We start from the raw sequence: 57,543 nt of genomic DNA, 5'->3' as shown, positions 1-57,543 counted from the left end.
GCGTCCACGGTGATCGATCCTCCGCCGGCAAGCGTCAGCGTCGCTTTGCCGGCCAGGAGATCGACGGCTTCGACCCGCAGGGTCGCGCCCGTCTTGAACCGAACCTCCAGCGCGGCAAACGCGGAGGAGCCCGACATCAGGAGGAAAAGGATCGCGGCGAGTCGTTTCATTTGCGAAGACTATACGGCGATCGAGAGGACTCCGCCAGCCGGTCCTGAGCCCCTCCGGCCCTACGGGCGCCCAAACCGCCGTTCGATCGCGCGATGCTCCCACCTGAGGATCGTCGGGCGGCCATGCGGACATCTGAGCGGCGCGCGGCACTTCAGAAGAGTCTCGAGAATCCAGATCGACTTCTCCGTCGTGAGATCTCCCGGGACCTTGACGGCCGCGTGGCAGGCGGCCGTGGCGAGCATCCGGCGCCGCCGCTCCTCGATGCCCACGGGGCGATCGTCCCCCACGGCGGTCTCGGCCAGGATCTCGAGAACCAGCGCTTCGGGATCGGCATCTCCCAGCGGCGCGGGAACGCCGCGGACGAGGATGGCGTCCGCGCCGAAAATCTCGGCGTCGAATCCCAGCGGCGCCAGCTCCGCGGGAAGCCGCTCGGCCGCTTCACGCGAGGCGAGGGGGAGCGTCACGGTCCGCGGGAACATCAGCGCCTGGGTCGGGGGGGCCGAGGCGTCGAATGCGCGCGCCATCAGCTGTTCGTAGAGGATGGTCTCGTGCGCGGCGTGCTGATCGACGAGGAGGAGTCCCATCTCGTCCTGCGCGAGGATGTACCCGTTGCGATACCGGCCCAGAACAGCGGGAGCGCTCCCCTGGAGCGTGAAGATCTCTTCGTCCGGCGTCGCCGTCCGGCCCGCGGGGCTCTCGCTCTCTCGCACGAACGATGGAAATCGCCTTACCGGCGTCTCCGCCTTGGTGACGTATGAAGACGCCGCCTCGAAGACGCGTGTCCTCAGACCCTCGAGGCCGGGAGTACCGCCAATCGGTCGCGGAGGGAAGGCCGCCGATCGGCCGACCGCCGCATCGCGCGAGCTCATCGCCCCCGCGAGTCCCTGACGGATCGCCTCCCGCACGAGATCGTGAACCCGTCCCGGCTCGGCGAATCGCACCTCGGCCTTCGCCGGATGCACGTTGACGTCCACCTGGGAGTGCGGGAGGTCCAGAATCACGTGACACGACGCGGCCGACCCCCTGGGCAGCATCTCGTCCAGAGCCCGCGACGCGGCTCCGGCGAGAACACGGTCTTTCACGACCCGCCCATTCACGACGAATCGCCGCGCTCCTCGTCCCCCGCCGCCGGTGCCTGTCCCGCCGATCACGAACCCCGACACGGAGACGCCTCCCCGCTCGCCGCGGATCGGGACGGCCGTGCGGGCTCGCTCCGGGCCTTCGAGCTGCGCGAGGCGCTCCGCGAGCTCCCGGCAGGGCGGCAGATCCAGGATGCGGCGATCGGCGTGCTGAAACCTGAAGCGAACGTCGATGCGCGCGAGCGAGAGCGCCGCGACGGCCTCGACCAGGTGCGCCATCTCGGTCGCGGGCGCTCGCAGAAAGCGGAGGCGCGCCGGAGTGTTGAAGAAGATATCCGCGGCGCGGACGGTGGTTCCCTTCGGGTGCGCCGCGGGTCCCGAGGCGAGATGGCGGCCGCCTTCCGCCACGACCCGCGATCCGGCCACGCCGTCCGTGCTCGTCGTCAGAGTGAAGCGGGTCACCGCCGCGATGGACGGCAACGCCTCTCCGCGAAAGCCAAGGGTGGGGATCTCCTCGAGTGAGGATCCGGATCCGATCTTGCTCGTCGCGTGGCGCTCCAAGGCCGCGATCGCATCGTCGGCGTCCATCCCCTCGCCGTCGTCCCTCACCTCGATCGCGCGCCGACCCCCCTCCTCGACGCGGACCTCCACGGATCGCGCCCCTGCGTCGAGCGAGTTTTCGAGCAGCTCCTTCACGATCGATGCGGGGCGCTCCACGACCTCGCCCGCCGCGATGCGATTCACGACGTTGTCCGGGAGAACTCGAATCCGCCCCATGCGTGCTCCGGTGAGGCGCGACGGCCGCGCTCGCGATCAATCTATCCGATGATCGTCGCTCGATGGTGGGAATCGCAAGCGTGTCCGACTAGAATCCCCGCGCCCCGCGGGAGCGCCACCGGCTCCCGGGCAGGGCGCCACTCCGGCATCGTGCCGGCTCGTGAAGGGACTCGAGAGATGCCGAAGCGACTGCTCCCGCTCGCCGGATCCGCGGCCTATCTCCTCGCGCTCGGGTGCGCTCTCTCCGTCCCTTCGCATCTCGGCGCGGAGTCCCCGGCCGTAAGAACGATTGCGCGATGGCTCTTCGACGAGGGGAAAGGGGACGTCGCGGGCGACGGCGCCGACGGGGCGACCAACGGGAAGGTGATCCGTGCTCTCTGGGCGGACGGGCGATCGGGGAAGGCGCTCTCGTTCGAGGACTACTCCCTGAAGGACTACCTGCACCCGAAGGTCGCCGACGCCACCCGCGTCGTCGTCCCGCACGCCGATCGGCTCAACCCAGCGGGGTCCTTCACGCTCCGGGCCGTGATCTTCCCGACGCGGGATCCGGTCTACTACGGGGGGATTTTCGAGAAGGGGCGCGGCTACGGCGCGTCGTACCGGTTGATCGTTCTCCGGGGGCTCATGGTCCGGGCCGAGATCGGGTCCGCACTCGTTCGAGTGACGAGCGACGCCTCCCTGTCCCTGAACGCGTGGCACGACGTCGAGATGGTCTTCGACGGAGCGTCGGTCGCGCTCCGGATCGACGGGAAGGAGGTCGGAAGAACCCCCGCAGCGCCGGGGGCCCTGAACAATCGTGAAGACGCGGTGATCGGCGAGCGTTTTTCGGGGCGTGTCGACGAAGTGAGCCTGACCGTCCCCTAGTTCCTGCCGGAAACCCGTCGCTTCCGGCGCTTCATCACGGGGGTCTTTCGCGAACCGGCTTCGAGCGACATCGGCGCCACGGTCCGGGGAAGCAGCGCCGCCGGCACGTGCGCCATTCTCGAGGAGTGCTGCTCGGCTGCGATTCTTGAGATCCTCTCGATCGCCTCGCTCTGGATCTGGCGCACGCGCTCTCGCGATATCTTGAGGCGGCCACCGATCGACTCGAGGGTGTGCTCCCTTCCGTCCTCCATGCCGTACCGCAGGCGCACCACGGTTCGGTGTCGCGGCGGCAGGCGATCGAGGAGTCGGGCGATGTAGTCGCGAACCTCCTCCTCGTAGATGTCCTTGAGAGGGTTCGCGGCGTTCATGTCCTCGACCTCGATGCCTCCCTCACGATCGGGATCGGCGCGCCGGTCGAGAGAGATGGGTTGCTGCAGTCGTCGCGCCGACTCCCACTCCTTGTACGCGACGATCCCCGACGCGTTGATTCGCCGCTCGACGTCGATCTCACCGCCCTGTTTCTTCGTGCGGGCCCTCTCGAGCATCCTGTCGACGCGGCGGAGCTTCTGGTGCATGTGGACGGGAATGCGGATGAGATCCTGTTTGTCGCAGATCGCGCGGGCGAGAGCCTGCCGGATCCACCAGGAAGCGTACGTCGAGAATCGCGTCCCCTTGCGGGGGTCGAACTTCTCCGCGGCTCTCATCAGCCCGATGTTTCCTTCCTGGATCAAGTCCTGAAGCGGCAGCCCGGCGGAGCGGTATCGTTTCGCCCAATAGATGACCAGTCGGAGGTTTCTCTGAATGAGCTCTTCGAGGGCCCTGGGATCGCCCTTCGCCGTCTTCTTGGCGATGGCGCGCTCCCCCTCCGGCGTCAGGAGCTGCCACCGGGAGATTTCGCGGAGGTACTGCTCCAGAGACTCGGCGGTCTCCGAGGCCGTTTCCTCGGTGTTCGGCGCGGGGGCATCCTCGGCTGCGGCGCCGACCGGCTGGACCTCCTCGTCGAGAGCGTCAAGCGTCCGATCCATCATCGAGCTTCCTTCCTATCGCCGACCATCGGTTGGGATGGTTCAGAGCCAAACAGCGGTGAACACCTAGCACGGTGTGTGCCACGTCCCGGAGAGTCTGCCGGGGAGAAGCCCGACGTCTCGGATCCGGAGCCACCCTTCTTAAGGTGCTGATTCCAGTGCATCGGCTGGCCTGGAGCTGGAGTACACCGCGGACCTCTGAAGAGAAGAACCCCGAACCTGGACAGAAACTGTCCGGAGAAAGGTACACCCCTGTCACATCCTCCGGGGGCGGAAGGCGCTCCGGAGGATCAGGGGCTCTGGGGTTTGACGGTTCGGACGACGAGGTGATTCGTCACGGAGCTCACGCCACGGAGGCCGTAGACGAGCCGCTCGGCCCGCAGCCGGTCCGCAGGCGTGGGCACGGCACCGTCGAGTGTGACCTCTCCCTCCGGTGATGCCTTCACGCCAAGGCTCTCAACCGCCCCGAAGATGAGCTTCTCCCCGAGCAGCGCCTCGACGCGACGCTTGAGCTGGTCGGGTGAGACTGAAACCGGGACGAGGCGGAGATGGTTCACGATCGCAGTCGCCCCGCGCACCCGGGAGACGCTCTCCTCCGCGTCCATCCGATCGCGCGCCACCGGGACGTCCCCGTCGAGGGTAATGACGCTTCCCTGGACCGAGACGGAGATTCGGAACCCGCGCAGCCGCGGAAGGCCGCCGAGCGCCCGGTCGGCGTCCACCTCGATCCCCGAATCGTCGCGATCGACCCGGGCCACCTGCAATTGATTGTCCACGCCGGCGACACCGCGGACGCCCGACGCGAGGCGCTCCACCTCGGATCGATCAAAGAGAGACGAGACCGTTCCGGTCAGCACGAGCCCGCCGGCCGTGACCTCTGCGGTCACGGCGGAGACGTCGAGCCCGGGGCGCCCGCTCACGCGCGCGAGGACGGCCGTCGCGATCGTCGCGTCGTCCGGGGCGGGCCCCCGCACGGGGCGGGCCTCCACGGCGAACACGGCCGTCACGGCGATCGCCAGCAGCGCGAACGCCGTTCCCAGGACCTCGACGATCCGTCTCATCCAGTCACCCACCCCCTCAGCGTGGATCACGCCCCAGTGCGGCGCAACCCCGCCTTCGTCCGTCGTCACGCGTTTCTCGGGTGCGCCTCGGCGAAACTGATCGCGTACTCGATCACCGACCGCGCGACGTCCAGCCCGGTGGCCGCCTCGAGCCCTTCGAGGCCGGGGGAGGCGTTGATCTCCATCACCTTCGGCCCCTGCTTCGAATCGAGCAGATCGACTCCAGCGAGCTGCAGACCCATGACGCGCGTTGCCATGAGCGCGGCCCGCTCGTGGGATGGGGGAAGCTTCAACGGCGTCGCCCCGCCTCCTCGGTGGATGTTCGCCCGGAACTCTCCGATGCGGGCCTCGCGCCGCATCGCCGCCACCACCCGATCGCCGACGACGAGCGCCCGGATGTCCTTCCCCTCCGACTCCTCGACGAACTCCTGGATGAGGATGTCCTGGCCGAGGTTCCAGACCGTCTCGATGATCGACTCCACCTGCTCGACCTTCTCAGCGAGCATCACGCCGATACCCTGCGTCCCGCGGATGAGCTTGAGGATCACGGGGACGCCTCCCACCTTGCGTATCGCGCTCCGGATCTGATCGGGATTGCGCGCGACGACGGTCCGGGGGATGTCCACGTCGTGTCTGGTAAGGAGCTGGAGGCTCCGGAGCTTGTCCCGCGCCCGGGCGATCGGCTGCGAATTGTTGATCAGCGGCACGCCCATCATGTCGAACTGGTTCACGACGGCGAGGCCGTACTCCGTGATCGAGGCCCCGATGCGGGGGATGACGACGTCGAAGCTGCGGAGCGGATGCTTCCCGTCGCGATAGTAGACCGACGGGGTTCGCCGGCCCAGATGGAGGTAGCAGTCGAGAGGGTCCACGACCCGGGCCTCGTGCCCCATCTCGCGGGCGGTCTCCACCAGCCGCCGCGTGGAGTACAGGCTGCGCCGTCGCGAAAGGATGAGGATGCGCATGTCTCAGCCCGCGCGCCTGAAAGGCCTCAGGCCTTTCGGACAGACTCCTGAGCGGCCGCGAGGCGGGCGATCGGGACCCGGTACGGCGAGCACGAGACATAGTCCAGCCCGGCGCGATGGAAGAACGCCACCGACGCCGGATCCCCTCCGTGCTCTCCGCAGATACCGATCTTCAGACCCGCCCGGGATTTTCGCCCCTCGGAGACCGCGAGCTCCACGAGACGGCCCACGCCCGCCGTGTCGAGGCTCTCGAAGGGATCTCCCTGGATCACCCGGCTCTCGACGTAGAACGGAAGGAAGTTCTTCGTGTCGTCGCGGCTCAGGCCCCAGGTCATCTGCGTCAGGTCGTTCGTGCCGAAGGAGAAGAACTCGGCGGTCTTCGCGATTTCTCCGGCGATGAGGGCCGCGCGCGGGACCTCGATCATCGTCCCGACGAGGAAGGGCACATTTCTCCCCGTCCTGGCGAAGACCTCCGAAGCGACCTGGCTCACCGTCCTGTCCAGCCGGCGAAGCTCCTCCGCGGTCCCGACGAGGGGGATCATCACCTCGGGATGGGGCGCCCCGCCCTCGGCGGCGATCTCGCAGGCCGCCTCGAAGATCGCCCGGGCCTGCGCCTCGTAGATCTCGGGATATGTGATGCCGAGGCGGCAGCCGCGATGGCCCAGCATCGGGTTGGCCTCCTTCAGCATCTCGACGCGCGCCCGGAGTCTCTCGAACGGGACGCCCATCACGCCGGAGAGTTCCCGGATCTGGTCCGCTTCGTGAGGGAGGAACTCGTGGAGAGGCGGGTCGAGCAGGCGGATCGTGACCGGAAGCCCGTCCATCGCGCGGAAGATCCCGGCGAAATCGGAGCGCTGCATTGGAACGATCTTCTCGAGCGCGCGGCGCCGGCCGTCGACGTTGTCGGCGAGGATCATCTCGCGGACGGCGAGGATTCTCTCCTCCGCGAAGAACATGTGCTCCGTCCGGCAGAGTCCGATTCCCTGGGCGCCGAGCGCGCGGGCCACCGCGGCATCGTGCGGGGTGTCGGCGTTCGCCCGGACCGACATCCGGCGGGCGCCGTCGGCCCAGGACAGGAGCGCGTCGAAATCGCGGAAGCTCTTCGACTCCTCGGGCTTGAGCGTCTTCTCGACCAGAACCCGCAGGACTTCGGGGGGCGACGTGCGGATCTCCCCGGCGATCACCTCTCCCGAAGTGCCGTCGATCGAGATCGGATCCCCTTCCCGAAGCGTCCTCGTCCCCACGACGATCGACGCGCCATCCGCGGCGAACTGGAGGGCTCCGCAGCCGACCACGCAGGGCTTGCCCATGCCGCGGGCGACGACCGCGGCGTGGGAGGTCATCCCTCCCCGCGCGGTGAGGATCCCGGCGGACACCTCCATCCCGGTGATGTCCTCGGGGGATGTCTCGGCGCGCGCGAGGATGACGCGGCGGCCCCCGCCCGCCGCCGCGTGCATGCGCGCCGCGGCCTCCGCGCTCAGCGCGAGGGCTCCGGACGCGGCGCCCGGGCCCGCGTTGAGTCCCTTCGCGAGGAGGCGCCCCGCGCGGAGCGCGGCGGCTTTCTCGGAAGGATCGAACGTCGGCGCGAGAATGTCGTTGAGCCTCTCGGCCTTGACGCGCGAGAACGCCTCCTCCTTCGTGATCATCCCCTCGGCGGCCATCTCGACCGAGATCCGGACCGCCGCCAGCCCGGTCCTTTCCCCGCGACGCGTCTGGAGCGCGAAGAGCCTTCGCTTCATGATGGTGAACTCGATGTCCTGCATCTCGCGGAAGTGCTTCTCGAGGCGCTGGGCGATGCCGGTCAGCTCCCGGTAGATCGCCGGCATCGTCGTCTCGAGAGACTTCGACGCAGGATTGGCCCCGGAGATCGGCTGCGGCGTGCGAATGCCGGCGACGACGTCCTCACCCTGGGCGTTCGGAAGGAACTCGCCGTAGATTCCCGTCTCGCCCGTCGCCGGAGACCGCGTGAAGGCGACTCCGGTGCCGCAGTCGTCCCCGAGGTTGCCGAAGACCATCGCCTGGACGTTGACGGCCGTCCCCCATTCCTGCGGGATCCTGTTGATTCTCCGGTACGCGATCGCGCGATCGTTCATCCACGAGCGAAAGACCGCCTGGATCGCCCCCCACATCTGATCCCCGGGCTCCTCCGGGAACGGGACCCCCGCATGGCGTCGCGTGGCCTGCTTGAACTCCTCGACCAGCGCCTTGAGGTCGTCGGCCGGCAGATGGCGATCCTCCTGGACCCCGCGCCTCTTCTTCGCGGCCTCGAGCAGGGGGTGGTAGATCTCCTCGCGGCTCACCCCCATGACGACGTCGCCGTACATCTCCACGAGACGGCGATAGCAATCGTACGCGAACCGGGGATCTCCGGAGTCGGCGATGAGACCTTCGATGGTCCTGTCGTTGAGCCCGATGTTCAGCACGGTGTCCATCATGCCGGGCATCGAGGCGCGGGCCCCCGAGCGCACCGAGACGAGGAGGGGCGCCTTCGGATCGCCGAACCTCCTCTGCATCCGCTCCTCCACCTTTCGAAGGGCCGCGGCGACGTCGTCGCTCAGAGCCGGGGGAAAGGCCTTGTGCTCGAGGTAGGCGATGCACACCTCCGTCGTGATGGTGAACCCGGGGGGCACGGGGAGCCCGAGCCGGCTCATCTCCGCGAGGTTCGCCCCCTTGCCGCCGAGAAGCTCTTTCATGCCGCCGTCGCCGTCGGCGGACCCGCCGCCGAACTGGTACACCCGCCGCGTCGCGTTCGTCATCGTCCACTCCGAGTCGAGGCGGCCGTCTCCTCCGCTTCACCCTCGACGACGATCTCCGCGAAGTCCGCCTCGCTGGAGAGAAGGCGCTGGAGATCGGCGAGGAGCGCGAGACGGTTCGCGCGTGTTTTTTCGTCCGGATCCATCACGAGAACTCTGTCGAAGAAGAGGTCCACCTGGGGGCGCAGCGACGCGATCGCCTTGAGGGCGGCGGCGTGGTCGCCGGTCCCGGCGAGCTCCGAGGCCCTCCCCCGGGCCCGCACCAACGCACCATGGAGTTCCGTCTCGGCCCCCGGCTGGAGGCGCGCGGCGTCGAGCGCGGCGTCAGCGTCGAAGAGATTCTTCTCCTTCGCCTGCGCGAGGATGTTGCGGACGCGCTTCGCCGCGGCCGCCAGCGCGAGGAAATCGTCTTCGCCTCGCAGGCCGTTGAGCGCCCCGGCGCGCCGCCACGCCACGACGGGAACCGACGATCCCGCCGCGAGAGCCGCCCGCGCGGCGTCGAAGCGGATGCCCGACTCCTCCATCAGGAACTGGAGGCGTTGCCTGAAGAACCCGGAGAGGGCCGCCGCGGCATCCGGGCCGGACGGGAGAACCCCCGCCCCGCGCGCGGAGAAGGCGCTCCGGAGCACAGGCTCGAGGTCGAGCGGCATCCCGTTCTCGACGAGGATTCTCAGCACCCCGAGCGCCGCGCGTCGCAGCCCGTACGGATCGGAGGAACCCTTCGGGACAAGCCCTGCGCCGAAGCACTGCACGAGAGTGTCGATCTTGTCGGCCAGCGCGAGGATGGATGCCGGGCCGCGGGACGGGAGGGGGCCCGTCGCGGACGCCGGGAGGTAGTGCTCTTCCATCGCCCGGGCCGTCCCCTCGGGAAGCCCCTCGAGCCGCGCGTAGATCCCGCCCATCACTCCCTGGAGCTCCGGAAACTCCCCCACCATGTGCGTCGTGAGATCGACCTTGCAGAGACGGAGGGCGAGATCGAGATCTCCCTCGTGAGATCCGTCCGGCGCCGTCGCGGCGATCTCGCCCGCCATGCGCCCCATGCGCTCGACCTTGGTCGCGTAGGTGCCGAGCCTGGCGTGAAAGCTCACGCGCTCGAGATCGCCGACGCGCGCCTCGAGAGACCTCTTCCGATCTTCCTCGAAGAAGAACTTCGCGTCCGCCAGGCGGGCCCTGAGAACCCACTCGTTCCCGCGGCGGATGAGCCCCTGCGCGTCGTTGTCGGTGGTGAGGACCGCGAGGAACGCGTTGGTGACTCGCCCTCCGTGTCCGTCCACCGTCAGGTATTTCTGGTGGTGCCGCATCGTCGTGAGGAGAACCGCGTCCGGAAGCGCGAGGTACTCGGGGTCGAAGGACCCCCGAACGAGCGCCGGGTGCTCGGTGAGGAAGATCAGCTCCTCCACCAGATCGGGGTCGGGGCGCACCGTCCCTCCCGCGGCCTTCGCCTCGCGCGCGGCGAGATCGAGCAGGATCCGCCGTCTCTCCGAGATCGAGACGACCACCTGCCCCTTCTCCCGAAGTACGTTCTCGTACTCAACCGCGCTCGCAACCTCGTGGGGCCCCGCCCCGAGGAAGCGGTGACCGCGAGTCGCGCGGCCGCTCCGGACCCCCATGAACTCGAACGGGATGATGGCGCCGTCGAGAAGGGCGAGGATCCACTGGACGGGGCGCACGAAGAAATGGCCGCGATCTCCCCATCTCATCATCTTGCCGAACCGCATCGCGCCGAGGATCGAGGGAAGCGCCCCCGCGAGGATCTCGTCCGCGGTCCGGCCGACGATCGCCTTGCGCGCGGCGAGCACCTCTCCTTTCGGAGTCGCGACCGTGAGGAGATCGGCGACCGCCACTCCCTGTCCCTTGGCGAACCCGAGGGCTGCGCGCGTGGGCTCCCCCCGGGCGTCGAACGCGGCGCTCTTCGGCGGGCCGGTGATGGTCTCCTGGCGATCCGGCTCGCGCTCGGCGACTCCGCGGATCAGGGTCACGAGGCGCCTCGGACCGCCGAGCTCGTTCGACGCCGTCGCGCCCGGCGCGAGGGGGCCGAGCGCCCCGCGGACGGCCGCGGCGAGATCGTCGAGGGCCTTCGGGATCATCGGCGCGGGAATCTCCTCGCAGCCTACTTCGAGCAGGAATGTCCGCCCGTCAGGCACCGGCCGCCTCCTCGCCGCCGAGCGGGAACAGGAGGCGGCGGCGATCGTCGAGGTACAGCTTCGCGGCCTCGCACGCGAGGGTCCGGACTCGTCCGATGTACGCCGCCCGCTCGGCCACGCCAATCGCTCGCCTCGCGTCGAGCACGTTGAAGACGTGGGAGCACTTGAGGCAGGCCTCGTACCCTGGAAAGTAGAGCCCCTCGGCGAGGAGCCGCTTCGACTCGCGCTCGTGCATGTCGAAAATCCTACGGTGCATGTCGACGTCGGCCAGCTCGAAGCACTGCTTGCTCAGCTGGTACTCCTCGATCTTCCGGACCTCGCCGTAGCGGATCGGGGGGGCGCCCGGCGCGCCCGAGGCCCAGGGAAGATCGAAGATGTTGTCGATGTTGTTCAGGAACATGCAGATTCTCTCGATGCCGTACGTGATCTCCGCGGACGTCGTGTGGAGCTCGATCCCCCCCGACTGCTGGAAGTACGTGAACTGCGTGATCTCCATCCCGTCACAGAGAACCTGCCACCCGACTCCGCCCGCACCCAGGGTGGGCGACTCCCAGTTGTCCTCCTCGAACCGGATGTCGTGCGCCGACGGATCGATGCCGAAGGCCCGAAGCGACTCGAGGTAAATCTCCTGCACATCGTCGGGGTTCGGTTTGAGGATGACCTGGAACTGGTAATACTTGAGGAGCCGGAAGGGGTTCTCCCCGTACCGTCCGTCCGCCGGGCGCCGCGACGGCTGCACGTAGGCCACCTTCCAGGGCTCGGGGCCGAGAACGCGGAAGAAAGTGTCGGGGCTCATCGTCCCCGCGCCGACTTCGAAGTCCGAAGGCTGCGTGATGAGGCACCCCTGCTGAGACCAGTAGCGCGTCAGGGCCAGGATGAGATCCTGGAGGTTCATCGCGTGCGCTCCATGAGGACCTGATCGAGGAAAGCGCTCGAGCGGAACGGGTGGCCCACGAATGAGACGAGCGCGGAGTTCGTCGCCGCCGCGATCTCGTCCAGGGCGCGCCGGGGGAAGACGGCGTCCGGGAGCGCCGCCGGCTTCGCGCGCCGGAACGCCGCGGCGACGGAGAGCGCGGCGACGGAAAGCGGCAGGGTGCGCTCCGGCGCGCCCCTGGCGCAGCCGGGGCACATGGCCGCCCCTTCGGTGACGGAGACCCTCGCTCCCTGCCCCGACAGATCGGCGCCGCATCGATCGCACGCGTCGAGATCGGGGAAGATGCCGTGAAGCCGGGCCGTCCAGTACTCGAAATAGCGCAGGACCACCGCCGCCGTCGCCCCGCCGCGAAAGGCGTCGAGCGTCGCTCCGATGAGCCGATAGTACCGCCGATCGGGCTCCTTCTCTCTCACGAATTCGCCCGCGATCTCGCTGACATACGCCAGGGACGCCGCCACGACGATCTCCTTCTGGAGCGCAAAGGCCGCCTCGATCAGCTCGACGTCGTCGAGCCGGACGATCTCCTGCCCCTCCTTCTCGAAATACCCGACTCGCACCCTGTTGAGCCTTTCGAGCCTGCCCCCGAACCGCTTGACGCTCCGGGCGGCGCCATGCGCGAGTCCCCGGATCTTTCCGTCGCTTTCGGTAAAAAGCGTGACGAGCTTGTCGCGCTCACGCCACGGTACGGCGTCGAGCACGAAGGCTTCCGCGGTGCGCGGGGGCACGGCCGGTCCGGCTCAGCCCCCGGCGGCCGCGGGGAGGAAGTGCTTCACCATCTCGAAGTAGACCACCATGCCGAGTATGTCCATCAGGCTGGTCAGGAACGGTCCCGTCGCGATCGTCGGATCCACCGAGATTCTCGCGCACACCATCGGCAGGAACGACCCCACAGCGGCGGCGAGGATCATGATGAGAAAGATGCTCGCGCCGATCACGGGCGCGGCACGGAACGGGATGTCTCCCAGGAAGAAGTAGGAGGCCACCGAGAGGACCACGCCGTATCCGGCCCCGAGGATGCCGGCGATCCGGACCTCCCGGAGCAGGACCGCGCCGATTTCCTTCAGGGCGAACCGTCCCGTGGCGAGGCCGCGCACGACGATCGTCGCGCTCTGCGTGCCGATGTTCCCCCCCATGCCGACGAGCATCGGAAGGAAACCCACGAGGAAGAAGACGGGCTGGATGGAGTCCGTGAACGACGCGAAGATGCTCACCGCGAGAACCCCCTCGATGAGCGACACGGTCAGCCAGGGCAGGCGGTGCTTCGCCGCGATCAGGGTGGATCTCTGGAGGCGCTCCTGGTCGGACGTCCCGGCGAGCTTGTAGAAGTCCTCCGTCGCCTCCTCCCGGATGACGTCGATGACGTCGTCGACGGTGATGATCCCCATCAGCTTGTTTTGATCGTCGACAACGGGCACGGCCAGGAAATCGTACTTGGAGACGAGCTTCGCCACCTCCTCCTGGTCGGTGTCGGTCTTCACCGAGACGATGTTGGCCATCATGATGCTCTTGATGGGGGTGCCGGGCTCGGCCAGGATGAGCTGCCGCATGGAGACGACGCCGAGAAGATGGTTTCGCTCGTCGGTGACGTAGAGGTAGAAGACCATCTCCACGTCGCTCTTCCCTCGGAGCGCCTTCACCGCGTCCGCGGCGGAGGTCTCCTCGGGAAGCGCGAAGTAATTCGGGCTCATGATGCGGCCGGCGGTCTCCTCCGGGTACGAGAGGAGATCCTGGACGTCCTCCCCCTCCTCCTGGCGCATCTGCGACAGGACGTTTTCGCGGAGATCCTCGGGCATCGTCGCCACGATCTCGGCTGCGTCGTCGGACGAGCAGAGCTGGAGGAGCCGGGAGATGTCCGCGACCTCGAAGCGCGCGAGGAGCTGCGCGGCGGCGGTGGGGTGCAGCGCGGTGGCGACGTCCGCGGCGCGAGGGATGTCTTTCTCGAGCAGCAACTTCAGGACTTCATGCTGCTCCGCGTCGGTCAGGACGTTGAAGATCGGCGGGACGTCGCCCGGATGGATCCTCTGGAGAAGATTGAGGAGGTGCGTCGTCGCCCCGCGACGCAGGAGCTTGCGGAGCGAGTCCAGAAGGACGGCGCTTCTCTGATCTCGCTTGTCCGCCCTCATGGCCGGGTGTCATCTCCATCGAACGCCTCGGCGGACGAGGGCGTGAAGCGCGACCGTCTCCCGACCGTGGCACCGCAAGTTCGGATCTCATGAGCGGGCGCGAGTCTACCACACGCGCCGAGCGGCGAGCCCGCTCGTTCGGACCGTCGAGCCGTCAGCCGAGCCCCAGCGATCGGAGCAGCGCGGCGTTCTCCCGCCAGCCGGGCTCGGCGCGGACCCACACCTTCAGAAAGACCCGGCACGCCAGGAGTTTCTCGATCTCGAGGCGGGCGGCAGTGGCCATCGATTTGAGGAGAGTCCCCTCGCGGCCGATGACGATCGCCTTCTGGTTCTCCTTTTCGACGAGGATGGTCGCCACGATGCTCACGAGGCCGTCCTCGCGCTCCGTCCAGGAATCGATGCGCACCGCCGCCTCGTGGGGGACCTCCTGATGCGTCCTGAGGCAAATCTGCTCGCGGATCAGCTCGGCGGCGAGAAACCGCTCGGGCTGATCGGTGGGCTGGTCGTCGGGGAAGAGCGGGGGGCCGTCCGGGAGCCTCGGCACGGTGGCCGCGATCAGCGGCTCCACGTTGTCGCCGTCCTTCGCCGACACCGGAAAGATCTCTGCGAACGGGAAGGCCTTCGCGGCGGCGTCGAGCATGGGCAGGAGCGACGGCTTCGCGGCGCGATCGATCTTGTTGACCACCAGGAACACCGGCGGTCCGTCGGGGCGGAGCAGGGAGAGCACGTGCCGGTCGCCCGGACCCAGCGCGGGGACCTCCACCACGAAGTAGATGAGGTCGATCTCCGAGAGCGAGGCGACGGCGGTCTGCACCATGGATGTGTTCATCCGGTGCTGGGGGCGGTGGATGCCCGGGGTATCGAGCAGGATGACCTGCGCGCCCGGACGCGAGCAGACCCCCGAGATACGGTTGCGCGTGGTCTGCGGCATCGGCGAGACGATGCACACCTTCTGTCCCACCAGGCGGTTGACGAGCGTCGACTTGCCGACGTTGGGCCGCCCCACCACCGCCACGACGCCGCACTTCGGAGCGGGCTCCCCCGGCGTCGACCCCTTCATCTCACTCTCTCCAGCGCGGCTCATGAAACATGCCCAGGGGGGGCGGACGACTCGCCGGCGCTCGCCCGGACCGCGCGGACCGAGAGGATCCGGCGGCTGTCGGCCTTGAGAATCTCGAGCCGGACTCCCGGTTGCCGCACCGATTCACCGGCGCGCGGGATCCGTCCGAGCACGCTCTGGATCAGCCCTGACACCGTCTCGTACCCCTCCGAAGGAAGCTCGATGCCGAGCGCCGCGTTGAGCTCGTCGATCGTCGCGGTGCCCCGGAGCAGGAACCGCCCTTCCCCGTCCGGCGCCACGGTCGGCTCCTCGCCCTCGTGCTCCTCCTGGATCTCGCCGACGATCTCCTCGAGAAGATCTTCGATCGTGACGACGCCGGCCGTGCCCCCGTACTCGTCGATGACCACCGCGATCTGGGTCCGGCTCCGCTGGAGCTCACGCAGAAGCTCCGCGACCTGCTTCGTCTCGGGGACGAAATGGGCCGGCTTGATCAACGCGGAGATGGAAGCCCCGTCCTCGACCGTCCCCCAGCACGCCAGGAGATCCCGCAAGTACACCATGCCCTCGATGCTGTCGATCTGCCCGCGATACACCGGCACGCGCGAGTGCTTCTCCCGGACCATGAGCTCTCTGAGCTCTCGAATCGTCGCGTCGACGGGGAGGGCGACGATCTCGGTCCGCGGCGTCATCAGTTCGCTCACGACCCGGTCGTGAAAGTCGATGACCTGCCGGATCAACCGCCCCTCCTCGACTTCGAGCAGCCCCTCGCTCCGTCCGGTCTCGATCAGGGCCTCGATCTCCTCGGCGGCGGCCTCCGGCTCCTCCTCCGCCCACGCGCGCCGCGCCGACAGCCTCAGTTTCTCCAGCGCCGCGATCAGGGGACGCGCGACGAAGAAGAAGATCCCGTAGAGGAGCGCGGCGACGCTCCAGGTGACGGCGAAGGCCCGCTCCGGGTTGGCAAGCGCGAGCGCCCTCCCTCCCAACTGCGCGATCAGCGATCCCGCGACCAGATACCCGACGCTCGTCAGGTACGGATGCGTCGCGCCGGCATCCCGCTCCGACGCGACCAGCAGCACCGACGCCGCGATGAGCGTGAGGTGGTGGACGAAATCGAACGCCACCCGGATGCCGAGGAGGTCCGCCGCGCCCCCGCCTTTGCGACGACCGTCGTCCGAGAGAATCCGCCGCAGGCTCACCGGGCTCAGCGACGCGTGCGCCGAGCGGAAGACCGCCGTTCCCACGTAGATGGCGAACAGCGCCGCGAGCGAGGCGATCTCCCATGGCTGCATCGTCAGGGGCCCCCGAGTCTCTCGTGGAGCGCGCGCTCGAGCTCGTGCATTTCCCCTCCATCCACCTCGTGATCGTAGCCGAGGAGGTGTAGGAATCCATGGATGAGAAGCTGCCGCACCTCGCGACGGAGGCCGTGGCCGGCCCGCGTCGCGTTGCGGCGCGCGGCGGGCAGCGAGATCGCGATGTCGCCGATGCGGGGAGCCTCTCGCGGGGACGAGGCCCGGCCGTCCGGAAAGGAAAGGACATCCGTGGGGCGGTTCTTGCCCCGGAAGGCGGCGTTCAGGCGGCGGAGCTCCGCATCGCCGGTGAAGAGAACGGTGACCTCCCCGAGCGGGCCTCCGACGCTTCTTCCGGCGGCCGTCAGGAGCCGCCGTATGGCGGGGCTGGAGAGCGGCGCGCGCCCTCCTCGCTGGACGACGGTCACGACGATGTCGTCGATCCCTCCGGGCCGCCGCCCGCGTCCCCCGTCGCGGCCCGGGCCTCGCGTCCCTTCTCGTAGCTCTCGTAGGCGACGATGATCCGCTGCACCAGGGGGTGGCGGACCACGTCCTTGTCGTCGAAGTAGACGAACTCGATTCCGGTGACGCCGCCCACGACGGCCTGGGACTCGACGAGGCCCGACACCTTCCCCGCCGGCAGGTCGATCTGGGTCACGTCTCCCGTGATGACCGCCTTGGAGCGGAAGCCGATTCGAGTGAGGAACATCTTCATCTGCTCCGAGGTCGTGTTCTGCGCCTCGTCGAGAATCACGAACGAGTCGTTGAGGCTCCGGCCGCGCATGAACGCGAGCGGCGCCACCTCGATCGTCCCTTTCTCGAGCAGTCGATCCGCCTCGTCCTTGAGCTGCAGATCGAAGATCGCGTCGTACAGCGGACGAAGGTACGGCTCGACCTTCTGCGCCATGTCTCCCGGGAGGAATCCCAGCCGCTCGCCGGCTTCGACCGCCGGGCGGGCCAGGACGATGCGCTCGACCCTTCGCTCGGTCAGGGCGGCGAGGGCCATCGCCACGGCGAGGTACGTCTTGCCGGTGCCGGCCGGCCCGATGCCGAAGACCATGTCGTGCGTCCGGATCGCATCGAGGTATCGGGCCTGGTTCGGGCTCCTCGGCGACACGCTCTTCTTCGTCGAAGCGCGGACCGACGACGGGAGCAGGCGGCCCAGATCGCCGGTGCCCTTCTCCTCCATGACGCGCGCGGCGTAGACGAGATCGGTCTCGGAGAGGGAGTTCCCCTGCCCCACGAAGCCGGCGAGCTGCGTCAGGATCTCCGCGACGAGATCCACCTTGGACGCGTCGCCGCGCACGGTGATCTCGCGTCCCCGCGCCGTGATTTCGACGCCGAAGTGCGATTCGAGGAACTTGAGGTGGCTGTCCCTGGTTCCGAAGAGACCGCGCAGGCTCTTCTCGGAGACCTCCAGCTTCCTCGCCGTCGGCTCGCGGCCGTTCACGGCTTCGCCGGCGCGACGACCCTGATGTGCAGGTCGTCGAGCTGGTCCTGCTCGATGGGCGCCGGCGATCGCGTCATCAGGCACGTGGCCGAGGTCGTCTTCGGGAAGGCGATGACGTCCCGCAGAGAAGGGGACTCCGTCATCAGCGCCACGATCCGGTCGAGCCCGAGTGCGATGCCCCCGTGCGGGGGCGCCCCGTAGCGAAGCGCTCCGAGAAAGAAGCCGAACTTCTCCTCCGACTGCTCGGGAGTGAGGTTCAGGAGCTTGAAGACTCGCCGCTGCGTCTCCTCGTCGTGGATCCGGATACTCCCCCCGCCCAGCTCCCAGCCGTTGAGGACGATGTCGTACGCGCGCGCGCGGACCGACAGCGGCTGCGTCTCGAGGATGGCGAGATCCTCGGGCAGCGGCGAAGTGAACGGATGGTGGCAGGAAACGATGCGCCTGTCCTCCGGCCGGACCTCGAACAGCGGAAAGTCAACGACCCAGGCGAGCGCCCACGGTTTCCCCGCGGTGAGCTTCTCGCGCCGCGAGATCTCCTTGCGGACTTCACCGAGCACGCGCGCGGAGGGATCCCGGTCTCCGGCGACGAGGAACGCGATGCCGCCTTCCTCGAGCCCGAGCGCCTCGGCAATCGATCCCGCCGTCCCGGCAAGTCCCTTCGCGGCCGGCCCGGCGAGCTCTCCGTTCGCGCGCTTCATCCACGCGAGACCGGCCGCTCCGAACCGCTTCGCGTGCTCCTCCAGCTCGTCGATCTCCTTGCGCGAGAGCTTCGCCCCGCCGGGAAAGGCCATGCCCCGCACGTACTGGCCCCGCGCCGCGGCCTCGGAGAAGATCCTGTGCGGCCCGTCCTTCGTCTTCGCGGTGATGTCGTGGATGAGGAGCCCGTAGCGCAGGTCGGGCGCGTCCGTGCCGTACGAGTCCATCGCCTCGCGGTACGTCAGGCGGTGGATGGTCGCGGGGAACGGCCGCTCCGCGGCGGCGAAGATCTCCTTCATCATCCCTTCGACGAGCTCGTGGATGAACGGAGGCTCGATGAACGAGGCCTCGATGTCGATCTGCGTGAACTCCGGCTGGCGATCGGCCCGCAGGTCCTCGTCGCGAAAGCACCTGACGATCTGGAAGTACCGCTCGAAGCCGGCGACCATGAAGAGCTGCTTGAAGAGCTGAGGAGACTGGGGGAGCGCGTAGAAGGACCCCGGGTGGACGCGCGACGGAACGACGTAATCCCGCGCGCCCTCCGGGGTGGAGCGCGTGAGCATGGGCGTCTCGATCTCGAGAAATCCCCTCGTGTCAAGATAGTTGCGCACGGCGATCGCGATGCGGTGCCGGAGCCCCAGGATGCGCTGGAGCCGCGGACGCCGCAGATCGATGAAGCGATACTTGAGCCTCAGATCCTCCGAGACCTCCTCGGCTTCGTCGAGCTGGAACGGGATCGGCTCCGCGCGGTTGAGCAGCTCGAGTTCGGCGGCGACGAGCTCGATCTCGCCCGTCGGGAGGTTCCTGTTCTGGTTCGACTCGTCGCGTGCGACGACCTTCCCCGCGACCGCGACGACGTACTCGGATCGAAGATCTTTCGCGAGCCGGTGAGCCGCCTCGCTCTCCTCCGGCCGGAACACGATCTGGCACAGGCCGGAGCGATCCCGGAGGTCGACGAATATCAGGTTGCCGTGGTCCCGCCGGCGGTGCACCCAGCCTGTGAGGACGACCGTCCTGCCGATGTCCCCGCGCGCCAGCGAGCCGCACGGTGTGTCACGCTTCAACGGCACTCTTCACGCTCCCTCGCCGCCTCGAGGCGGCGGCGCGTGAGAGTACCACAGGCCTTCCGAGGCCTCTACCGCCGCTATAATGGCGCGCCTTCCGGAGATCTCCCGTGACATCAGCGCGCACTTCGATCGCCGTTCAGCTTCTCGCCATGACCCTCGCCGTCGGCGGCTGCGCCCGCCACGCACCGGCGACGAATCCCGAGCCCGGCGGCGCCCTCTCCCCCGACTGGACGGTGACGGTCGCCGCGGCGGCGGGAGTTCAGGTCGTGGGGGTGCCAGGGGGTTTCCTCGTGGCGACCCCCGCCGGCGAGCTGCGCAAGCTCGGCGCCGACGACGGAGTGCCGGTGTGGACGATCGATATCGGCGGGCGAATCGCCGGGACGATCGTCACCGGCTCCGGTCCCGCGGATCAGCCCGACAGCGATCTGGCGGCCGTACCGATCGAGGGCGGCATCGTGGAGCTGGTGGCGCTTCGCTCGGGATCCGTGGTGGCGCGCCTCGTGACCGGGTGGGACGACGTGATGCTCGCCACCACGCGGGGCCGGGTTCTCGCCGTCTCCAGGGCGGGGCTGGTCCGGGCCTACGCCGCGGGCTCTGAGGCCCCTCGCTGGGAGACGCGGCTTCCCTCGCCCCCCGGGGCGGGACCGGCCGTCTGCGCGGGGCGCGTGATCGTCGGAACGGAGGACGGGCGCCTGGTCGGGCTCGATCTCGAGACCGGCGAGACGCGCACGCGCAAGAACCTCGGCTCCCCGTTGCGCGCCACGCCGACGTGCTCGGGCAACCGGATCTACGTCGCGACCGCCGACAATCAGCTGCACGCTCTGAGGCTCTACCGCAGACACGCCTCGCTCAAGTGGCGCGTTCGAAGCGGCGCCGACCCGGCGGCACCGGCCGAGACCTACAAGGGGGATGTCCTCTTCCCGTCGAAGGATACGTTCCTCTACGCGTTTCAGAGAGGGAACGGCCATCTCGTCTTTCGGGCGCGGCTCGATCGACGCCCGGGCCCTGCCGCCGTTCTCGGCGACCTCGTTTTCGTCGCGGGACCCCAATCCACGCGGCTGGACGCTTTCCGACTTCCGGAGGGACGGGGGGCGGGAAGCTTCACGCTTCCCGAGGCCGCGCGATTCGTCTCCGCCCCGGTCGCGTCGGGCTCGCACGTGGCCATCGCCCTGGCGAAATACGGCGAGGAGACGAGCCGGGTGGTGGGGCTCGGGCCCGGCAAGCGGGTCCCTCCCGCTGTCCCCTCCCCCTCGAACTGATCCCGTCGGACCGAAATCCTACTTCGCGACGCGACGGATGGCGGCGCAGACGGCGTCACCCGCCGCGGCGGTGCCCAGCGATCCCCCGAGATCCTTCGTCGTGCGCCCGTGCTCCATGCAGTCGACGACGGCCGCCTCGATCCACCCTGCCGCCGCGGTGAGACCGAGGTGATCCAGCATGAGCTGCACGGTCAGGATGGCCCCCAGTGGATTCGCCACGTCCTTCCCGGCGTACTTGGGCGCCGAGCCGTGGACCGGCTCGAACATCGAGGCGCCCCGGGGGTTGATGTTGCCGGATGCCGCGAGGCCGAGGCCGCCCTGGATGGCCGCGCCGAGGTCGGTGACGATGTCCCCGAACATGTTGCACGTGACGATGACGCCGAACTGCGATGGATCCTTCACCATCTGCATCGTGAGCGCGTCGACGTAGAGGTGGCTGGCCTCGATCTCGGCGTACTCCGCCGCGACCGTCCTGAAGACGCGCTGCCACAGATCGTGCCCGAACGTGAGAACGTTGGCCTTGTCGCTCATGCAGACGCGCCGTCGCCCCCTGGCCCTGGCGTACTCGAACGCGTGGCGGATGATCCGTTCGACCCCCTTCCGCGTGTTGACATCGATCTGCGTCGCGATTTCGTCCGGCGTCCCCTTCTTGAAGATTCCGCCCATTCCCACGTAGAGCCCTTCGGTGTTCTCGCGGAAGACGACGAAGTCCACGTCGGCGCGCTTGCGGCCCTTGAGCGGGCAGAGGGGCTCGTGGAGGAGCTTGATCGGCCGATGGTTGATGTAGAGATCGAGGCCGAAGCGCGTGCCCAGAAGGATGTCCGCGGCATGCTTCATGTCGGGAACCCGCGGATCGCCGAACGCCCCCATGAAAATCGCATCGAACGTCCGCAGCTCGTCCAGCCCTCCCGGCGGCATCGTGACGCCGGTCTTGAGGTAGCGGTCGGCGTTGTAGTCGAATTCGTGAAGTCTGAACGGCACTCCGAGGACGTCGCCGACGCACCTGAGGACCTTGACGGCCTCCCGCGTCACGTCGACGCCGATTCCGTCTCCGGGAACCACCGCGATCGATCGCTCACCCATCACAGCACCTCGCTGGAAGCCCTGAGGAGCCGCCGCCGCAGGTGTCCGGCGTCGACTCTGAACTTGAAGATCTTCCGGCCGGACATGAGGACGACCGGCAACTCGTCTCCGTAAATCCGCTCGAGCTCAGGATCTGTGCGGACGTCGACCTTCCGGTATCCGAAGGGGATCTCCGCCCGGACATCGAGGATGACCCGCTCCGCTTCGTCGCAGAGACCGCACCCGGGCCTCGACAGGAGGCAGATCTCCGGCTGCGCCTGCGGCGGGCTCGTCCGGCGGTCGCGCCTCACGCGCCGGACCGAGGACACGATCCACAGGGCCGCGAGGACGGCCGCGGCTCCCACAACGTCCGCGGTCACGTCGAGGGCGCTCGCGTCGCGTCCGGGAACGAAGCTCTGGTGAAACTCGTCGAGGACACCGTACAGACCGCACGCCCCCAGGTATCCCGCCGCGCGCCACGGAGTCGCCGCCGCGAAAAACGAACCGCCGATCGCGCGCCAGATCAGCGCCGCGAGGACGCCGTACTCGGTCGCGTGCGCCGCCTTGTCCCAGATGTTGAACGGAACGGTCAATCCGGGCTGCGACGAAGCGTAGGAGATCAGCGCGGCGTACACCAACGCGGGCCCCCACCGCCAGGCCGCGGAAAGTCCCGGCGATTTCGGCACGCGTCAGCCCAGAGGGAAGAAGTACATGAGGTACGCGATGAGCAGGGAGACTCCCACCATCGAGGCGAACATGACGGAGCCGAGGCGGCTCGCCTCCTTCAGCGTGTCGCGGGAGAGCGTGGCGAAGAAGACCGACACGAGTCCGGCGAAGAGCACGAGCGTCAGCATGTGACTTCCGAGCATCGAGGCTCCCTAGGTCTTGCGACCCACCCCGATGTCGAAGACGTCGAGGATGAGGAGGATGTTCATCAGCCCGGCGGTCAGGATGAAGGTCGTTCCGTATTCGTGGGTCGGCACGAGAATCCGTCGGCGGGTTCGGTCGAGAACCTCGCCGTACAGCGCCCGGTCGATCTCCTCCGGGACGCGAAAGATGATGCGCTCGTAGGACAACTGCCTGCCGACGAGATCGAGAGGCCCCACCCCGAGGTTCGCAAACGTCGCGAGGTAGGAGAGAGGCTGCTCCGGGGACGCGAGGTAGACGCGGCCGTCCATCGCCAGGCCGAAGAAGAACGTCAGGGTGACGACGGCGAAGAAAATGATCGACTTGGCCTTCCTCCCGAGGTAGAGATGCCCCGCCCCGGGAATCAGCCACGCGAGAGCGCAGGCCATCGCGGTGCGACCGCCGCTTTGCATCCGGTTCTCCTGAGACAGGGCGAGACCTCTACTCTTTGACGACCCAGACTTTCAGCTCGGCGTTCACGTCCGCGTGGAGCCTGACCGAAACGGTGTAGATCCCGAGAGTCTTGATCGGTTCCTCAAGAAGGATCTTCCTCTTATCGATCCCGAAGCCTTCCTTCTCGAGCGCCTCTCCGATGTCTCCGTTCGTCACCGACCCGTACAGCGTCTCGTTCTCGCCGACCTTCCGGACGATCGTGAGCGAGAGCTGGGAGATGCGCCGGGAGAGTTCCTCGGCCGCCTGCTTCTCCTTGGCGAGTTTCACGGTGAGGAACCGGCGCTCCTGCTCCACGCGCTTCTCGTTGCCCGCGGTGTGCAGATAGGCCAATCCCTTCGGCAGCAGGTAGTTCCTCCCGTATCCGGGCGCCACTTTCACGACCTCGCCTCGGCGCCCGAGCTTTTCGACGTCTTCACGCAGGATGATTCTCATGGGGTCCCTCGTGCCGGCGGCCGGCTCAGTCGGCGGTGAACGGGAGCAGCGCGATGTTTCGCGCTCTCTTGATGGCGTGCATCAGGCCGCGCTGGTGCATCGAGCACGTTCCGGAGATTCTGCGCGGGAGGATCTTTCCGCGCTCCGGAATGAAGCCCTGCAGCAGGCGCACGTCCTTGTAGTCGATGAATTCGACCTTCTCGTCGCAGAACTTGCAGAACTTGCGGCGCTTGAAGACGAACTTCTTCTTGAAGCCGCCCTTCTTGCCGTCCTTGGCGCCGCGCCCCTTCCCTCGCCTATCGTCCATCGTCCGCTCCCCGATCCCGATCCCGATCTCGGTCCCTGTCCCTGTCCCTGTCCCGATCTCGATCCCGATCGTCCATGTCTCGACCCGGCATTCCAGCGGCCTGCGCCTTCGCGAGCCGCGCGGCCTTGCGCACCTCCTCCGCCGCGGCGCGCGGGTCCTTCCGGACGGAGATCCACTTCAGGATGTTTTCGTGAATCCGGAGGCGCCTCTCGAGCTCGGTCACGACCGCCGGCTCGGCGAGGTACTCGAAGAAGACGTACGTCCCTTCCCAGCAGTTCTTCACACGGTAGGCCAGCCGCTTCTTTCCCCATCTCTCGGACTTGACCATCGTGGCCTTCTGCTCGGCGACCACGCCCTCGAACACCTTGGCGAGGGCCTCGGTGTCCTCATCCGTGAGGCTCGGCTGGATGATGAATATCGTCTCGTACTCGTGCATTCTCTCTCCTCGTGGCTAAGAGCCCCCCGAACACTTCGGGGAGCAAGGAGACGTCCGGCTCAGGCTTCCGTCCCGCCCTCGTCCCGTCGTCGATTGAATCGATTCATAGCTTCTCTCACACCGTCCCGCAGCACGACCTCGAGTGCCTCCGTCGCTTCCGCGATCATCGCGGCGACGGTCTCCATCTCGTCCGCACCGAACGTCTCGAGAACGTGCCCGGCGAGACCTTCATCCTCCCGCCGGGGCCTCCCGATGCCAAGCCGCACCCGCGGGATCGCCTGCGTGCCGAGCGCTTCGACGATCGAAGCCATTCCGTTGTGCCCCGCCGGACGCCCGTCCGGCCGCACGCGAACGCGACCGAGCGGCAGGTCCGCGTCATCGTACGCGACGACGACGTCACCGGCCGCCACCCCGTGCTTCCTGCACAGCGCCTTCACGGGCGGCCCCGACACGTTCATCATGAGCTGAGGGCGCGCCACCAGCAGCACGGCTCCCGCCCATCGCGCGTTGGCGACGAGGGCACCCGACTCGAGCCGTTCGGTTCCGCGCCCGTGCCGGCCCAGGAACGCCTCCGCGGCCATGAAGCCCACATTGTGCCGCGTTCGAGCGTAGCGCTCGCCCGGGTTGCCGAGGCCGACGACGAGGCGCACTCCGAAACCGCCAGGCTACTTCTTCCCGCCTCCCTTTTCCTTGTCGGGCTTGGCCGCCGGAGCTTTCGCCGCAGGAGCCTTCTCCGTCGGCTTTCCGGCCGCGGCCTTGGCTCCCTCTGCGGGCTCCGCGCCCTCCGCCTCGGCCTTGCCCTTCTTGATGACCTCGGGCTCCGCAGGTCCGGCAGCCGCCGCTTCGGCTGCCGCGGTCTCCGCGGATTTCTCCGCCGCCGGGGCGACGACCGTCGCGATCGCCTTGGTCGGATCCGTGAGAACCTTGATGTTCGAGAGGATCTTGAGATCCGAGACCTTCACGGCCTTTCCAAGATCGAGCTCCGTCACGTCCGCGTCGAAGCGCTCGGGGATGTCTCCCGGAAGGCAGGAGACGACGACTTCGCGCAGGACGAAGTCGAGGATGCCTCCCTGATTCTTCACGCCCCGCGCCGATCCGGTGAGATGGATCGGGACGCGGACTTCGATGGCGCGCTCCATGGAGATTCGGAGCAGATCCGCATGGATCATGCGCCCGGAGAGCGGATCGACCTGGACCTCGCGAATCATCGCGAGGGTGTCCGACCGGCCGCCGGTGAGCGAGAATTTGAACAGAGTGTTCGAGCCGCTCTCGGAGTGCAGGATCGCGTCGAGCTTTCTCGGATCGACCTGGAACATCACCGGCTGGTCGACTCCGCCGTACAGCACTCCCGGGATGAGGCCCTTTCGGGCGAGCTTTCGGGACGCGCGTCGCCCCGCGAGGGACCGATCGTCCGCCTCAATCTTCACGTCTCTCAACACGATGTCACCCTTTCCGCCCGTGGCGCGGGCGGATCCGTACCGTCGCCCCCTCCGTCAGATGAACAGGCTGCTCACGGAGGAGTTGTTGTGGATTCTGAAAATCGCCTCGCCCAGGAGCTCAGCGACGCTGAGAACTTCGATCCGGGCCTTCGCCCGCTTCTCGTCTGACAGGGGGATCGAATCGGTGACGAGCGTGCGGACGAGGTTCGACGCCGCGAGCTTTTCCACCGCCCCGGCCGACAGCACGCCGTGCGTGAACGACCCGTAGACTCCCCGGGCGTCCTCTCGGATGAGCGCGCGGGCCGACTCGGAGAGCGTCGTTGCCGTATCGACGATGTCGTCCACGATGAGGACGTTTCTCCCCTTCACATCGCCGATGAGGTGCATCACCTTCGGGATGTTTCCCTCGCCCCGGCGCTTGTCGATGATGGCGAGCGACGCGTTCAGGCGCTTCGCGTAGGCACGGGCTCTCTCGACGCCGCCGGCGTCGGGGCTGACGATGGTGAGGTTCTCCAGCGCCAGCTTCTCGATGAAGTTGATGAAGACGGGGGCGGCGAAAAGGTGATCGACGGGGATGTTGAAGAAGCCCTGGATGGCCGGGGCATGAAGGTCGACGGTGAGGATTCTCTCCGCGCCGGCCGCCGTGATGAGATCCGCGACGAGTTTGGCTGAGATGGGGACTCGCGGCTTGTCCTTCCGATCCTGGCGCGCATACCCGTAGTAGGGGATCACGGCGGTGATGCGCGACGCGGAAGAGCGCTTGAACGCGTCCAGCATCACGAGGAGCTCCATCAGGTTGTCGTTCACGGGAGGGCACGTCGACTGGATGACGAAGACGTCGCTTCCACGGACGTTCTCGAGGATCTGGCAGTAGCACTCGCCGTCCGAGAACCGCGAGAGGTTGGCCTGCCCGAGGGGCAGATCGAGGTACGTGCAGATCGCCTTCGCGAGGGTCGCGCTGGCGCTGCCCGAAAAGATCCTGATGTCGCGATCCATCGGCTTCATCGATCTACCTCCCCCCGGCCCCGACCTCCGCCGGAGCGGTGGTTGGGGCGGGAGGATTCGAACCTCCGAATGCTGGATTCAAAGTCCAGTGTCTTACCGCTTGACGACGCCCCACCGCGTCAGGAGAAGATGTCCTGGGTCGACTCGGACGTCTCGATTGGCCCGTCGTCGCCATCGTTCGACGCACGCTCGGACGCGGGCTGCGCGAGGACCTCATTGTACCTGGCGAGGATTTTCTCCTCGAGCATTCGACGCGTCTCGTTGTTGAGAGGGTGCGCGATGTCCCTGAATGTTCCGTTCTTCCTCTTCTTGCTGGGCATCGAGATGAACAGGCCGTTGTTGCCGTGGATGATCTTGATGTCGCTGACGACGAAACAGTCGTCGAAGATCACGCTCACGAACGCCTTGAGCTTGTCCTCGTTGACCGGAAAAACCCGGACTCCCGTCACTTCCATCGCCCCGACTCCTGGGCCGCCGTGACCGGAGCCGTTTACCTGGCGCCGCGCCAGATCGCCCGCTCCCAGTCCTGCCGCCCGAGGCTCTCCGCCGTTACCGCCGCGCGCCCGGCCCGCCTGAGGCTGAGCGCGGCCTTCTCGGCCTCGTTCCCCGAGCCGAAGATCCCGAAGAACGCGGATCCGCTTCCTGTCATGGAAACCGCGGAAGCCCCGCGCTCCAGGAGGGCGGATCGCACCTCACCCAATCGAGGTTCCAGATCCAGCGCCGCCGGCTCGAGATCGTTGACGACGACTGGCTGGCGCCCCCGGATGACCAGGCACCAAGGTGCGAAGTCGTTCACTCTACTTACCTTCTCCGTCGATGTCAACAAACCGTCCCAGCGCCGATAGACCTCCGGAGTGCCGAGTCCAGATCGAGAGAAGATCACGACGAGGAACAGCTTCGGGCCGTCGGGCAGCGGGTACACCTCTTCGCCCCGGCCGAGCGCGAGGCAGGCGCCTCCGTACAGAAAGAAAGGGACATCCGAGCCCACGGCGGCCGCGGCACGATGGAGTGCCGTCGGATCCAGCGTCAGGCCGTGGAGCCGATCGAGGGCGAGCAGGGTCGCGGCCGCATCGGCACTGGCCGCGCCGAGGCCCGTCCCCGGGGGGATCCGTTTCGTGAGCCGCATCGCGGCCCCGCGGCCCCCGAGGGGTTTCTCGAGCTGGGCGGCGGCCTTCAGAACCAGATTGGATGATCCCGAAGGCACGTCTCCGCCGGGGCCGGCCGCCCACTCGCACTGAATCTCGAGCGTGACTCGATCCGACTCCTCGGCCACGAGCGTATCGTGCAGGGTGATCGTCTGCAGCACCGATCGAATCTCGTGGTATCCGTCGGCACGGAGACGCTCGACGCGCAACCCGAGATTGAGCTTGGCGTGGCAGTCGATGTCGACGCGGCGGGCGGCCATGGGGCGCCCACCTTAGTCCGGATCACCGGCGCTGCCAACATCGGGGCGCCGGCTCATCGGGACTCACGGAGAGCGGATTCGATCGTCGCGGCCAAATCGTCCAGAGTCGTGGCGCGAAACCCGGCCCCGGGCTCGAGCGCGAAGGGTTCACGCCCCGCGACGGGTGCGACACGCGGCGAGTCCAGAAACAGTTTCAAGCCTCCCGTGTCGCACCGGACCGCCAGACGAGTCGCCACCCGTCGCGCATCCTCAATCGTCCGATACCGCCCGCGCCGCGCGACGCACGGCCCCTCCGTGAGGGGCGCCTCAGGGTCGAGCAGCCGGGGAACGAGTTGGGCCGACAGCGGAATACCGGCGAGCCTCTCCAGAACCGGAGCGGCGGCGTCGCCCCGGTAAAACGCCCGATCCGAGACCGAGGCCGCGAGGACCCCCTCAGGCGTGACGACGAGGATGAGCGGCGTCGCCACCGACGGCGCGGCGATTTCCGCCCGGACGCGCCCCTTTTCATCCCAGGCCAGTATTCCGCGAAACCTCGAAGACGGTCCGGGGCCCCAGGCGCGGGCCCGGAACTCCGAGACCATGACGCCCCCGTCTCTCGGTGGGAGCTTTGGGCTTGAACCGGGCGGGAGAGGAGCACAGGCGGCCGCACCCAGGGCGCAGACGAGCGCGGCCTCGAGCTTCATGGACCCGGTGTGGCTGTAGCGCCCGCCCGGGAGATTTTCTTCTTGAGGGAGTCCGGATCCGCGATGCCGATTCGAATGGCGGCCTCCCATGCCCTCACAGCCTCGTCCTTGCGCCCGACGGCCCAGTAGAGATCCCCGAGGTGGTCCTGCACGACGGCTTCGTCCGGGATCGCCCTCGCCGCCGCCCGGAGCGGAGCTTCCGCCTCGTCGTAGCGCCTGAGCCGGTAGAGCGCCCATCCCAGCGAATCGAGGTACGCCCCGTTCCCCTCGTCGAGGCTCAGGGCCCTTTGAATCATCGCGAGCGACTCCTGGAGCTTCTCGCCTCGATCCGCAAGGAGGAATCCCAGATAGTTCAGCGCGGCATGATTGGTGGGATCCGCCTCAATCGATCGACGGAGGAAGTGCTCGGCGGCCGCGATATCCCCATCGCGCTCCTTCGTCGCGCCCGCCCGGAAGAAGACTTCCGACGCCTCCGGTTTCCCGGGGCCGTCGGCCCCGCCGCGCGTCGCCACCGCCTTGATGAGGGCTTCGGCGTCACCCTCCCGGCCCGTCAGGAGGAGCAGCTCGGCCTTCTTCAGAGTGAACCTCGCCTCGGTCGGAAACTCTTTTTCCGCACGGTCGCAGGCCTTGACGGCCTCCTCGAGTCTCCCTCCGTCGCTGTGAGCCTCGATGAGAAGCATGTAGGTCGCTCGTTGATCGACGTCGCGATCATCGTCGGCGGTCGCGCCTCGAAGGGACACGAGGAGGCCCTCGGCCTCCACCGCAGCCTCGTCGGATCGCTTCATCCTGAGCAGCAGGCGCGCGAGCTGGAACCGGAGGCTCGGCCGATCGCTGTGCGCGACGGCCAGCGCGCGGCGAATCCCGAGCGCGGCGTCGAGATCCCCCGAGGCCTCGAACGCGTCGCCCAGGGCCCGCTGAAGGTCGGGATTCTCGGGATGCTGTCTGGCGGCGTCACCGAGCAGCTTGCGGGCCTCGTCGGTCTGCCGTGTTCGGATGAGCGACTCGCCCAGAAGGAAGTAAGCGTCCACCGAGTTCGGATCGGAGGCGATCTGCGCGCGCAGAATCTCCGTCGCCTGCATGAACAGCCCCTTGGACAGATAGAGCCGCGCGAGCGCGATCCGCGTCTCGCCGTCCGTCGGATCCGCCGCGACGAGGTCCGCGAAGGCGGCGGACGCCCTGGCGAAGAGAGAGTCGTCGATGTCGTCGGCGTGCGCGACGTACTGCTTGTAGATTTCCGCGAGGAGGCGCCTGGCCTCGACCGAATCCGGAGCGAGCGTGGCTGCGCGGCGCGCCTGCGACTCCGCGCGATCGAGCTCGTCCATTCCGAGGTACGCGCGTCCCAGCTCCATCGCGAGGAGCGGGGCGTTCGGATCCGCATCGGCGGCCTTTTCGAGGAACGACAGGGCGCGCCCGTAGTCGCGTTGCATGAGAGACTGCTGGAAAAGACAGTAGTAGTAATAGGAATCGGCATGCCCGGCCGATCCGGGTGCCGGCAGCACGGCGGCCGGCGGCGCGCCCGGCGATGCAGCGATCGATCCCGTGAGCGCGACGACCACCAGCCACACGGCGGCGACGCCGTTCATCGTTCGCCCCAATCGCGCCTCCAGCGTCTCAGGCGGCCTTGGCGCCCTGGGACGAGTCCTTGAACCAGTCGACCGCTTTCCTGAGTTGCCGATCGGCCCGCTCCTTGAACGGCGCGTTCGGATCGGACGGCAGCGACACCGTAGGCGCGAGTCCCGTCCCGTGCCAGGCCTTTCCGGACGGAGACACGTACTTGCGAACCGTCAGGGAGATGTAGTCCCCGTTCGCGAGCGGCAGGATCTCCTGCTCACCCCCGCGCCCGAGCGTCGTCTCCCCTCCCTGCTTCGCGACGCCGGCGTCGACCAGCGCGCCCACGAAGATCTCGGCGGCGTGCGCGGTTCCGGCGTCGGTGAGAAGGAGGGCTTCTCCGGTCCAGGCGCTCCTGGCGCCGGTGCCCGCGATGGCCTTTTCACCTCCCCGCCGGTCGTGGATCTTCGCGATCGTCGCCGGGCCCACGAGAAGGGTCGCCGATCGGACGGCCTCGTCGACGTCGCCCCAGGCGTTGGCGCGCAGATCGAAGACAGCCCTCTTCAGTTTCTCTTTCTGCAGTCGGTCGAGGATGCCCGCGAGCGCCTTCGTCGTGCCCGAGCCGAAGGAAGGGATACGCACGATCGCGACGCCATCCTGCGAGGGATCGAGCCGCGGCGAGGGCAGTGTCAAGCTCCGCCTCGTGACCTCGACGTCCTCCCGCCGTGGCTCATCCCGTCGCGTCACGGAGATGACGAGGCTGCTCCCGCCCGGCCCGCGCAGCGCCCGCGCGGCCTCGCTGAGCGTCATGTCGCGGGACGAACGCTCGCCGATTCGGCGGATCTGGTCCCCGACGCGCAGCCCTTTGGCCTGAGCATCGGTCCCCGACAGAACTGCGGCGACGAAAAGAACCCCCTCCCGGCGAGTCAGCGAGATGCCCACGTCGGCGTCACTCTGTCCGGCACCGCCGGTGATCTGCTGGTACTCGGCGGCCGTCACGTACTCGCTCTCGCCGTCGAGAGACGCGAGAAGCCCCGCGTACGCTCCCTTCATGAGATCGTCCTGCGGAACGTCCTCGACGTAGCTGTTCTTGACGAGCGCCAGGACCTCGTTGAAGAGCCGGAGGTACCCGTACGTGCTTTCGTCATCATTCGACGGCGCCCGGCTCGCCACGACTCCGGCTGCGACGGAGACCATGACGAGGAGCAGCGTCCCCGTCGCCAGGAAATGCTTTCGACGCATTCTCAGGGGGTACCTCCAGATTCCGCGCGCGATCGCCTCAGCCAGCCGGCCGGATCGATCGCCTTCCCTTGATGACGTATCTCGAAATAAACAAATGACTTGTCCCGCGCGTCCCCTTCCCCGGCGAAGCCGATCTGCTGGCCGGGAGCGACTTCGGCCCCCTCTACGACGGTGGAGGCCGCGAGATGCGCGTAGACCGAAAGATATCTCTCGCCATGGTCTACCACAACCGTCCGCCCATAACTCCCGTAGCGACGGTCGAAGACAACGCGCCCGACGCCGACACTGCGGACGGGAGCGCCCGGCTCGACGCGGATCTCGATCCCCGGATGGGGTGTCACGGTGCCGAAACGGGGATTCCGGATGGAGCCGAACGACACGGTGATGGCGCCCCGGGCCGGCCAAGGAAGCCCCCCCTCGAGACGGCTGAACGACACCGCACCCGCGCCGGGAGAGGAGCCCTGAGGAAGCGAGGCGATGGAATCGTTCAGGGCCAACATCGCGCGCTGCAGTTCCTGAAGCGCGCTCGTCTGGAGGGTTCGGTCCTTCTGGAGGCGATCGAGAAGGACTAGACGCGCGGCGCGCGCCTCGTGGAGCCGGTCGGATTCCGCCCGGGCCTCCTCCGCCGAGCGAGAGAGCGCCGCCTGCTCGAGTTTCAACCTCGCGGCCCCGTCGGCCGCCTCGCGCCGCCGGCGCGAATAGTCGACGACGGCGTCGCTCTGCCGCCGCGACAGGACGTCGAGGCTCTGCAGCCCGCGCATGAGATCCGCCGGGCCCTCCACGGACAGGAGAGACGCGTAGCCGGTCCCCCCACCTTGTTTATAGGTCTCTCGGAGCGCAGCCCGGGCCCGCTCCCGAGCGGATGCGGCGCCTTTCTCGAGCTCCGCGCACTCTCTGGTCAGGCGCGCCGCCTCACGGGCCGCAGCGTCCCGGCCCCAGCTCGCTTTCTCGAACTGCCGGCGGCTCACGGCCTCGTGGATGGACAGCGCCTCGACGTCGTGGTTCACCGTCTCCTGCTCGCCGCTGAGCCCGTCGAGCTCCTTCTGGAGGGCCTCGATCTCGCGATCGTACGCGGTCGCCAGGCTCTCGTGGCGGCCGGCATCCTCCGCGCGTGCACCCGTGAGACCGGCGACGAGCGCACAGGCGAGAGCGGCCGGAACGAGCCGGGCGGCCGCCGCGCGTCGGCGGCGCCGCGGGACCAGGGGACCGGACTCAGAACAGCGGGTGTCCGTCGACCGTGTCCGGGATCGGCGCGTCATAGGCCTTCAGCACCGTTGGAAAGATGTCCATGATGTGCGGATCCGCCCTCGACAGCTTTCGATTGACGAAGAGGATTCCCTTCACGACCGACGGATCGAGGGAGCAGTGATCTCCGCTCCACGCCTTCATCTCGTCCTCGAACAGCTCGCGCGGAACCTCACCGAGGGCCGTCTGCCAGCCGATGCGGTATCCGAGGTTGTTCGCCACTCTCAGGTCCGGCATGACGACGGGATCGAACCCGCTGTAGATCTCCTCCCGGCGGTACACCTTGTGGATGGGGCGCTCTCCAGTGGACGGATCGACGAGCGACTCGAGCCCCGCGATGATCTGGCTCCGGACGGCCTCGTACTCCTCGCCCGGCGCGACGCTCCCCTGCGTTTCGCGGCCGGCGAGGTTGATGTAGATGCCGCCGAGCCCCATCGCGTACGCCCTGGTTCTCGACCAGTCGACCTGCTCGAAGAGCTCGTGCGTCTCGAACAGATCTTCCAGCGTCTTGGTCTCGCCGGCATCCCCGACGATCGTCATGAATCCGTTCTTCACCAGCCACGTGTTGTAGTTGACGCCGCGACGCCACGACGAGAAGCCGTGGTCCGAGCAGACGATGAAGATCGCGTCGGGTCCCGCGAGGCGGCGAGCCTCGCCGACGATGGTATCCATCCGCTGGTAACTCTTCAGCATCGCCTGCTGGTACTTCGCGGCGCGCTCCGGGGAGTAGAGCGGATGGCGTGGATCCATGTAGCGCCAGAACATGTGGCCGATGCGGTCCGTGAACTCGAACACCTGCACGAAGAGGCCGACGCTCTTGTCGTCGAGCAGGGACGTCATCAACTTCTCCTCGCCGTCGACCGTGAAATCCATGTCCTCCACGAAAAAGTCGTCGTCGACGAGCTTCGTCGGGAGCGACCACGTGTCGATCGCCCATCCCAGCGTCTTGAAGAGCCCCATCCTTCCCGCGATCTGCGAGGCGAATCCCACGGGGTAGGAGAAAGGAACGGGCTGGGTTCCCGGATGGAAGTTGACGGGCGACATGTAGAGGCGGAGCTCGGGGGAGGTCGAGATGAGCTTGAAGCGCACGATCCCCCGAAGCGGTGCCAGGCGGTCCACGAGCGCATTCATCGGGAACTTCAGGACGACGAAGTCGCTCCACTCTCCCGGCTTCAGCGTCCGGCTCTCACCCGCCGTCTCGAGAGTGAGGGACTCCCCGTCGGCCGCGACGCGCAGCGTCAGCGGGATGTCGAGCCGTTGTTTCACGCCCCGCTCGTCGAGCTTGCGGCGGAGTTCGTCGCGCACACGCCTCCTGTCCTTCTGTTCCGCCGCGGCGGCCGCCCGCTCGATCGGGTAGTCGTAGAAAGGCTTGTTGAACGGCCCGTAAATCGACGTCTCGAGGACGCCCCTGCGCGCGGGAAGCGGGATCACCTCGACGCTGAACTCGTTGTCATGGACCTTGAACCCCGGTTCCGAGGTGTAATACGACGGCGTTCCGACCCTTCCGCGCATGTCCGGAACCCCGAGCCCCGAAAGGAACTCCCCTCCCGGGATCTCCTCCGCCGGGAAGCACTGCGGGACCCGGATCACGCGCTCCTTCACGCCGCGTCGCGCGAGAATTCCCCAGAACGTCTCCCCCTGTCGGTTGTTGACCGCCCAGGGGACCTCCTCCGGCAGGCAGCGGGCGGCGAGGAGGTACCCTCCGCCGCCGGCGCCGAGCGCGGCGACGAGCGCGACGACGACGAGCGTTCTCCCGCGCGCACCGGCCAGCCGCGCCGCGACGGCCGCGATCGAGAACGCGAGGACGAGGAGCACGAGCCCGACCGCGGGGGCCGTTGCCGAGCCGAGCGCGAACGGCTTGCTCGTCTCGCTCACGAATGCGAGCGTCGGGACGTAGGCGCGCCCGGGCATCTTCTTCAGGAAATCGAAGATCCCGGTCTTCCCCGGATTCGTTCCCGTCGCGAAGGCCGACCAGCTCACGGGCGTCTGCGGAGGGTTCGTCGGCGTGAGCGGCGAGTACGCTCCGTCCTCCTTGAGCCGGGCGAGGTTGGGGAGCTTCCCCTCCCCCATGTACTGCTCGACGAGGCGGCTGTCGGCGCCGTCGAAACCGATCACGACGACCCTCGGGGCCGCGGGCGCACCGGAGAAGAAGCCGAAGCAGACGATGAGCATGAGCGCCGCGCGCGCGATGATCGCGCGCGGCCGAAGGGACGGGATCATCAGCAGTGAGGACCTCGGGATCCCCGGCGGCGTGCCGGAGGGAGGGCATTATGTTTCAAGGGTGCTCCTGGCGCATCATGAACCGCGTGAAAGCGAGCGACTGGTCGGTCTCGCGGAGCCGGTGGCACAGGGCGCGCAGCATCGCGTGGAGCAGCTTTCCGGCGAGGCGGGGATCCTTTTCGAGAAACACCCTCAGGTCGTCGTGCGAGATCGAGAGGGCGGTCGTCGGCTCCTCCGCCATGACAGTCGCCGAAGGCGCGAGCCCGTCGATGAGCGAAATCTCCCCGAAGTGATCTCCCGGGTTGAGGATCGTGTAGAAGTCCTCCTTCCCCGAGAAGCTCGAGGTGACGCGAACCGTGCCGGAGAGAATCATGTAGCAACGATCGGCCGGCTCGTTCTCCTGTATGATACGTTCCCCCGCGACGAACTCGTGACGCTTCAACCGTCCCGACACGCGATCGAGCTCGGCTTCCTCCAGCTCGGAGAAGAGATACGTTTTCTTGAGGAATTCCCTCATGCCGGTTCGCCTCCCTCGGTGCGCGACATTCTAACATGGGCCGCCACGGCCTCTATCGAGGCCCGGGGAATCGCCCCTTCTCTCAGAATGACCGCCCGACCCCCCGTCAGATCGAGCAGCGTGGACGGGACACCGGCCTCGCTCGGCCCGGAATCGAGGATCAGATCGACTCCGGCTCCGAAGATCCGGGCCGCCTCCGCGGCGCTCTTCGCCGGCGGCTCCCCCGAGACGTTCGCGCTCGTGGAGGTGACCGGTCTTCCCACCGCGCGCACGAGCGCCTGGGCGACCGCACCGGCGCTCCAGCGGATGGCGATCCCGCCCGTCGCCCCCAGCACTCCTGCGGGGGCCCGCGGTCCGGGTTCCATGACGAGAGTCAACGGCCCCGGCCAGAATCTCTCGGCGAAAGGCCGCCACGCCGGCTCGAGGTGCGGGTCGATCAGCCCGGCGGCGCCGAGGGCGTCGGCCACGAGGACGATGACTCCGCGCCCCGCCTCGCGACCTTTCAGCTCGAACAACGCTCGCAGGGCCTCGTCGTTCCAGGGATCCACGGCGAGGCCGTAGAGGGTTTCCGTCGGATGAACCACAATCCCGCCGCTCGAGATGACGCGAGCCGCCTCCCGGATCTCCGGGCTCGCCTCGTCCCGGCCCCGCGCGTCGAGGATGACGGGCGCGATCATGGCAGGCACGTCGTTCGGAATCTCGCGTGAGCGACCGCCAGCGCGACCAGGGGCCGCCGTCCCTCGCGGGGATCCCGACGGTGGGACGGTCGTCGCCTCTCGTGCGCGACGTGCGCGCGCTGGCGGGCGACGCAGCGCTGCGCCGCTCCCGCCGCCTGGCGGTCGCCGAAGGGATTCACCTGGCGCAGGAGGCGCTTCGGCGTCCCGCGGCGATCCGTCACGCGCTCGTCTCCCCCCGCCTCCTCCGCTCCGAGGAGGGGCAGAGACTCCCGCGGGCGCTCGCCGTCGCCGGAGTCGATACGCGCGCGATCGATGACCCCCTGCTCGCCTCTCTCAGCCGCGTGGAATCGCATCAGGGCGTCCTTCTCCTCGTCGAGCGGCCCGAGTGGGCGGAGGAACATCTCATCGGACCGGCGCCGCCTCCGCGCGTGCTCGTCGCGTGCGCCGTCCAGGATCCCGGAAACCTCGGCGCGCTGGCTCGCGTCACCGAGGCGGCGTCCGGCACGGGGTTCGTCTGCGCGGGCGGCGCGGATCCTTTCTCGCCGCGGGCGCTGCGGGCCAGCGCGGGATCCCTCCTGCGACTTCCCGTCGTCGAGTCCGCGTCCCCCTCCGATGCGGTCGCCTCGTGCCGCCGGCTGGGACTGAGGCTCGTCGGGACCTCGCCCCGGGCTCGGACAGGATATCGCGACGCCGAGCTCGGCGGCGCGCTGGCCCTCTTCGTTGGCTCGGAGGGCCCCGGGCTCGACGCGGAACTGTCGCGACGCCTCGACCTCGAGGTGAGCATCCCGATGAAACCGGGCGTCGAGTCGCTGAACGTGGCGACCGCGGCCGCCGTCATCCTGTTCGAGGCCGTTGCGCGAAAGTGACCCTCACTCCTCGCGCGGAGCGCCCGGCGGCCGGGGGTGCCGGTCCGGCCTTGCGCGCCCCTCGAGCGGCAGGGTGAACGAGAACGTCGATCCCTTCCCCGGCTCGCTGTCCGCCCGAATCATGCAGCCGTGGAGGCGAAGGATGTCCTTGGTGATGGCGAGCCCGAGCCCGCTCCCCTCCTTTTCCTCACGGGCGGGCCCGGTCCTGTAGTAGCGATCGAAGATTCTCTCCAGATCGTCCCGCGGGATGCCGATCCCCGTGTCCTTGACCTCGATCCGCGCCTGCGCGCGGGTCCCCTTGCCGACTTCGACGACGACGCTCCCCCCGTCCTGGTTGTACTTCACCGCGTTCGACAGGAGGTTGATGAAGACCTGCGCGAGCCGATCGCGATCTCCCCGAACGACGAGATCGCCGGACGGGAAGAGCACCGAGATTCTGACTTTCTTCGCCGCCGCGGGTTCCTTGAGGAGATCCACCGTCTCATCGACGAGGGGGCGCAGGGCGAACGATTCGATCCGGAGCTTCTCCGACTCCTTCTCGGCGCGCGCAAACGTGAGCAGCCCGTCAATCAGGGCGATCAGCCGATCGATGTTGCGGAGCGCCACGCGGAGTCCCTTGTCCTGCTCGCCGGTCACGGCGCCGAGCCTTCCTTTCAGCATCATCTCGGTGTAGCCGCGAATCGACACGAGCGGCGTCTGGAGCTCGTGGGAGACGTTGGCGAGCAGGTTGGACTTCATCTCGTCGAGCCCCTTGAGCTGGCGGTTGAGCCGCACGAGATCCGCGAGACGCCTCTCGAGGCCCTCGTTCGCGAGGAGGAGGTCCTGGTGCACCGACTCGATACCCTCACGCGCGCCGCTCGCCTCGACCGCCACCGCCCTGAGCTCCTCCTCGCGCGCCCTCTCGGCGGTCACGTCCTTGAGGATGAAGAGGTGCCCGCCGGGTCCGAATGACGTGACGAGAGGCCGGGAGACACGATCGATCAGCCGCGCGTCCTCGCCCGTCGTCTCGATCAGGTCGGCGAGGGGTGTGTCGGGCGCCCGGAAGAGCGATTGCAGATCGACGTCGTCGAAGTTCTCCGCGGAGGCCAGGACCTCGGTGAGCGGGCGTCCCACGGCCGCCTCGGCCGAAACTCCGAGGAGCCGCTCCATGCCGGAGTTGAAGAAGATGACGACCTCCCGGCCCTCCTCGCGACGGGTCATCATCACGCCGTCCTCGAGGAGGTTGAGCGCGGCGTCCATCCGGGAGGCCATCTCGGCGGCGGTCCGCGCGCGGGCGAGAGGCGCGGTGACGTCGCTCAGCGTGACGATGTACGTCCCCGGCACGCAACCGACGGGGCGGACGATGCGGGCCTCGACGTCCCTCGCCCCGCGGAGCCCCGTCACGCCTCGGAGCATGAACCGCGTCTCGACCCCGTTGGCCTCGAACCGATCGGCGACCCGGACCGCCTCGGCCACCGGGAGGAGATCCTCGGCCTCGGACAGATCGACCAGTCGCGCGCCTCCGAGAAGGTCCGACTGCTCGCCGAACATCGACCGGGCGCCGGCCCCCGCCCGTGCCAGGCGATGATCGCGGAAGAGGAGCGCGACGTCCGCGAGCCCCGACTCCAGCCCCAGAAACGCCGCCTCGGCCGGGTCAGCGACGCTCCGGTCCGGCCGCGCGGGCCGTGGTGGCGTGGGCTCGGGCGCCGGGTCGGGAGCGACGCTCGGGGTGGGCATGGGGGTGGCGCTCGGGGTCTTCGCGCGGCGGGAGAGGACGAAGAACACCCATCCCGTGGCTGCGGCGACGAAGATCGTCAGCAACCCGACCACCCCGACCGGCCCGAGGGTAAGCGACACCCCGCCGTCGGGACCGGCCGCCTGAAACGCGGCCATGGCTCCGGCACGAAACATGGTTCCCTCTCACGGGAACAGGGGATGTGGCGCTGGGCTCGGCAGGGAAGGCTGCCAGCGAATGGGGAGTTGGCTCTCCTCCGTCAGATCTCCGGTTTCGCGGTGGGGAGGTCCCGCGCGGGGAACGCGAAGAGAAAGCCCTGGCCGAAATCGGTTCCGCAGTTCCGGACGGCGTCCAGTTCTTCCTTCAGCTCGATCCCCTGAGCGATCACCGAGGCTTCAATGGATCGCGCCACCTGACAGAGGGAGCGCAACAGTTCCTGCTTCACGAGGTTCGTCTGGATGTTCCGGATGAGCGAGCAGTCCACCTTGATGAAATCGGGCCGGACCTCCGTGATCGTCTGAAGGCTGCTGGAGCCCGTCCCCACGTTGTCGACCGCGACGCGGTAGCCGAGGGCGCGCAGCTCCTGGATTTCGACGCCGAACAGCTCGTAGTCCGCGATGGCGTTCCGGTCAGCGAACTCCAGGATGATCTTCTCGCTCCGGACGCCTGAGCCCGACGCACCATCCGGGTTCAGGTTGTCGACGAACGAGGGGTCGGAGAGCGACGCGGGCAGAGCGTTCAGGAAGAGCATGTCCCCCGGCCCGAGGCTCTTCGCGCCGTGGAGGGCCTTCCGGTGGCAGAGCAGATCCAGATCGCGCGAGGCCCCCGCGTCGCGTGCGCCGTCGAACATCGTCTGCGGCCGCTCGAAGACCGTGTCGCGCGGCCCGCGGCAGAAGGCCTCGTAGCCGACGGTCCGTGAGCTGCGCAGATCGAGCACCGGTTGAAAGACGATCTCGATGTCCCCGTCGGCGATGATCCGCTTGAGCTCGGCCTGCTCGCGAAGCTTCCGGTCCGGCTCGCCCTGGAACGCGAGCCTTCGCGCCTCTTCGATCGTGCGGTAGATGAGTCTCTCCAGGCGGTGAAACGGCCTGTCGGCGAAGGCTGCGTATCCCACGTGAAACGTCAGCGGCGGCGCCATCGAGTGGAACTCGGGCCCGCCGAAACGCTCGGCCAGCCTCGCGGAGAGGGCGCGCGCCGTCCGCTCCAGAGCGTCGAGCGGCGCGCGGGACTCGCCCGCCGCCGGGGCGAAGACGACGAACTGACCGCCGTAGATGCCGTTCTGGGCCAGCACCGATTCGCGCGGGAAGATCTCCCCGCGGGACTCGTGCAGAACCGCCGAGACGGCGCGCAGGAGGCGATCGTAGACCTGCCAGCCGTAGATGGATTCGACCCGGGCGAACGCGTCGATTTCGATGTGAACGACGCCTACCCATCGCGTCGAGTCGAAGAAACCGCGGACCGCGTCGACCACGGCCGCGACGCTCTGGAGGTGCGTGTTGGGATCGTAGACGGCCGCCTTCAGGCGGAGATACTCCGTCCGGATGTGGTCTTCCGGGACCGTCTGCCCCACGCTACCCCCTGCCGGCGCGATCAGCCGCCGGTGATGACCTCTTCGTGGTGGGCCCCCGTCCGCTCGATGGAGACGAGACGGCCGACGCGCTCCAGCAATTCGTCGTAGGCGAACGGCTTCACGATGTAATCGTCCGCCGACCGCTTCAGAGCCTCCAGCTTCTCGCGCAGATCGTACCGGATCGAGAACATGGCGACCCGTGAGCGCCGGGTGATCTCGTCGAGCCGCAGCAGCCTGAGGGCCTCCCACCCGTCGATTCCCGGCATGTTGATGTCGAGGAGGATGAGATCGGGATTCTCGCGTCGCGCCGCCTGGAGACCGTCGCGGCCGTTCCCTGCGGTGGTGACCACGTATCCCCCGTCACGCAGGACGGTGGACGTCAGCTCGAGCACGTCCGCGTCGTCGTCGACGACGAGCACCCGCTTTCCCAATCCCGGCTCCTTCACGGCGCCGCCGCGGCGACGAATCGCTGCACGTGCCCGGCCTCGACGCGATCGATCTTCACGAACGCGACCCCCACCCCGGGAATCAGATCGGCGTCGTCGGCGGAAACATGGCGGACGACCTCGCAGGTCGCCGAAATCGTGTGGCTGACGCTCCCGTCGGCTATCGGATCGGGCACGGAGAAGATCGCGTCGAAGCGCGTGCCGCGGGTCAGCGCCTCGGGAGTGCGAATGAACACGCCTCCGCTCGCGATGTCCTTGAGCTGTAGCGTGACGCGGCGGCGACCCAGATGGCAGACGACCGGGACCGCGAGCGGCACCCGGGGCCCGGCCCGCCGCGGCAGCGGGAGAAGCTTCTTCAGGCTCGTCACGACCTCCTCGGGGTCCACCGGCTTCGGGAGAACGACGTCGGAGGCCGAGACCCACGAGCGGCACCTCTCGGTGTCCTTCGTGGCGACGATGATGGGAACGTGCTGCAGCTTTCGATCGAGCTTGAGCGTCCGGAGCGCGGGATGAAGCCCGTCGCCGAGGCACTCGGCGTCGAGGAGGATGAGGTCGGGGGAAACCGTGGCGGCCTGGGCGGGCAGCTCGGCCGCGGATCGGATCGGGACCAGCGTGCAGCCGATGCGCAGGACCGGCGAGGTCTCGAGGGCGACGAACAGTCCCGCCTCGTCGGAGATCAGAATGATTGGAATGACCCGTGCCTCCCACCGATGGCCGAGAATACCACAGGCCCTCGGCCCCGCTCAATCAGGCCCGGCCCGCGTCTTCGCGTCACGTGCCCGACGACGCCACCTTTTCGTACCGAAGCGGGATTCCGAGACGCTTCATTTTCTCGATCAGCGTGGTCCGCTTGATGTTCAGGAGCCTGGCCGCCCGCGTCTTGACCCATCCGGATCTCTCGAGCGCCTGGAGGAGCAGTTTCTCCTCGTAGTTTCCGACGGCCCGGTCGAGGGCGATGCCGTCGGGCTCGAGCGCCACGTCCACGCGCTCCGTCCCGCCCCGCTGGCGAATCTCGTCGATCAGGTCCTCCGCATCGAGCACGCTCCGGTCTCCCGAGAGCGCCACGGCGCGCTCGATGACGTTTTCGAGCTGCCGCACGTTTCCCGGCCACTCGTACGCGAGGAGCGCCCTCAGCGCCGCCGGCGACCACACCTTCGGCCCGCGCTGGTTCTCGGCGCAGCACTTGCCGAGGAAGTGCTGAATCAGCATCGGCAGATCCTCGCGGCGATCCGCGAGCCTGGGAAGCGCCACGTGGATCACGTTGAGCCGGTAGTAGAGATCCTCGCGGAACCGCTTCGCCTCCATCTCCTCCTTCAAGTCGCTGTTGGTCGCCGCGATGATGCGGACGTCGGTCGAGACGTGCCGCGTGCTCCCGAGGGGGCTGAACTCCTTCTCCTGCAGCACGCGGAGGAGCTTCACCTGGAGGTTCTGGCTCATGTTGCCTATCTCGTCGAGGAACAGCGTTCCGTGATCCGCCTGCTCGAACCGGCCCATCCGATCGGCGACCGCGTCGGTGAACGCGCCGCGCACGTGGCCGAACAACTCGTCCTCGAGGAGATTGTCCGGAAGCGCGCCGCAGTTCACGGCGACGAACGGCCGGTCGGATCGATCGCTCTCGTGGTGGATCGCGCGGGCGATCAATTCCTTGCCTGTGCCGCTCTCCCCGGTGAGCAGAATCGTGCTGCGGGTCGGCGCGACGCGCTTGATCAGGTCGAAGACGTGCCGCATCACGAGCGTGCTGCCGATGATGTTCTTGAAGGAATACTTCGAATCGATCAGCAGCTTCAGATCACGGTTCTGGCGGCGCAGCTCCTGGTTCTCACGCCGGAGCCGTTGCCGCTCCAGGGCCTGGTGGACGACGATCTCCAGATCGGCGATGCGCACGGGTTTCGTGATGTAGTCGAGCGCGCCGCTCTTGAACGCGGCGCGGACGAGCTGCTCGTTCCCCTCGCCGGTGATGACCACGACCTCGGTCTCGGGATGGAAGGCCTTCACTTCGGCCAGAATCTCCATCCCGTCGGCCTTCGGGAGGCGGTAGTCGACGAAGACGACCTCGTAGGCCTCGTTCTTGATGGCGTGGAGGGCGGACTCCCCGTCTGCGGACGACTCGACGTCGCATCCGCACGATCTCAGCATCTCCTCGAACGTTGCCCGGATTCCGGGATCGTCATCGACGACCAGGACCTTTGGAGTCACTCGGATGACCGTTCCTCCCCTCGGCTTGGCCGCCAGTGCCGCGTCGCGAGTCGAAACGGCGCCATTATACACACGGGTCCCGCTCATCCCTTCTTTCCGGGAAGTCACGCGTGCGCCGGCTCCGCCTCGCCGGACGCGTCCAGCGCGAGGAGGGGCACGTGCATCTCGACACCCGAGGCGTTGGCGCGCGTGACGACGTAGCCGCGCTCGGCGTCCTCCCGCGCGTAGAAGCCTCGCAGCAGGAGATTCCCCTGCGTCCTGATCCGCGCGGTGACGGCATCGCCGCGGACGGCGTCGCACGGAAGGACGGCGCGGAGGATTCCGTCGCCCCGGACCTCCATCATGAAATCGGGAGCCTCCGCCGCGAGGATCGCCTCGATGGTCCTCCGCACGGCATCGAGAGCCTCGCGGAACTTGATCTCGCCGTACTTCTGACGGAACACGGCCATCGCCTTGCGCTCCATCGAGAAGGTCACGATCGAGCAGTTCTCCCCGCGGGACTTCATCGCGTGGGCGCGCGAGGTGATGTCGCCCATCGTGGCGCGGCGCTCGCGATCCTCGAGGAGCCGCTCGATGACGCGCTCGAGCTTCGCCGCGGAGAATGGCTTGGTCAGGTACTCATCGGCGCCGCAGTCCTTGCCCCAGAATCGATCCTCCTTCTGATCCTTCGCCGTCAGGAAGATGACGGGGATGTCACTCACGCCGGGGTCCGACTTCAGCGTGCGGCACACCTGGTATCCATTGAACCGCGGCATCATGACGTCGAGGATGATCAGATCCGGCGGATCCTTGGCGACCATGCGCAGCGCCTCCTCGCCGTCCGTCGCGCAGATGACCTCGTAGCCGAGCCACTCGAAGTTCATCTGGAGCACGTTTCGGATGCTGTCGCTGTCGTCGACGACCAGGATTCGACCGGTGTTCATCTTGAAGCGCCTCCCTCTTCACGTCCCCCCTCTTCGTAGGCCCCCTTGATGATCGCCGCCAGCTTCTGCGTCCCCTCATCCACGATCTTCACGAGCCGCCCCTGGGCTCCGACGAGCTCTCCGACGCGACCGCTGAGAAGCAGCTCGGCCGCGCCCGATATCGACGTGAGCGGCGATCGGAGATCGTGGGCCAGCTGGGAGACGAGCGCGCGGACGGGCTCCGATCCCGAGACGAAATCGGTCAAATCGCTGAAAAGAATGAGGCGCCCTTCGGCTCCGCCGGCTCCCAGCGGGAGAATCTGCAGCCAGAGGTACATGGGCTTCCCGGAATTCTTCGCACGGACCATGCGGGGGGCGGTCTCCGCGTGCGACGCCCCGTCTTCGGTCCCGAACGCCGCCACCAGCGCGGCCAGCGGCGAGCGGGGGTCTTCCGTCGCGGGCGGCGCCGAGAGGTCCATCCCCAGGATCGGTCCGAACATCAACTCGGCGGACCGGCTGACGTAACCGATCTTGCCGTCGCTTCCCACCGCGACCAGAAGAATCGCGGCGCTGTCGAACGCCTGAACGATCGAGGCCTTGTCCACGCCCTGGAGATCTCCCGTGGTTCGTTGATCGCTGAGGACATGCGCCGGTCGGCAGATCGATCCGTCGCGCCCGAGGAGCAGCAATCAGGGTGCCACAAACTCGACGGGTCGGTCACGAGGCTTAACGTCTTGAAAACACGGGGGAGCGTTATCGGGGAGGGAGGGAAGGGCGTCATGTCGTTGACGCCTGCGTTCTAATTCCTGTCAGATTCCGTCATCGCGTCGCCGACGAGGGTGGCGTTCGAGGAATCCGGCGAGCGCTCCCAGGCACGGGAGGATCGTGTGGGGAGACGATCCTCCCGCCCGGGGGAGTGAGGTCAGGCCTGGCCTCCAGGCAGGAGGCGGAGATCCGGGGCCTGCGGCCTGTGAACAGGGCCCCGGGAGAGCAGTGCCACGAAGAGGTAGCCGTCGTCACGATCGACGACGGCCGCATCGCGCGCGGGAGCGCGAGGCGCCGATGTCAGACGACGCAGGGAGAGCGGTCGAAGGGTCACGCTTCCAGAACTCCAGACGAGTTGCACGCGCCGCCCTCCCCTACTTCGCGCTCATCGACGCGGCGAGAGCCCGAAGCGTGATCAACGTCCAGATGCCGACCCTTCCCCGCGAACCGTGGCTCGGGTGACCGGGAAGCTGCTTCGCTCCCACGGTCCCCACGCCGACGTTCGCGGACTCGCAAATCGGGGGGCACTGCGGCTTCGGCGGGCAACTCGGCGGGACTTCATCCGCGCACCCCGCGAACGCCTGCGATGCCAGGATTCCCACGGCGACGAACGCCGCGATTCCAATCCACGCTCCACGTCCTCTTCCTCTCACGATCCACCTCCTGTCGCCTCAGCGACGGTTGGCGGATCCAAAGGCCCGGCGTCGGTCGATCCCGGAAGAGTGAGCGCCCCTCCGATCCGGTGTTCAGCAACTCATGCGCCAAACACGGAGGTTTTCGGCAGGCGACGATAAAGACCGTTTCGAGAGTGATTTACGGAAGGGACCGACAGGCGCCCGCGAAGAGGGCCGAGGGGAGGAATTGCACTGAGTGCAACCGCGGGAGCAGGAAGTGCCTTTTCTGCGCTCGACGAGAAACGAGCGCTACCCCGTCGTGGGGGCTCCCGGGTCGGACATTCCCAGGTAGCGCTGGAGCGTCCGGTAGTTGATCTCGAGGATCCTGCACGCGAGCTTCTTCTGTCCACCGCACCGTTCGAGAACGCGACGGACGTACCGTGCCGTGATGGCGTCGAGTGACTCGTTCCGAGCCGCGGACGACTCGACCAGATCCGCGTCGTTGCCCCTCTGAGCCGTCGAGACGATCTCGGCGATCGGCGGAAGCTCCGCGCACCCCAGCACCACCGCGCGGTCGATGAGCCCGCGGAGCTGACGCACGTTTCCCGGCCACGGATACGACTGCCAGGTTCGGAGCGTCGCGGACGAGACCCCGAGCATCGGAACACCCCGCTCTCGGCTCGAGTGCGCGAGGTAGTGCCGCAGGATCGGCTCGATGTCTTCACGCCGCTCGCGCAGTGGCGGAATCTCTATCGAGACGACGTTGAGCCTGAAGTAGAGGTCGCGCCGGAATCCCCCGGCCTCGACCAGCGCGTTCAGATCGGCGGACGTGGCGCAGAGGAACCTGACATCGATGGGGATCTTCGTCGTCCCACCGATGCGCTCTACGTAGGGCTCCTCGAGCACGCGAAGAAGCCGGGCCTGAGTGTCCAGCGGAAGGGACTCCATCGCGTGGAAATAAAGCGTCCCGCCGCTCGCGATCTCGAACTTTCCGGGCCTCGCATGGACGCCGGTGGCAGCCCCCTCCACCGCGCCGAACAGATCCGCGTTCGACATGTCCCCCTGGAGATCGGCTCCTCCGACCGCAATGAACGGTTTTCCCGCCCGCGGGCTCGCCTCGTGAATCGCCTTCGCGACCAGATCCTTTCCTGTGCCCGTCTCTCCCAGAATCAGGACGCTGGCCTGGCTGGCGGCGCACTTCTCCACGAGCCCGCGCACGCGCTGCATCGCTTCGCTGCCGCCGACGAGCACCTCCGGGGTCATGCCGTCCCCGTCGCGCGTCCGGAGGGCTTGAACCTCCTGCCGGAGCCCGCGTACCTCCGTGTCGAGTTTGCGCCTGGCTGCGGCGGCCGCGATTGCGGGAGCTGCGAGGCCGGCAAGGGCGCGCATGAACTCGGCCTCCTTGTCCCCGAACCGGCCGGGGGTCCGGTGGTCGAGATAGATCGTCCCGAGCACGGTCTTCCCGGTGCGCAGCGGCGCGCAGAGGACGGAGCGAATCTCGAACCGGATGACGCTCTTGAGCGATCGCAGCCTGGAATCCGCTTTGGCGTCGTGCGAGAGAAGTGGGGAGTCGTCGACGAGCGCTCTCTTCAGAATGCCACGGCTGGTCTTCTCGACGTCGCGCGCTTCGGACTCGTCGAGGGAGCGGGACGCGGCGCGCACGAGTTCCTTCGACGCACCCTCGGCCGCGAGGAAGATCATCCCCCGTTCCGCTCCGATGAGCGCGATCGAAGCATCGAGCAGATCCTCCAGCAGGGACGGCAGGTCCTCGACGACCTCGAGAAGTCGTCCGACGCGATAGAGGGTCTGAAGCTCCCGCGGCGCTTCGTCTCGACGCCGGGCTCCCCGGGCGAGGCGCTCGCGGATCCGCGCGGCACGGGCGAGGAACGGCGCAGCTCCGCACGGCTCGAAGACAGCGACGGCGCCATCCAGGCTCTCGAGAGCGTCATCGGTGCGCGCGGGTTCCGCCGCGAGAGACTCCGCCCTCTCCAGGAGGGCGCGCGCTTCGTACACCCGCTGATGGTGGCGTCGGAATATCGCGATCGCCCGGTCGAGCGCGTCGCTCGCCGCCTCGCGCCTCCCTGACAATCGATGCACCCGCGCGCCGTAGAGAAGCGCCTCGCCCTTGAAGGTCTCGTCCTCCTGCGAAGCCGCGGCGGACGTCGCGGCGCGGGAGGACACGTCGGCGTCGGCGAATCGACCCAGCTCCGCGAGGGCCTCCGCGCGGTAGAGATGGAGGTTGATCCATGCACGGACGTCGCCCGGAGAGAGAGACGGTGCCGTTCCCTCGAGGAGCTCCAGCGACGCATCAGGGCGGTTGCGCCGCAGCTCCAGCCGGGCCCTGTTCAGCTCGTAGAGGAGGGAGTCGAACCGCGCATGGACGGCCGTGGCCAGATGGGCGGCTCGGTCGAAACAGGCTCCCGCCTCCTCGAAGCGTCCCTGGTCCGTGAGCAGACTGCCGAGATTCGAGTACTGAGTGTGAAGGCCGCCGAGCCCGAGCGACTCGCCCACATCGATGGCGAGGCGGAACTCAGCCGCCGCGGCGTCCCAGTTTCCCAGGGTTCGATTCACGCTCCCGAGGTGGCCGAGGACGGTGAACAATCCCCTGTCGTCTCCCACCCGCGCGCACTCCTCTCGCGCGCCCAGGAAGTACTCCTTCGCGCGTTCGGGATCCTTCCGGATGAGAATCAGACCGAGAGCATGCATCTCCGTATGGCGGCGCCAGCCGTCGTGCGACTGGCGATAGATCTCGGCCGCGCGCAGAATGGCTTCTTCGGCCGCCGACTCGTTGCCGCGCACAGCCTGCAGGCGCCCGGCCAGCGACTCGATGCTGGCCATGACCCGAGGGGCGGCTTCCCCACCCGTCGCCTCGCGCGCGGCCTGAAGCTGGCGCTCCGCCTCTCCGAAGTCCCTGCGCATGAACTCGATCCAGCTCATCTGCGCGCGCACGAGCCCGCGCCGCGATCGGTCGTTCTGAGGAACCTGATCGAGCGCCTCCTGGAGGAGCGCCATCCCTTCGGCAGGGCGACCGAGCCCGCTCAGGTTCCAGGCCTGCGAGATGCGGACATCGGCGGGATCCACGCCGCTCTCCTCGTCGATCAGCCGCTGGAGGATCACGCGGCTCGCCTCGAGCCTGCCGGCGCTCTGGAGGGACTTCCCCAGGTCGAACCGGACGCCCGCCGCACCGTCCGATCCCGGGGCCGGCGGGTCCAGCGCGCGCTCCAGATGCTCGCAAGCGCTGAGAAAATCGTGCGATTCGAACGCGGCTCTGCCCAGACCCACGTGCATCGCCGCCGCCCCCGCCGCGTCGCCGGCACCTTCGAGGTGTCTCGCGATGGCGTCCGGGTTTCCGTGGCCGCGGTGGTTTTCCCTGAAATGCCGCAGGGCTCGCGCATGGAGGAGACGCCGTCTCGCAGGACTCAATGCGGCCGCGAGAGACTCCGCAGCCTTCGGTGAAGCGAATCGCCAGCGCGTGTCGGAGCTTCCCGGCGACATGGCCTCGACGCATCCCGCGCACCGGAGGCCGAAGAGGATTCTCGACACCACGGGGTCCTCGGCACCGAGAACGGCCCGGGCCGCGCCGATGTCGAATTCCGCGCCGAGAACCGCCAGGTCTCTCGCCGGCGCCCTCAGCGCCGCGGTCAACGTCGTGGCGCGAACGGCCCTGGTCGTCGTCTCGCGCGCCGCGCGCTTCACGCGCGCCGGATCGCCGATCCACCCGCCGTTCCTGCGAGTGAGAGCTCCCCTGTCGACGGCCGACGCCAGCGCGCGCTCCAGCTCGGCGGCGTCGCCGCCCGCGACGGCGTGCAGCACTCTCGCGAGACTGACGCGCGGCTGTATCTCGCCGAAGAGATCCGCGAGCGAGAGCTCGACGTCGCCGACGGCGAGACGCGGAAAGATCGTCCGGTCGCGGGGCGCGAGCACGGTCCGACCAGGCTCTCCGACGACCGACGGGCAGGCGACGGCAACCAGGCTCGGCGCCTCGCGCAGGGCGAACGCAAGATGCGCGAGCGTCTCGACGTCGGCTCCCTCGAGCGGCGTCACCGACTCGATGAACCACACGACGCCCGCCGTGCTCCCGTCGCGGCCGGAGTCACGCATGCGCACGGCGAGGGCCGAGGCGGGGGTCTCGACGCCGCGGCGTTGCGGGCCGGGTCCGCGGGATTCTTCCATCGGACCGCGCCGCAATGTTCCGTCGAGCCGTTCCCGGATGCGCGGGCCCGGTCCCCCGTCCGTCGAGAACATCATCTCGACGCGCATCCCGGAGGCGCGCGCCCTCGCCGCCATCTCGATGAGCACGCGGCGGGCCGGCTCCCCTCGCAGTCCTTCCGCGACGATCGCGCCGCCGGCACCCGCCCGAGCCTCGGCGATTCGCTCGCGAAGCCTTGACTGACCGGTCTCCCAGCCGCGAGGTCGCAGGGCGAAGGAAAAAGACGTCCGAAGCTCCTTCGCGGCCGCGAGATCGCGCGTCTCGAGGAGCGCCACGAGGTCCGCGAAGGCCTCCTCGGCGCGGCGGTATCTCAGGCTCTTCGAGGGCTCGACGAGCCGGGAGATGAAGGCCTCGAGCCGCGACGCGAAGGGCGAGGACGATGGCGCGACGGCGCGGCGGGTGTCGAGGCACGCGCGCAGAACGGCTCCCAGGCTGAAGAGGTCCGACTGCGTGTCGGGTGGGCCGCCCCGCAGAACCTCGGGGGCCATGTAGCGCGGCGTCCCACGCGCAGTCGCGCTCGCGATCGAGTCCACGGCAAAGCTCAGTCCGAAGTCGACGAGCCTCAGGTCAAGGGCCGGTGGGGCCCCCCGCGGCTTGCGGGCGAAGAGGATATTGGAGGGCTTGATGTCGCCGTGCACGACGCCACGGGCGTGGATGTAAGAGAGGGCGGAGAGGATTCTCCCGGCGTACCGCGCGACGATCAGCTCGCGATCGGCATGACGCGCTCCGCGGCAGCCCACGAGCAGGCTCTCGAGGGACGGCCCTTCGAGGTAGTCCATCGTGAAGAACGGGCGTCCGGACGCGTCGACGGCGAAATCGTGAACGCTGGGAAGCGCGGGGTGATGAAGCCCGGCGAGGAGGACGAACTCCGAAGCGAGAGTCCGCTTCAGCTCCTCCCCCGCCCGGGACTTGAACCGCTTGAGGGCGACGACGCGCTTGAAGAGGGTGTCTCGCGCGCGGAAAACTTCGGCGGCGGAACCCGCACCGAGGGCCCGGAGGATTTCGTAGCGGTCCGAGACGACCGTCTTGCTTGCAGCCGCCGGACGGCCCTTCACGGCGCGTCTCGAGGAGGAGCGTTGGAGCGGGCAATGGGATTTGAACCCACGACTTTCAGCTTGGGAAGCTGACACTCTACCACTGAGTTATGCCCGCTCCGGGTGGAGCTCCGCGCATGCTACAGGACGCCCCCGATCCGAATCAAGGTCGCGAGAGTCGATCCATCCACCTCCGAGGACGCGATCGCCGTCGTAGAGGACGATGGCCTGCCCGGGCGTCACGGCCCTCTGCGGCTTTTCGAAGGCGACCCTCATCCGGCCGTCGCCCAATGGTGTGACGTCCGCGGGCGCTCCCTCGTGCCGCGACCGGATCCGGGCCTCCGCCCGGAACGGACCCGCCCAGTGCGTCGCGTCGTGGAGCCGGCAGCCGCTCGCGGTGAGCGTCGCAGCGTCGAGCTCCGACTCGCCGCCGACCACGACGCGGTTCGAGGCGCCGTCGACCGCGAGGACGTAGAGCGGCCGCGAGGCGGCGATCCCGAGCCCGCGGCGCTGGCCGACCGTGAACTCGTGCACCCCTCGATGGTTCCCGAGCACGGCTCCCGACGCATCGACGACGTCGCCGGCGGCTCCCGAGCCGAGAGCCTCCCGAAGGTAGGCGCGCGTGTCCCCGCCCGGAACGAAGCAGAGGTCCTGGCTTTCGGCCTTCCCCGCGACCGGAAGGTCCATCGCGACCGCCGCCTCACGAACGGCGGCCTTCGTCATTCCGCCCAATGGAAAGAGGGCGGCCCCGAGCTGCGAGGCGTCCAGGTCGAAGAGGAAATACGACTGGTCTTTCGCCCGATCGACGCCGCGGAGAAGCCGCGGAGCGCCGGTTGCGGGGTCCGCCTCCACGCGCGCGTAATGGCCCGTGGCGATCCGATCGGCGCCTATCGCCCGCGCGATCCTGAGAAGTGTCCCGAACTTGAGCGCGCTGTTGCACCGCACGCACGGGTTGGGAGTGCGTCCGGCGGCGTAGGCATCGAGGAAGGGGGCGCGAACCTCCCGGTCGAACGCCGCTTCGTCGTTGACGACGTAGTAAGGGATGTCGAGGGCGGCGGCGACGAGCCGGGCGTCGCGGAGATCGGCCGATGAGCAGCAGCGCGAGACCGCGCCTCCCCGGCTCTCGTCGGAGAGCTGGAGCGAGACCCCGACCACGTCGTGACCGTCCTTCACGAGGAGCGCCGCGGCGACCGAGGAGTCGAGCCCGCCGCTCATCGCCGACAACACACGCCCCACGGCAGGACCTCCCCCCGTCAGACCTCGTCCTTCGGCGTCACGATGAGCATGATCTGGGTGCTGCCGATCCGGAACTCCCCCTTGTCGAAGATCTCCGCGTCGGTGATCTTGCGCTCGTCCACGAACGTGCCGTTCGTGCTGCCGAGATCTTTCAGGAAGAACCGATCGTCCCTGATCTCGAGCGCCGCGTGGCGCCTCGAGACCTCCTCGTCGTCGAGGCTCACGTCGGCGCCCGTCCGGCCGATGATCACCCTCGACCGCTCGCAGTGAATCACCTGCCCGGAGCCCTTGCCGCTGAGGATGGCGAGCGAGACGCGGTGATCCTGCGGCATCGGGAGCAGGATGTCTCCCCCGGCCGCGGCGACCTCGTCACGCTTGAGCTTCTGCGTGGGGGAATTCCCCTCCTCGACGACGGCGGCCGCGGGAGGGGCGGTGGCGATCTCCGCGGGCTTCGCGAGCTCGACGACCGCCTTGCACGACGGGCAGCGGACCTTGACCGAGGGCCTGTCGCCGAACCTGGCTTCATCGAACGAAAAGGCCTTGCCGCACGCGGTGCACGCCGCCTTCATCGGCCGGCTCCTTCCGTCGCCAGCTCGGGCGCCACGGACCCGAGGGCCCGCGCGAGCGCCGTGAGGAATCCGGCGAGGTCGTCCCGCGAGACCTCCGGCCCGAGGCTGACGCGCAGGGAGTGCGCCGTCTCCTCGGCACCGCGCCCCATCGCGGCGAGGACGTGCGACGGCCTGGCGGAACCGGTGCTGCACGCGGCGCCGTTGGAAACTGCGAATCCCATCAGATCGAGCTGCATCACGAGGTCCCTTCCGGCGTCGCCGGGAATGTAGAAGTTCGTGGTGTTCGGGAGCCGCGCCGCCCCGCGTCCGTGGAACACGGCCCGGGGCTCGACGACGGAGACGGCCTCCTCGACGAAGTCCCGGAGGGAGGCGAGACGCACCGCCCGGGCCTCGAGATCCTGCGCGGCGATTTCGGCCGCGGCGGCGAACGCCACGGCGAGCGGGACGGGCTCGGTCCCCGCGCGGCGGCGTCCCTCGTGAGCGCCCCCGGTGAGCGTCGAGGCGAACGGCGCCGACTCCCGGACCACCAGCGCTCCGACTCCGGCGGGCCCGCCGATTTTGTGGGACGCCAGGCTGGTGAAATCCGCCGAGGCCACGACGGTGTGGACGGGGATCTTTCCGGCGCTCTGGACCGCGTCGACGTGAAACAGGGCGCCGTGGCGGCGGGCGACATCCGCGAGCGCTTCGACGGGCTGGATGACACCGGTCTCGTTGTTCGCGTGCATGACGGAGACGAGGCACGCCGGACGTGCGGCAAGGGTCGCGCGGAGATCGTCCGGATCGACGACGCCGCGGGCATCGACGCGGAGCGCCGTCCACTCGAAGCCGGCCTTCTCGAGCGCGCGGCAGGTCTCGAGGACCGAGGGGTGCTCCACCGCCGAGGTGACGAGGCGCATCGGGCGCCCGAGATCCCTGCTCGCCGCGGCGGCGCCGCGAATCGCGGCGTTGTTGGACTCGCTGCCGCCGCTGGTCAGGACGACTTCCGAAGGCCGGGCGCCGCAGAACGCCGCGATTCCGTTCCGCGAGATCTCGAGCGCCCGCTTCGCCGCCTGGCCCTCCGCGTGGGGGCTCGAGGCATTCCCCGCGAAGCGATCGAGCGCGTCGGCGAGCGTCTGCCGCACGCGGTCGGGCATCGGTGCCGAGGCATTGTGGTCGAGATACGTCCGGTTCAAGGAGTTCTCCCGAAGACGGAATCGCGCGAGTCTATCATCCGATTTTTCGCGGATTCAAGGAAACGCCTTCGAAGCGGCCTTCCTTGACACCTTTTGGGGCCTTGGCTAACGTGCCCGCTCTCGATCTGCGGCCTCCCTTTCGCGTCCGGGATGACCCGCGATCCGCCGCCACCCCGCCGCCGCGATGCGCGGCCGCGGGCTTCCCGGAGGGCTGGAAGATCCGATGATGCGGCTCGGGGGAAGGTCTCTCACGTTGACCATCGCGCTCGCCACGCTCGCCGCCGATCAGATCTCCAAGCTGATGGTGGTGAGAAGCCTCGCCCCCGGGCTCGCCGTTCCCGTGATCCCGGGACTGTTCGATCTCACCCTCGTGACGAACGCCGGCGGGATCTTCGGCATCCTGCGAGACGCCGATGGACCTCTCCGCGGCGTCCTCTTCGCCGCGATCCCCGTCGTCGCGATACTCCTCATGGGGTGGTACGCGTGGCACCTGCGCGCCGCGCAGGCGTGGCCGCGCGCGGCGCTCGGGCTCATCGTCGGCGGCGCCGCCGGGAATCTCGCCGATCGCCTCCGGCTCGGACACGTCATCGACTTCCTCGACGCGTACGTCGGCACGCATCACTGGCCTGCGTTCAACCTCGCCGACTCCGCGATTTGCGCCGGAGTCGCGCTCCTGCTCGCCGAGGGGATCTTCACGCGCGAGGCGGGCGATCGCGCGCCGGTCGCAGGGCCGCAGTCTTGAGACCCTTCCTCGTCTCGATCCCCGTCTTCGGCCGCTCCTTCGGCCTGCCGACGTACGGCCTCCTCCTCGCCCTCGCCTTTCTCGCCGCGCTCGCGCTGGCGCGCAAGCGCGCCGCGCAGGCCAGCCTCCCCGCGGAGGCGGTCCTCGATCTGTGGATCGCCGCGCTCGTCAGCGGCATCCTCGGCGCGAAGCTCCTCCTCTACGCGATCGATTACCGGTACTACATCGACAACCCGCGCGCGATTCTCGCGGGGCTCCAGTCGGCCGGCGTCTTCTACGGCGGTTTCGTCGCGGCCGTGATCACGTGCCTCGTGCTCGTGGCGCGGCGCGGCCTGCCGGGCTGGAAGATCGCCGATGCGGCGGCCCCGGCCGTCGCGCTCGGCCAGGCGATAGGCCGGCTCGGGTGCTTCGCGGCGGGCTGCTGCTTCGGCCGTCCGAGCGACCTCCCCTGGGCCGTCACGTTCACCGACCCCGAGGCGCACCGCCTGACGGGCGTCCCGCTCGACATCCCGCTCCATCCCTCGCAGATCTACGAATCGATCCTCGATCTCGTCCTCTTCGGAGTCCTGATCCTCCTTTCGCGGCGGCGGCGGGCCGACGGGCAGCTCTTCCTCTGGTACCTGCTCCTCTACGCCCTCCTGCGCGGCGCGGTCGAGTTCACGCGGGGAGATCCTCGAGGCGACGCCTTCGGGGCTTCCACGTCCCAGATCATCGCCGTCGCCGCGGCGCTGGTCGCGGGGTTCTTTCTCTGGACGCGACGCCGGCCGCGGCCTACCGGGCGGAGCGCCTGATGGACGGGGGCGGCCACCGGTTCGTCGTCGAGCCGGCGGACGACGGCGCGCGCCTCGACCGTTTCCTCGCCTCCCGCCTCCCCTCGATGAGCCGGGCCTTCCTGCAGAGATTGACCCGCGACGGCCACGTCCTCGTCGACGACAGGGCGTCGCGTCCCGCGCAGTCCGTGAGAGCGGACCAGGTCGTCACGCTGATCATCCCCGAGCCCGAGGCGAGCCGGTTCGAGCCCGAGGCGATCGCGCTCGACGTGCTGTACGAGGACGAGGATCTCGCCGTGCTCGACAAGCCGGCCGGGATGGTGGTCCACCCGGGCGCCGGCGCCAGGTCGGGAACCCTCGTGCACGCCCTCCTGGCGCGATCGCCGGGCTGGTCCACGATCGGCGGCGCGGAGCGGCCGGGAATCGTCCACCGGCTCGACCGCGGGACGTCGGGGGTGATCGTGGCCGCCCGAAACGACGCCGCGCACCGGTCCCTGGCGGCGCAGTTCAAGGATCGGACCGTCGAGAAGACGTACCTGGCGCTGGCCTGGGGGGAGGTGCGGATGGCGCACTTCACCGTCGATCTCGCCATCGGCCGGGACCGGATGCATCGCAAGAAGATCTCCGCGCGCACGTCCAAGGCGCGGGACGCCGTCACCGACTTCACCATCCGCGAGCGGATGCCGGGCGCGACGTTTCTCGAAGCGCGCCCCAGGACCGGGCGCACGCACCAGATCCGCGTGCACCTCAAGTCGGCGGGGCACCCCATCGTCGGAGACGCCCTTTATGGCGGCGACCGGGGGCGGGGCGCTGAAGGCGCCGCAATCCGGGAGGCGCTGCGGGCGTTTCCCCGGTTCGCGCTCCACGCGTGGCGCCTCGTGTTCACGCATCCCGCGACGGGACGCCGGTTGACGTTCGAGGCGCCGCTGCCCGCCACTTTCGAGCGCCTCCTCTCGGCGTTCCGCGCGGGAGCGGGCTCGCGGTGAGAATCGCGATCGCCGGAACCGGCCGCGTGGCGACGGGACTCGCCCTCGCGCTCGCCTCCCGCCGGGGGAGCGTCGCCCTCTCTTCGATCTGGTCGCGCCGGCCCGCGGCGGCCCGCGCGCTCGCCCGGCGCTGCAGGATCGAAGTCGCCGCCGCCTCGCCCGGCGCGGCGATCGCCTCAGCCGACGTCCTCCTCCTGTGCGTCGCGGACGACGCGATCGCCGCCGTCGCCGCGAGGTTCTCCCGGGAGTCGGGCCTCCGGGGCAAGGTGGTCCTGCACACGAGCGGTGCGCTCGGCCCGGCCCCGCTCCGCGCCCTCCGGAGGGCCGGGGCCTCGGTCGGCGTCGTGCACCCTCTCGCCGCGTTCCCCCGGGCGTCGTCGAGCGCCGCGGCGGCGCTCTTTCGCAGACCCATAGGCTTCACGATCGGCGGAGACGCCGCGGCGACTCGGGCGGCGCGCCGGCTCGTGAGGCGCCTCGGCGGCTTCCCCGTGCCCGCCCCGGCGAACCGAGCGGCCTACCACGCAGCGGCGGTGATGCTCGCGAACCACGTGACGGTTCTCGCGGCGGCCGGCCTCGGCCTCGTCGGTCGGCGCGCCGCGATGCGAGGGCCGAGCGTCCGCCGCGCCTTCGCGACGCTGATCCGGACCGCCGCGGACGGCATCGAGCGCGACGGGGGGCTCAAGGCGCTGACCGGCCCGGCGGCGCGGGGGGACGTCCTCACGATACGGCGCCATCTCGCCGCTTTGAGCACGGAGCGCCCCGAAGTCCGGGATCTCTACCGCGATCTGAGCCGGGAGGCGGCGCGCCTCTCGGCGCGGCGCGGGAGCCTCTCGGCGCGCGCCCTGGCCTCGATTCTCCGGGCTCTCGGGAGCCCGTCCCGGCGGGCGCGTTGACCTCGTTTCACGAAATCGCCTAGAATGCCGCGGCTTCGCCGCGCCTGCCGCGCGTGCGCCGTCCAACGGAGGATGTCATGGGAATGGAAGCTCTGGGGATGGTGGAGACTCGCGGGCTCGTCGCCTCGATCGAGGCCGCCGACGCGATGGTGAAGGCCGCCAACGTCGTGCTGATCGGGAAGGAATACATCGGCGCCGGCTACGTCACGGTGATGGTGCGCGGGGACGTCGGCGCCGTGAAGGCGGCGACCGACGCGGGCGCGGCCGCGGCGCGAAAGGTCGGTGAGCTGGTGTCCGTCCACGTCATTCCCAGGCCGCACGCGGAAGTGGAGTCCATTCTCCCGGGCGGCGCCGGAAAACCGGCGCGCGCCTGACCCGGAGAACCGCCGTTCCTTTCGGGACGGCCTGAGGTCCCTTCCCCATGGAGGACAAGGATCTCCTCTCGATCGCGGAGGCGCGGCGCCTTCTGGAGGCGGCCTCCGCGGCGGCGCCGATCCTCGCGTCGCTGACCCAGGATCGCGTCGACGCCATCCTCGATGCCGTGCAGGCCGCCGCGCTTCCTCGCGC

General features: G+C 68.6%; 53 protein-coding genes and 2 tRNA genes (1 of these 55 only partly in view). 9 read left to right on the top strand and 46 right to left on the bottom strand.

Annotation, left to right across the window (positions count from 1 at the left end):
- Window positions 1-137, bottom strand: partial view of a lytic transglycosylase domain-containing protein gene (locus tag HY049_19030; GenBank protein ID MBI3450995.1) — the beginning only. The gene continues 601 nt to the left of window position 1, outside the view; only the first 137 of its 738 coding nucleotides appear in the window; its start codon is at window positions 135-137; the stop codon falls past the left edge of the window.
- 93 nt (window positions 138-230) lie between these two features.
- Complete coding sequence (mutL, locus tag HY049_19025) at window positions 231-2,027, bottom strand: DNA mismatch repair endonuclease MutL (protein ID MBI3450994.1); 1,797 nt, start codon at window positions 2,025-2,027, stop codon at window positions 231-233.
- A gap of 177 nt (window positions 2,028-2,204) precedes the next feature.
- Between mutL and HY049_19020 the strand changes: the two genes are divergently transcribed.
- On the top strand, window positions 2,205-2,891 hold the full coding sequence (locus HY049_19020; protein ID MBI3450993.1) for a LamG domain-containing protein: 687 nt from the start codon (window positions 2,205-2,207) through the stop codon (window positions 2,889-2,891).
- Here the strand turns inward: HY049_19020 and HY049_19015 are convergent.
- From HY049_19015 to aspS, 13 genes are all read right to left on the bottom strand, one after another.
- A complete protein-coding gene (locus HY049_19015) occupies window positions 2,888-3,916 on the bottom strand; it encodes an RNA polymerase sigma factor RpoD/SigA (GenBank protein MBI3450992.1) in 1,029 nt (342 codons plus the stop codon). The genes HY049_19020 and HY049_19015 overlap by 4 nt on opposite strands.
- Window positions 3,917-4,206: 290 nt before the next feature.
- Window positions 4,207-5,046 (bottom strand): BON domain-containing protein, encoded by an 840-nt coding sequence (locus tag HY049_19010; protein MBI3450991.1) that lies wholly within the window; start codon window positions 5,044-5,046, stop codon window positions 4,207-4,209.
- Window positions 5,043-5,942 carry a 30S ribosomal protein S6--L-glutamate ligase gene (rimK, locus tag HY049_19005; protein ID MBI3450990.1) on the bottom strand — a complete coding sequence of 300 codons (900 nt, stop codon included), beginning with the start codon at window positions 5,940-5,942 and terminating at the stop codon, window positions 5,043-5,045. Before rimK ends, HY049_19010 begins: the two co-directional genes overlap by 4 nt.
- A 26-nt stretch (window positions 5,943-5,968) precedes the next feature.
- The gene (locus HY049_19000) at window positions 5,969-8,698 is read right to left on the bottom strand and encodes a pyruvate, phosphate dikinase (protein MBI3450989.1); all 2,730 of its coding nucleotides are present in this window, start codon (window positions 8,696-8,698) and stop codon (window positions 5,969-5,971) included.
- Complete coding sequence (locus tag HY049_18995) at window positions 8,695-10,839, bottom strand: glycine--tRNA ligase subunit beta (GenBank protein MBI3450988.1); 2,145 nt, start codon at window positions 10,837-10,839, stop codon at window positions 8,695-8,697. Before HY049_18995 ends, HY049_19000 begins: the two co-directional genes overlap by 4 nt.
- Window positions 10,832-11,734 carry a glycine--tRNA ligase subunit alpha gene (locus tag HY049_18990; GenBank protein MBI3450987.1) on the bottom strand — a complete coding sequence of 301 codons (903 nt, stop codon included), beginning with the start codon at window positions 11,732-11,734 and terminating at the stop codon, window positions 10,832-10,834. The genes HY049_18995 and HY049_18990 overlap by 8 nt, the downstream gene beginning before the upstream one ends.
- Complete coding sequence (gene recO / locus HY049_18985) at window positions 11,731-12,498, bottom strand: DNA repair protein RecO (GenBank protein MBI3450986.1); 768 nt, start codon at window positions 12,496-12,498, stop codon at window positions 11,731-11,733. Before recO ends, HY049_18990 begins: the two co-directional genes overlap by 4 nt.
- Window positions 12,499-12,510: 12 nt before the next feature.
- Window positions 12,511-13,896 (bottom strand): magnesium transporter, encoded by a 1,386-nt coding sequence (gene mgtE / locus HY049_18980; protein ID MBI3450985.1) that lies wholly within the window; start codon window positions 13,894-13,896, stop codon window positions 12,511-12,513.
- Between the two features lie 154 nt (window positions 13,897-14,050).
- The gene (era, locus tag HY049_18975) at window positions 14,051-14,956 is read right to left on the bottom strand and encodes a GTPase Era (protein ID MBI3450984.1); all 906 of its coding nucleotides are present in this window, start codon (window positions 14,954-14,956) and stop codon (window positions 14,051-14,053) included.
- Window positions 14,957-14,976: 20 nt separating this feature from the next.
- Window positions 14,977-16,245 (bottom strand): HlyC/CorC family transporter, encoded by a 1,269-nt coding sequence (locus tag HY049_18970; GenBank protein ID MBI3450983.1) that lies wholly within the window; start codon window positions 16,243-16,245, stop codon window positions 14,977-14,979.
- A 2-nt stretch (window positions 16,246-16,247) separates the two neighbouring features.
- Entirely contained in the window at window positions 16,248-16,676 is a 429-nt protein-coding gene (gene ybeY / locus HY049_18965) for an rRNA maturation RNase YbeY (protein MBI3450982.1), read from the bottom strand.
- Window positions 16,667-17,431: a PhoH family protein gene (locus HY049_18960; protein ID MBI3450981.1), complete on the bottom strand. Its 765-nt coding sequence runs from the start codon at window positions 17,429-17,431 to the stop codon at window positions 16,667-16,669. The genes ybeY and HY049_18960 overlap by 10 nt, the downstream gene beginning before the upstream one ends.
- Before the next feature lie 257 nt (window positions 17,432-17,688).
- Window positions 17,689-19,452, bottom strand: coding sequence for an aspartate--tRNA ligase (gene aspS, locus HY049_18955; protein MBI3450980.1), 1,764 nt, complete (start codon window positions 19,450-19,452; stop codon window positions 17,689-17,691).
- 110 nt (window positions 19,453-19,562) lie between these two features.
- On the opposite strand from aspS, the gene HY049_18950 reads away from it, so the two are divergent.
- Entirely contained in the window at window positions 19,563-20,714 is a 1,152-nt protein-coding gene (locus HY049_18950) for a PQQ-binding-like beta-propeller repeat protein (GenBank protein ID MBI3450979.1), read from the top strand.
- A gap of 18 nt (window positions 20,715-20,732) precedes the next feature.
- Here the strand turns inward: HY049_18950 and HY049_18945 are convergent, their stop codons facing one another.
- The 19 genes from HY049_18945 to HY049_18855 all read right to left on the bottom strand — a co-directional run bounded on the left by HY049_18945 (window position 20,733) and on the right by HY049_18855 (window position 36,300).
- Complete coding sequence (locus tag HY049_18945) at window positions 20,733-21,797, bottom strand: 3-isopropylmalate dehydrogenase (GenBank protein MBI3450978.1); 1,065 nt, start codon at window positions 21,795-21,797, stop codon at window positions 20,733-20,735.
- Window positions 21,797-22,462, bottom strand: coding sequence for a VanZ family protein (vanZ, locus tag HY049_18940; GenBank protein ID MBI3450977.1), 666 nt, complete (start codon window positions 22,460-22,462; stop codon window positions 21,797-21,799). The genes HY049_18945 and vanZ overlap by 1 nt, the downstream gene beginning before the upstream one ends.
- A 3-nt stretch (window positions 22,463-22,465) precedes the next feature.
- Entirely contained in the window at window positions 22,466-22,645 is a 180-nt protein-coding gene (locus tag HY049_18935; GenBank protein MBI3450976.1) for a hypothetical protein, read from the bottom strand.
- Between the two features lie 9 nt (window positions 22,646-22,654).
- Window positions 22,655-23,095 (bottom strand): hypothetical protein, encoded by a 441-nt coding sequence (locus tag HY049_18930; GenBank protein ID MBI3450975.1) that lies wholly within the window; start codon window positions 23,093-23,095, stop codon window positions 22,655-22,657.
- 28 nt (window positions 23,096-23,123) lie between these two features.
- Window positions 23,124-23,567: a 50S ribosomal protein L9 gene (locus HY049_18925; protein ID MBI3450974.1), complete on the bottom strand. Its 444-nt coding sequence runs from the start codon at window positions 23,565-23,567 to the stop codon at window positions 23,124-23,126.
- Window positions 23,568-23,592: 25 nt separating this feature from the next.
- Complete coding sequence (locus HY049_18920; protein ID MBI3450973.1) at window positions 23,593-23,874, bottom strand: 30S ribosomal protein S18; 282 nt, start codon at window positions 23,872-23,874, stop codon at window positions 23,593-23,595.
- Window positions 23,864-24,310 (bottom strand): 30S ribosomal protein S6, encoded by a 447-nt coding sequence (gene rpsF / locus HY049_18915; GenBank protein ID MBI3450972.1) that lies wholly within the window; start codon window positions 24,308-24,310, stop codon window positions 23,864-23,866. Before rpsF ends, HY049_18920 begins: the two co-directional genes overlap by 11 nt.
- A gap of 59 nt (window positions 24,311-24,369) precedes the next feature.
- A complete protein-coding gene (locus tag HY049_18910) occupies window positions 24,370-24,960 on the bottom strand; it encodes an aminoacyl-tRNA hydrolase (GenBank protein ID MBI3450971.1) in 591 nt (196 codons plus the stop codon).
- A 15-nt stretch (window positions 24,961-24,975) separates the two neighbouring features.
- Window positions 24,976-25,737 carry a 50S ribosomal protein L25 gene (locus HY049_18905; protein ID MBI3450970.1) on the bottom strand — a complete coding sequence of 254 codons (762 nt, stop codon included), beginning with the start codon at window positions 25,735-25,737 and terminating at the stop codon, window positions 24,976-24,978.
- Between the two features lie 66 nt (window positions 25,738-25,803).
- Complete coding sequence (locus HY049_18900; GenBank protein MBI3450969.1) at window positions 25,804-26,745, bottom strand: ribose-phosphate pyrophosphokinase; 942 nt, start codon at window positions 26,743-26,745, stop codon at window positions 25,804-25,806.
- Window positions 26,746-26,793: 48 nt separating this feature from the next.
- Window positions 26,794-26,868: transfer RNA gene (locus HY049_18895), tRNA-Gln, on the bottom strand.
- 5 nt (window positions 26,869-26,873) lie between these two features.
- Window positions 26,874-27,209 (bottom strand): septation regulator SpoVG, encoded by a 336-nt coding sequence (gene spoVG, locus HY049_18890; protein MBI3450968.1) that lies wholly within the window; start codon window positions 27,207-27,209, stop codon window positions 26,874-26,876.
- Window positions 27,210-27,244: 35 nt separating this feature from the next.
- Window positions 27,245-28,159: a 4-(cytidine 5'-diphospho)-2-C-methyl-D-erythritol kinase gene (gene ispE / locus HY049_18885; GenBank protein MBI3450967.1), complete on the bottom strand. Its 915-nt coding sequence runs from the start codon at window positions 28,157-28,159 to the stop codon at window positions 27,245-27,247.
- Between the two features lie 679 nt (window positions 28,160-28,838).
- Window positions 28,839-30,437: a tetratricopeptide repeat protein gene (locus tag HY049_18880; protein MBI3450966.1), complete on the bottom strand. Its 1,599-nt coding sequence runs from the start codon at window positions 30,435-30,437 to the stop codon at window positions 28,839-28,841.
- Between the two features lie 16 nt (window positions 30,438-30,453).
- Window positions 30,454-31,632 carry a PDZ domain-containing protein gene (locus HY049_18875; GenBank protein MBI3450965.1) on the bottom strand — a complete coding sequence of 393 codons (1,179 nt, stop codon included), beginning with the start codon at window positions 31,630-31,632 and terminating at the stop codon, window positions 30,454-30,456.
- 2 nt (window positions 31,633-31,634) lie between these two features.
- Entirely contained in the window at window positions 31,635-32,891 is a 1,257-nt protein-coding gene (locus HY049_18870) for a peptidoglycan DD-metalloendopeptidase family protein (GenBank protein MBI3450964.1), read from the bottom strand.
- Window positions 32,845-35,097 carry an alkaline phosphatase family protein gene (locus tag HY049_18865; protein ID MBI3450963.1) on the bottom strand — a complete coding sequence of 751 codons (2,253 nt, stop codon included), beginning with the start codon at window positions 35,095-35,097 and terminating at the stop codon, window positions 32,845-32,847. The genes HY049_18870 and HY049_18865 overlap by 47 nt, the downstream gene beginning before the upstream one ends.
- Before the next feature lie 55 nt (window positions 35,098-35,152).
- Window positions 35,153-35,614, bottom strand: coding sequence for a cyclic nucleotide-binding domain-containing protein (locus HY049_18860; protein ID MBI3450962.1), 462 nt, complete (start codon window positions 35,612-35,614; stop codon window positions 35,153-35,155).
- The gene (locus HY049_18855) at window positions 35,611-36,300 is read right to left on the bottom strand and encodes a threonylcarbamoyl-AMP synthase (GenBank protein ID MBI3450961.1); all 690 of its coding nucleotides are present in this window, start codon (window positions 36,298-36,300) and stop codon (window positions 35,611-35,613) included. Before HY049_18855 ends, HY049_18860 begins: the two co-directional genes overlap by 4 nt.
- A gap of 17 nt (window positions 36,301-36,317) precedes the next feature.
- Between HY049_18855 and HY049_18850 the strand changes: the two genes are divergently transcribed.
- On the top strand, window positions 36,318-37,157 hold the full coding sequence (locus HY049_18850) for an RNA methyltransferase (protein MBI3450960.1): 840 nt from the start codon (window positions 36,318-36,320) through the stop codon (window positions 37,155-37,157).
- A gap of 3 nt (window positions 37,158-37,160) precedes the next feature.
- Here the strand turns inward: HY049_18850 and HY049_18845 are convergent, their stop codons facing one another.
- The 12 genes from HY049_18845 to HY049_18790 all read right to left on the bottom strand — a co-directional run bounded on the left by HY049_18845 (window position 37,161) and on the right by HY049_18790 (window position 53,585).
- Window positions 37,161-39,047: a hypothetical protein gene (locus HY049_18845; GenBank protein MBI3450959.1), complete on the bottom strand. Its 1,887-nt coding sequence runs from the start codon at window positions 39,045-39,047 to the stop codon at window positions 37,161-37,163.
- A gap of 83 nt (window positions 39,048-39,130) precedes the next feature.
- Window positions 39,131-40,441 (bottom strand): GGDEF domain-containing protein, encoded by a 1,311-nt coding sequence (locus HY049_18840; GenBank protein MBI3450958.1) that lies wholly within the window; start codon window positions 40,439-40,441, stop codon window positions 39,131-39,133.
- Between the two features lie 20 nt (window positions 40,442-40,461).
- Window positions 40,462-40,872, bottom strand: coding sequence for a response regulator (locus tag HY049_18835; protein MBI3450957.1), 411 nt, complete (start codon window positions 40,870-40,872; stop codon window positions 40,462-40,464).
- Between the two features lie 11 nt (window positions 40,873-40,883).
- Window positions 40,884-41,255: a PilZ domain-containing protein gene (locus tag HY049_18830; GenBank protein ID MBI3450956.1), complete on the bottom strand. Its 372-nt coding sequence runs from the start codon at window positions 41,253-41,255 to the stop codon at window positions 40,884-40,886.
- Between the two features lie 403 nt (window positions 41,256-41,658).
- Window positions 41,659-43,089 (bottom strand): sigma-54-dependent Fis family transcriptional regulator, encoded by a 1,431-nt coding sequence (locus HY049_18825; protein ID MBI3450955.1) that lies wholly within the window; start codon window positions 43,087-43,089, stop codon window positions 41,659-41,661.
- Window positions 43,090-43,187: 98 nt separating this feature from the next.
- Window positions 43,188-44,006 (bottom strand): response regulator, encoded by an 819-nt coding sequence (locus tag HY049_18820; GenBank protein MBI3450954.1) that lies wholly within the window; start codon window positions 44,004-44,006, stop codon window positions 43,188-43,190.
- On the bottom strand, window positions 44,003-44,590 hold the full coding sequence (locus tag HY049_18815) for a hypothetical protein (protein ID MBI3450953.1): 588 nt from the start codon (window positions 44,588-44,590) through the stop codon (window positions 44,003-44,005). The genes HY049_18820 and HY049_18815 overlap by 4 nt, the downstream gene beginning before the upstream one ends.
- A gap of 1,083 nt (window positions 44,591-45,673) precedes the next feature.
- Window positions 45,674-50,629 (bottom strand): sigma 54-interacting transcriptional regulator, encoded by a 4,956-nt coding sequence (locus HY049_18810; GenBank protein MBI3450952.1) that lies wholly within the window; start codon window positions 50,627-50,629, stop codon window positions 45,674-45,676.
- A gap of 22 nt (window positions 50,630-50,651) precedes the next feature.
- Window positions 50,652-50,726: transfer RNA gene (locus HY049_18805), tRNA-Gly, on the bottom strand.
- The gene (mnmA, locus tag HY049_18800) at window positions 50,717-51,823 is read right to left on the bottom strand and encodes a tRNA 2-thiouridine(34) synthase MnmA (GenBank protein ID MBI3450951.1); all 1,107 of its coding nucleotides are present in this window, start codon (window positions 51,821-51,823) and stop codon (window positions 50,717-50,719) included. The genes HY049_18805 and mnmA overlap by 10 nt, the downstream gene beginning before the upstream one ends.
- 38 nt (window positions 51,824-51,861) lie before the next feature.
- On the bottom strand, window positions 51,862-52,413 hold the full coding sequence (locus HY049_18795) for an FHA domain-containing protein (protein ID MBI3450950.1): 552 nt from the start codon (window positions 52,411-52,413) through the stop codon (window positions 51,862-51,864).
- Entirely contained in the window at window positions 52,410-53,585 is a 1,176-nt protein-coding gene (locus HY049_18790) for a cysteine desulfurase (protein MBI3450949.1), read from the bottom strand. The genes HY049_18795 and HY049_18790 overlap by 4 nt, the downstream gene beginning before the upstream one ends.
- A gap of 253 nt (window positions 53,586-53,838) precedes the next feature.
- Here HY049_18790 and lspA point away from each other — a divergent pair, with 253 nt between their 5' ends.
- The 6 genes from lspA to HY049_18760 all read left to right on the top strand — a co-directional run.
- On the top strand, window positions 53,839-54,327 hold the full coding sequence (lspA, locus tag HY049_18785) for a signal peptidase II (GenBank protein ID MBI3450948.1): 489 nt from the start codon (window positions 53,839-53,841) through the stop codon (window positions 54,325-54,327).
- Complete coding sequence (locus HY049_18780) at window positions 54,324-55,118, top strand: prolipoprotein diacylglyceryl transferase (protein ID MBI3450947.1); 795 nt, start codon at window positions 54,324-54,326, stop codon at window positions 55,116-55,118. The genes lspA and HY049_18780 overlap by 4 nt, the downstream gene beginning before the upstream one ends.
- Window positions 55,118-56,083, top strand: a complete 966-nt coding sequence (locus tag HY049_18775; GenBank protein MBI3450946.1) for an RluA family pseudouridine synthase — start codon at window positions 55,118-55,120, stop codon at window positions 56,081-56,083. The genes HY049_18780 and HY049_18775 overlap by 1 nt, the downstream gene beginning before the upstream one ends.
- Complete coding sequence (locus HY049_18770) at window positions 56,080-56,976, top strand: DUF2520 domain-containing protein (protein MBI3450945.1); 897 nt, start codon at window positions 56,080-56,082, stop codon at window positions 56,974-56,976. Before HY049_18775 ends, HY049_18770 begins: the two co-directional genes overlap by 4 nt.
- A 77-nt stretch (window positions 56,977-57,053) precedes the next feature.
- Window positions 57,054-57,350 (top strand): ethanolamine utilization microcompartment protein EutM, encoded by a 297-nt coding sequence (gene eutM, locus HY049_18765; GenBank protein MBI3450944.1) that lies wholly within the window; start codon window positions 57,054-57,056, stop codon window positions 57,348-57,350.
- Window positions 57,351-57,397: 47 nt separating this feature from the next.
- Window positions 57,398-57,543, top strand: a 146-nt coding sequence (locus HY049_18760) for an acetaldehyde dehydrogenase (GenBank protein MBI3450943.1), incomplete at its 3' end; no start/stop codon positions are given.

This window comes from Acidobacteriota bacterium (genome assembly GCA_016195325.1).
Classification (GTDB): Bacteria; Acidobacteriota; Polarisedimenticolia; order JACPZX01; family JACPZX01; genus JACPZX01.
This window is presented reverse-complemented; position numbering and strand designations above follow the sequence as displayed.

Bases quoted from the DNA above. Each gene is read 5' to 3' on its own strand.
- spoVG (MBI3450968.1), bottom strand. From the start codon at position 27,209: ATGGAAGTGACGGGAGTCCGGGTTTTTCCGGTCAACGAGGACAAGCTC.
- HY049_18865 (MBI3450963.1), bottom strand. From the start codon at position 35,097: ATGATCCCGTCCCTTCGGCCGCGCGCGATCATCGCGCGCGCGGCGCTC.
- HY049_18935 (MBI3450976.1), bottom strand. From the start codon at position 22,645: ATGCTCGGAAGTCACATGCTGACGCTCGTGCTCTTCGCCGGACTCGTG.
- HY049_18930 (MBI3450975.1), bottom strand. From the start codon at position 23,095: ATGCAAAGCGGCGGTCGCACCGCGATGGCCTGCGCTCTCGCGTGGCTG.
- HY049_18945 (MBI3450978.1), bottom strand. From the start codon at position 21,797: ATGGGTGAGCGATCGATCGCGGTGGTTCCCGGAGACGGAATCGGCGTC.
- HY049_18870 (MBI3450964.1), bottom strand. From the start codon at position 32,891: ATGACGCGCCGATCCCGGACACGGTCGACGGACACCCGCTGTTCTGAG.
- HY049_18875 (MBI3450965.1), bottom strand. From the start codon at position 31,632: ATGCGTCGAAAGCATTTCCTGGCGACGGGGACGCTGCTCCTCGTCATG.
- HY049_19000 (MBI3450989.1), bottom strand. From the start codon at position 8,698: ATGACGAACGCGACGCGGCGGGTGTACCAGTTCGGCGGCGGGTCCGCC.
- ispE (MBI3450967.1), bottom strand. From the start codon at position 28,159: ATGGCCGCCCGCCGCGTCGACATCGACTGCCACGCCAAGCTCAATCTC.
- HY049_19020 (MBI3450993.1), top strand. From the start codon at position 2,205: ATGCCGAAGCGACTGCTCCCGCTCGCCGGATCCGCGGCCTATCTCCTC.
- HY049_18920 (MBI3450973.1), bottom strand. From the start codon at position 23,874: ATGGACGATAGGCGAGGGAAGGGGCGCGGCGCCAAGGACGGCAAGAAG.
- mutL (MBI3450994.1), bottom strand. From the start codon at position 2,027: ATGGGGCGGATTCGAGTTCTCCCGGACAACGTCGTGAATCGCATCGCG.
- rimK (MBI3450990.1), bottom strand. From the start codon at position 5,942: ATGCGCATCCTCATCCTTTCGCGACGGCGCAGCCTGTACTCCACGCGG.
- mgtE (MBI3450985.1), bottom strand. From the start codon at position 13,896: ATGAGGGCGGACAAGCGAGATCAGAGAAGCGCCGTCCTTCTGGACTCG.
- HY049_18990 (MBI3450987.1), bottom strand. From the start codon at position 11,734: ATGAACCTCCAGGATCTCATCCTGGCCCTGACGCGCTACTGGTCTCAG.
- HY049_18970 (MBI3450983.1), bottom strand. From the start codon at position 16,245: ATGCAGCCATGGGAGATCGCCTCGCTCGCGGCGCTGTTCGCCATCTAC.
- HY049_18845 (MBI3450959.1), bottom strand. From the start codon at position 39,047: ATGTTTCGTGCCGGAGCCATGGCCGCGTTTCAGGCGGCCGGTCCCGAC.
- eutM (MBI3450944.1), top strand. From the start codon at position 57,054: ATGGGAATGGAAGCTCTGGGGATGGTGGAGACTCGCGGGCTCGTCGCC.
- rpsF (MBI3450972.1), bottom strand. From the start codon at position 24,310: ATGCACGAGTACGAGACGATATTCATCATCCAGCCGAGCCTCACGGAT.
- HY049_18820 (MBI3450954.1), bottom strand. From the start codon at position 44,006: ATGAACACCGGTCGAATCCTGGTCGTCGACGACAGCGACAGCATCCGA.
- HY049_18860 (MBI3450962.1), bottom strand. From the start codon at position 35,614: ATGAGGGAATTCCTCAAGAAAACGTATCTCTTCTCCGAGCTGGAGGAA.
- era (MBI3450984.1), bottom strand. From the start codon at position 14,956: ATGAAGGGGTCGACGCCGGGGGAGCCCGCTCCGAAGTGCGGCGTCGTG.
- HY049_19015 (MBI3450992.1), bottom strand. From the start codon at position 3,916: ATGGATCGGACGCTTGACGCTCTCGACGAGGAGGTCCAGCCGGTCGGC.
- HY049_18795 (MBI3450950.1), bottom strand. From the start codon at position 52,413: ATGAAGGCGGCGTGCACCGCGTGCGGCAAGGCCTTTTCGTTCGATGAA.
- HY049_18925 (MBI3450974.1), bottom strand. From the start codon at position 23,567: ATGAGAATCATCCTGCGTGAAGACGTCGAAAAGCTCGGGCGCCGAGGC.
- HY049_18900 (MBI3450969.1), bottom strand. From the start codon at position 26,745: ATGGATCGCGACATCAGGATCTTTTCGGGCAGCGCCAGCGCGACCCTC.
- HY049_18775 (MBI3450946.1), top strand. From the start codon at position 55,118: ATGGACGGGGGCGGCCACCGGTTCGTCGTCGAGCCGGCGGACGACGGC.
- HY049_18960 (MBI3450981.1), bottom strand. From the start codon at position 17,431: ATGGAGGAGAAGGGCACCGGCGATCTGGGCCGCCTGCTCCCGTCGTCG.
- mnmA (MBI3450951.1), bottom strand. From the start codon at position 51,823: ATGAGCGGCGGGCTCGACTCCTCGGTCGCCGCGGCGCTCCTCGTGAAG.